Raw genomic sequence first — 56,972 nt, forward strand, 5'->3', positions numbered from 1 at the left:
AACCGGCTTTTCCCGTCAAATCGCAGCCTTGCCGGCTCATTTTCATTCGACGCAGGGCGTATTGACACAAAACGCCAGTCGGAGAGACTTGGAGGAAGTGATGGCCGCTTGCCCGGAAATGAGGAGAAACGGGCGGGATCAAGAGCCACCAGGAGGAAAACATGGATCGACAGGGTTTCCTGCACCACTCCGACAGGGTGCTTGCTGCAATCGACTCCAACAAGTCGGCAAAGTCCGCGCTGGTCGCTTCCTGGCAGCGTTCGTCGCGCCTGCATCAGCTCGACCCCGATGAACGCAAGGGACCATGCCGGGTTTCGGACAGCCAATTGGCGGCGGCGCGCCAGAAACTCGAACCGTTGATCCGCTCGGCCCAGGGTGCGCTGGATCAGCTGTTCAGCGCCGTGGGCGGCGTGGGATGCTGCGTCCTGCTTGCAGACCGCGACGGCATTCCCGTGGAACGGCGCGGCGCGCCCGGGGACGACGAGACTTTCCGCCAATGGGGACTGTGGACCGGCACCGTCTGGAGCGAGGAAAGCGAGGGTACCAACGGCATCGGAACCTGCCTTGTGGAGCGCAGAACCCTTACAATTCACAGGGATCAGCATTTTCACTCACGCAATACCCTGCTCTCCTGCACCACCGCGCCGGTCTACGATCATGAGGGCAATCTCGCCGCAGCACTGGATGTCTCCTCCTGCCGGGCCGACCTGACGGAGGGTTTCGTGAACCTGATCGCCACGGCGGCCAACGACACCGTGCGCCGCATCGAGGCCGAGGCTTTCCGTCTGGCATTTCCCAAGGCGCGGATCATGCTGTTGCCCGGATCGGAAACGGGAGCCCTGATAGCCGTCGACGATGATGATCTGGTGATCGGCGCCACACGCACCGCCCGCAGCCAGCTTGGCCTGGCACCGGGGCCGCTGGCAGATCCCTTTCCCGCCGCCGATCTTCTGGGCGGCCCGGCAGTCGGACGCGATGGCCTGACAGAAGCCGAACGCGGCGCCCTGCAGCGCGCGCTTGCTGGTTCCGGCGGCAATGTCTCGGAAGCAGCCCGCAGGCTCGGCATCTCGCGCGCTACCATGCACCGGAAGATGGCGCGCCTGGGGATTCATCGCACACATTGATTTTTTCACGAAAACCCTGTCGCAACTCTGCGACAGGTGCCCTGTTCCACCGATCGCACCCCCGCTGACAGAGGCAAGCACCCGTATCATCCTCTCCTGAGTGCCGCAGGAGGCGGCATCCAAACGGGAGGATTTCATGAACCAGGTGGAACTCGCACGCACCGCGAAGATGCCCTTCGCCAAGCGCTACGACAATTTTATCGGCGGCCGCTGGGTCGCGCCGAAGTCCGGCAAATATTTCGAGAATCTCTCTCCGGTGAACGGTCGGCCGCTGGGCGAGATCGCTCGTTCCGATGCCGCCGACGTGGAACTCGCGCTCGACGCCGCCCACAAGGCCAAGGACGCTTGGGGCCGCACGAGCCCTGCCGAGCGGGCGTTGCTCCTTCATCGCATAGCCGACCGGATGGAAGAAAATCTGGACCTTTTGGCGCTCGCCGAGACATGGGACAACGGCAAGCCGATCCGCGAGACGACCGCCGCCGATCTGCCGCTCGCCATCGATCATTTCCGGTATTTCGCAGGCGTCCTGCGCAGCCAGGAAGGCTCGATCTCCGAGATCGACCACGACACCATCGCCTATCACTTCCACGAGCCGCTCGGTGTTGTCGGCCAGATCATTCCCTGGAATTTCCCGCTGTTGATGGCCTGCTGGAAGCTTGCCCCGGCTCTCGCCGCCGGAAATTGTGTTGTCCTTAAGCCCGCCGAACAGACCCCCGCCACCATCATGCTTTGGGCCGATCTGATCGGCGATATCCTGCCTGATGGCGTGCTGAACATCGTCAACGGTTTCGGCCTTGAGGCAGGCAAGCCGCTTGCCTCCTCTAACCGCATCGCCAAGATCGCCTTCACCGGCGAGACGACCACCGGCCGGCTCATCATGCAGTATGCCAGTCAGAATCTCATTCCGGTCACGCTGGAACTGGGCGGCAAATCGCCCAACATCTTCTTCAAGGACGTGACCGCCGAGGACGACGATTTCTTTGACAAGGCGATCGAAGGTTTCGTGATGTTCGCGCTCAATCAGGGCGAGGTTTGCACATGCCCCAGCCGCGCCCTGATCCACGAAGCCATCTATGACGAGTTCATGGAGCGCGCGCTGAAGCGTGTCGAGGCCATCGTCCAGGGAGATCCTCTCGATCCCGCAACCATGATCGGCGCCCAGGCCTCATCGGAACAGCTCGAAAAGATCCTGAGCTACATCGATATCGGCAGGCAGGAAGGCGCCGAACTCCTGACGGGCGGCGAACAGGCTCATCTGCCGGGCGACCTTGCCGGCGGCTACTATGTGAAGCCGACCGTCTTCAAGGGCCACAACAGGATGCGCATCTTCCAGGAGGAGATTTTTGGCCCCGTCGTCTCCGTCACCACCTTCAAGGACGAGGACGAAGCCCTCTCCATCGCCAACGACACGCTCTACGGCCTTGGTGCCGGTGTTTGGAGCCGCGATGCGAACCGCCTCTATCGCTTCGGCCGTGCCATCCAGGCGGGCCGTGTGTGGACGAACTGCTACCATGCCTATCCCGCCCATGCCGCCTTCGGTGGCTACAAGCAGTCGGGCATCGGTCGCGAGACGCACAAGATGATGCTCGACCATTATCAGCAGACCAAGAACATGCTGGTGAGCTACAGCCCGAAGAAGCTCGGCTTCTTCTGAGCCGCTTAATTCCCCGCCGGAAGAAACCATCCGGCGGGGGCGAATATCACCAACCGGTTCGATAGCGGGAAAGCCGGCCACCGCCCGTCCCCGTAACGAGCCAGGAAAAGAGCGGGGCGACTTCGTCCGGGTCGCCGGCTCAACGCAGCGGCAGTCCTTGCGAAACGGCAGGACCGTCGCAAACGCCTCCCAGGCGCTGGCCGCGGCATAGGGGTCTCTCCGAGCCGCGGCCAAAGCAGGATTTATCGTCGCCATGCCAGAAGCCCCCGCGAACGCTGCCCCGCTGCACGACAAGGTCTCCGCAACTCCTGAAGCCATAGAGCTGCTCGACGAGATCATCGCCGAGCATGGTCCGGTCCTGTTTCATCAATCTGGTGGTTGCTGCGACGGCTCCTCGCCCATGTGCTATCCGCGCAGCGATTTCATTGTCGGAGACAAGGACGTATTGCTCGGCAATCTTGGCGATACGCCGGTTTATATCAGCGCCAGCCAGTTCGAAGCCTGGAAACATACCGACCTGATCATCGACGTAGTGCCTGGGCGCGGAGGCATGTTCTCACTCGACAACGGGCGCGAAAAGCGCTTCCTCACGCGCTCGCGCATCTGCGAGGTTCCGCCTCACAGATAAGGAGGCGTACAGGCCGACACGACCACGGTGCGCTGGCCGGAAAGATTTCGGAAACGATGCGGGACCCGGCTGTCGAACAGATAAGCCTCGCCCGCTTTCAATATCCTGAATTCATCGCCGACATTAAGTGCGAGTTCCCCCTCGACCACATACCCCCCCTCGCTCGAAGCATGTTGCAGCATGCTTTCACCCGTATCCGCACCCGGTTCGTAGATCTCATGCAGAACCTGCAGATTGTGGAGCCTGGCATCCCCGATCTGACGTAAGGAGAGCAGACCCGTCTGCGACACCGCCGAGTTGATCACGACCCGCGAGGTCAGATCGATCAACTCATCCGCCGAGAAATACGGTCCCGGATTGGGTTTGCGTTCCGGCTCGAAGAAATCGGCCATGGTGACGCTCATCCCCCCCAGAACCTTGCGCAGCGTAGCGATCGAGGGGCTGATCTTGTTTTTCTCGATATTGGAAATCTGCGCATGGGGCACGCCTGCGCGTTCCGCCAGCTGGCGTTGCGTTAGTTGACCCGCGGTGCGCATCGCCTTGAGACGCGCTCCGATGTCGAACTCTTCCATGCCTGTGTCACTCATCATTCTCAGCCCGCACCGCCCGCATCGAAGGAAAAATGTCCCTCCGGTGAGGCGGATTCTTGCACGGATTGCGCCTGCAGCCTAGCCGAATAAGGGAATTTTGCTCAAAATTCGGCAATTCCGATCTCCCATTGCAACACGAAAATTGCAACACGCAGAACGCGAAAACCGCCAAAATGACGATTTAGAACAGGTATTTGAGGAAATTTCACATAAATCCGGCCCGAAAGCACGCTAGAACACCGCCTCACCGCAACTCACAAGCGTTCAAAATCTTGAGCAAACAATTGTCTCCTGCAAATTTGAATGATACCCATATCGTCCTGCGCTCGAACGAGCGGCTAATATGCCGTTCCGGACGTCTTGCGCCGAGCATGTGAAATCATCCAGAAGCAGGGGCCCGCCGATGAACGACAAGCCAAACTCCATCGAAGCGCGTGATATCGCTTATCACCTGCATCCCTATACCAATGCGAAGAAGCATCTCGAAGCCGGTCCGCTGGTGATCGACCGCGGCGAGGGCATCTACGTCTACGACAACAACGGCAAGCAGTATATCGAGGCGATGGCCGGCCTCTGGAGCGTCGGCGTGGGCTTCAACGAGAAGCGCCTGGTGAAGGCCGCCACGCAGCAGATGGAAAAGCTGCCCTACTATCACACCTTCACCCACAAGTCGCACGGCCCCGTCATCGAGCTTTCCGAGAAGCTGATCGGCATGGCGCCCGTTCCGATGAGCAAGGCGTTCTTCACCAATTCCGGCTCCGAGGCGATCGACACCGCGCTGAAGCTGATCTGGTATCGGTCCAACGCGCTCGGCAAGCACGAGAAGAAGAAGATCATCGTGCGCAATCGCGCCTACCACGGCGTGACCATTGCCGGCGCCTGCCTCACCAGCTTGCCGGCCAACCACAAATCCTTCGACCTGATCGTGCCCAATGTCCTGCGCATGACGGCACCTCACCACTGGCGTGAGGCCATGCCCGGCGAGAGCGAAGAGGAATTCGCAACCCGCCTTGCCAAGGAACTGGAGGACACCATCCTCGCCGAGGGTCCCGAGACCGTCGCCGCCTTTTTCGGCGAGCCGGTTCAGGGCGCCGGTGGCGTCGTGGTTCCGCCTGCCACCTATTGGCAGAAGGTTCAGGAAGTCCTGCGCAAATACGACATCCTGCTCGTTGCGGATGAGGTCATCTGCGGTTTCGGCCGCACCGGCACCATGTTCGGCTCCATCACCTATGGAATAGAGCCGGACATCATGGTGATGTCGAAACAGCTTTCCTCCTCCTATCTGCCGGCTTCGGCCCTGATGATCAACGAGAAGGTCTTCCAGCCCATCATGGAAGAGAGCGACCGCATCGGCACGCTCGGCCATGGTTATACGGCAAGCGGCCATCCGGTGGTTGCAGCGGTTGCGCTGGAAAACCTGAAGATCATCGAGGAGCGTGACCTCGTGGGCAATGCAGCAGCCATGGGCAAGCGCCTGCTCGACGGGCTCAACGCCCTTGCCGATCATCCGCTGGTGGGAGAAGTGCGAGGCGTCGGCCTCATCGCAGCTGTCGAGCTCGTGACCGACAAGGCATCCAAGAAAGCCCTGGAGACGCCCGGCGCGCTCGGTGCGCTGGTCAATGCTCACCTGCAGGAAGCCGGTGTCATCAGCCGCGCCATGACGGACGCCATGGCTTTCTGCCCGCCGCTCATCATCACCGCGGCCGAGGTGGACGATCTTGTGGCCCGGCTGAAATCCGGCCTCGACAAGGCGCTGGCAGCACTTCCCAAGGAGGCTCTTCCCGCCTGACGGCGACCATGCGCAAAATCTGCATTCGAGACTGAACATCGGAAACAATCAAAAGCGGAGGACAAGATGCTCTCGAAATCGAAAATGCTCTGGCTATCGTGCACCCTGGCAGCCGCGACGGGACTGGGTTCCGTCGCAGCCGGCGCCCGTGACCTCACGGTCGTCTCCTGGGGCGGCACCTATCAGGACGCCCAGCGTGAAATCTACTTCAAGCCTTTTTCCGAAAAACTCGGCAAGCCCGTTTTGGATGAGGCCTGGAACGGCGGCTACGGCGTGCTCCAGGCCAAGGTGAAGGCCGGCGCGCCCAATTGGGACGTGGTCCAGGTGGAAGCAGAGGAGCTCGAGCTCGGTTGCGGCGACGGCCTGTTTGAAACCATCGACTGGGACAAGCTCGGCGGCGAAGACAAGTTCATCGACAGCGCCGTCCACGAATGCGGTGTCGGCGCCATCGTCTGGTCAACGGCCATCGCCTATGACGCGGACAAGCTCTCCGAAGGCCCCAAATCTTGGGCCGATTTCTGGGATACCCAGAAATTCCCCGGCAAGCGCTCCCTGCGCAAGGGACCCAAATACACGCTTGAATTCGCGCTTCTGGCAGACGGTGTAAATGCCGACGAAGTGTATGACGTGCTGTCCACGCCTGAAGGCGTTGACCGGGCCTTCAAGAAGCTCGACGAAATCCGCAACGATATTGTCTGGTGGGAAGCAGGCGCCCAGCCTCTGCAATTCCTCGCCTCGGGCGAAGTGGTGATGGCGTCCGCCTATAACGGCCGCATAACCGGCATCAACCGCAGCGAAGGCCGCAACTTCAAGGTCGTCTGGCCCGGTAGCATTTACGCAGTGGACAGCTGGGTCATCCTGAAGGATGCCGAAAACAAGGACGCTGGCATGGATTTCATCGCCTTCGCCAGCGAACCTGAAAATCAGAAGAAGCTTCCCGAATTCGTGGCCTACGGCCTGCCGAACAAGGAAGCCGCAGGCATGGTGAGCGACGAATACAAGGCGGAGCTCCCGACCACTGCGGAAAATCTGGACGGCGCGATTTCGCTGGACGTCAACTTCTGGATCGACAATTCGGAAGCCTTGACCGAGCGCTTCAACGCCTGGCTCGCCCAGTAAAGCCCCTCATGGACGCGCGGAACCGCTTCGCGCGTCCGTCCCTTTCGGGCAATATGGAATAACAAACAAACGTACCAAGCCAGCCGGGGGAGAGGCTCTTGAGCGACTTGCGCATACGATTTGACCACGTCACGAAATGCTACGGCACATTGTGCGTGGTGGACGACCTGGAACTCGACATCGCCAAGGGAGAGTTCGTCAGCCTGCTCGGCCCCTCCGGCTCCGGAAAAACCACCCTGCTCATGATGCTTGCGGGCTTCGAGAGCCCGACCAAGGGCCGCATTCTGGTCGACGGAGAGGTGATCGACAACACTCCCACCTACAAGCGCGACATGGGTGTGGTTTTCCAGAGTTATGCGCTGTTTCCCCACATGACTGTGGGAGACAACATTGCGTTTCCCCTCCAGATGCGCGGCATAGGCAAGGCCGAGATCGCCGAACGGGTGACGCGCGTCCTCGATATGGTTCAGCTGAGCGCCATGCGCGACCGCTGGCCGGCGCAGCTCTCCGGTGGCCAGCAGCAGCGCGTCGCGCTTGCCCGCGCCCTCGTCTTCGAACCGCGGGTGGTGCTCATGGACGAGCCGCTTGGCGCGCTCGACAAGAATCTGCGCGAACAGATGCAGCTCGACATCCGCGCGCTCCACAACCGGCTTGGGCTCACCATTGTCTTCGTGACGCACGACCAGTCGGAAGCCCTGACCATGTCGGACCGGATTGCGGTTTTCAACAAGGGCAAGATCGAACAGATCGGTAGTCCGCGCGAAATCTACGATCACCCGAGCACGCGTTTCGTCGCCAACTTCATCGGTGAGACGAACCTGCTTGAAGGCATTGTGGACGGCGCTGCGGGCAACGGCGTCCGGGTGAGGCTCCCGGACGGACGGCACATTGCCGCTGCCGCATCCGATACGCTCGCCGATGGGCAGAACGTGCTCGTCTCGATCCGCCCCGAGCGCATCCGGCTTGACGACCTGCACGGCGGGACCAACCAGCTTGCAGCCCGCATCACCGACAGCGTCTATCAAGGCAACCATTTGCGCATTCAGCTCGATGAGGGCGCACATAATTTCGTCGTCCATCTCGACCGCAAGGCAGCCCAGCACCAGCCGGGCGCAGAAGTCATGGCGCGTTTCCAACCCGATGACTGCTGGGTGATCCGCTCATGAGCGCGTCCACCGGCACGGGAAGGTTCGCAGCGGTAGCCCTGATCGCGCCGCTTCTCGTTTTCATCGCCGTTTTCTTTATATGGCCGCTCTTCACTGTGATGAGCCAGTCCGTCTCCGATACGGCTGTGCTCAATCTCTTGCCGCGTACCGCGCAAGCCGCGAAGGGATGGGATCCGGAAAGCCCGCCGACGGTTGAGATGAAGACGGCGCTTGCCGAGGATCTCCAGGCGGTGGAAGACCGTCAAGCGCTCGGCGACATGACACGCCGTCTGAACAGCGCCCAACCCGGCTTCCGCACGCTCATGTCACGCACGACGCGGGCGCTGCGCAAGGACGACCTTCCCGACCTCGGCGAAGTGGACGAGCGCTGGAACCAACCTGTTTACTGGCAAGCCATCGTTGGCGCCCTTTCGCCCACAACCGACCGCTACCTTCTCGCAGCTGTCGATCTGGAGCGCGATGTCTCCGGCAATATCGTCGCGATGCCCGAAGAAGCTTCCGCGAACCGTACGATCATGCTGCGCACCTTCTGGGTCGCAGCCCTTGTCACACTCTGCTGTCTGGCCATCGGCTTCCCCTATGCGATGCTGATCGCATCCACCGAAGGCTGGAAGCGGCAGGCTCTGCTCGGCGCCGTCCTGCTCCCCTTGTGGACATCGCTCCTCGTGCGCACGGCTGCCTGGTTCATCATTCTGCAGGATAACGGCCTCATCAACTGGATGCTGACCGGCCTCAACATAACCAGTGGTCCCATTCCGCTGATCTTCAACCGCACCGGCGTCGTCATCGCGATGACCCATGTGCTCCTGCCCTTCATGGTATTGCCGATCTACAGCGTTCTCCTGTCGATACCGGACAATCTGATGAAGGCCGCCTCCTCGCTTGGCGCTCATCCCATGCGCGCCTTCCTGCGCGTTCTCCTGCCGCTCAGCCTGCGCGGCATTGCTTCCGGCTCCCTGCTCGTCTTCATGACGGCCATCGGCTACTACATCACCCCGGCCCTGATCGGCGGCGCAGGAGATCAGATGATCAGTTCCGTCATCGCCTTCTACGCGACGGGCTCAGCCAATTGGGGCATGGCCGGCGCACTGGGCGTGGTGCTCCTGGCGATCACCATCCTGCTCTATGCCGTCTATGGCCGCCTGTCCTCGGCCGAGGAAAGGAGGGGCTGAAATGTTTCAGGGTCTGCGTCTCGTCTTCGCAATCGCCGCGGTCACGTTCCTGCTCGCTCCACTTCTGGCGATCCTTCCGCTTGCCTTCACGTCGAGCGTGTTCCTCACTTACCCGATCCCCGAATTCTCGATGCGCTGGTTCGACGTGCTGTTCACGGCCGCATCGTGGAAGCGGGCGATCCTGAACAGCCTTATCATTGGCGCGGGCACCACAGTGCTGGCGACCGTGCTCGGTACCATGGCCGCTTTGGGCTTGCGCAACTGGCGCCTTCCTTTCAAGGGTACGGTGCGCACGCTTTTCCTGCTTCCAATGGTGGTTCCGGCTGTCGTTCTCGGTGTCGGCATGCAGGTGCTTTTCGTGCGGCTCGGGATAGCTTCGAGCTATGCCGGCGTCATCGTGGCCCACACCGTCGTCTCGATACCATTCGTGGTGGTGAGCGTGATCGGTGCGCTCGGCGGCATTGACCGGCGCGTGGAACTGGCCGCCAGCAGCCTCGGCGCGTCTCCCCTCACCGTGTTCCGCAAGGTCACCCTGCCGCTGGCAATGCCCGGTATCCTGTCCGGAGCTGTTCTCGCTTTTGCCACTTCATTGGACGAAGTGGTGCTCACGCTCTTTGTAGCAGGTCCCAATCAGCGCACGCTCGCGCGGCAGATGTTCGCCACGATCCGCGAAAACATCAGCCCCGCCATTGCCGCGGCAGCCTTCCTGTTCATCGTGGGCACGATCCTTCTCGCAGCCATCGGCCTGATCGTCCGCAGACAGGTCGCAGCCCGTCGCGGGCTCCAGAAATCGGAATCTTAAACGTCCTTCATCCCGTCAAAAGGGCGCACGGTGTTACAGTTCGAGCAGCTTTGAAGGCATTTGCCTTGGGGCTGCTTGACTGCTGTGAGATCAAGCCACCGGTCCTCCCCACCAACGGGCAATAGCCGCACAGTCCCGTGGGGGAGTACAATGGATTTTTTTTTGAAGCGGTTCAGTGCTGCCATGAAACGATGAACCGCCCCACGGGAGGTGAACCCATGCGTTTCGACAGAGAATTGATCTCAAACGGAAACCCGATGGAAGCCATTGTCGGTTTCAGCCGTGCGGTCCGGGTCGGCCCCTTCATATCGATAGGCGGAACCGCCCCCGTGGGCCTGGACGGCAAGACCGTCGGCGTTGGTGACGTCGCAGTTCAAACCCGGCAATGCCTCGAGATCATCAAGGCCGCACTTGAACAGGCAGGCTCCAGCCTGAGCGATGTCGTGCGCACCCGTGTGATACTCACCGATATCGAGAACTGGAGATCCGCCATCGATGTGCGGAAGGAATATTTCAAGGATATCCGGCCTGTGGATACGATCATGGCGATCAAGCGTTTTGTGAACCCGGAATGGCTGGTGGAAATCGAGGCCGACGCGATTGTCGCCGGCTGGCAAGGATAATCACAAGACCAATATTTCCAGAGGCTTATTCATCGCTCATCCATAGTCTGACGGAATATTGTTATAGTTTATTGCGTCGCAATCTACGTGACATTCCATCAGATTCTCTGTATAAACAATTACGGAAAAGAAAAGCACTAAAAGACTTTCTAAACATCTCCGGTGCACAACCACGGCATTGATTCCCAGGCGTGCTCTCTAAACGTCAGGATTGGCCCGTGAGTGAAATTCGACCGCTGGATTTGCAGGATGTTCCACAAGTCGCGTCCATGTTCATGCGCGTTCTGCGCAAGGAGCCCGGAACGCCATCGTCCGGCCTCGTCGATTATCTGAGCCGTATATTCCTGGAGCCGCCCGGCCATGATCCTGAAATCGTCTCTCAGGTTCATGTTCGCGATGACGGCTCGGTCTCCGGTTTCATCGGCGTCATTCCCCTTGCCCTGACGCTTGAGGACCGTCCGCTGCGCGCGGCGATCGCCAGCACCTACATGGTGGAAGACCACGAGAGCGATCCGTTTGCTGGCGCTCGCCTCCTGCGCGGGTTCCTTGCGGGACCCCAGGATATTTCACTCACCGAAACGGCCAACGACATTTCCACCACCATGTGGCGGAAGATGCGCGGCACGGTTCTGGCCGATTACAGTCTGGAATGGCTGCGCGTCATCCGCCCGGCCGCCTTCATGATCGAGGCGGCAGCCAGGGCAACGCGCCTCGCCCGCCTGGCATCGCCGCTTGCCCGCCCCTTCGATGCTCTGATCCGCCGGAGCCCCGATGAAGCGGCCTGGTCGCATCTCTCGCCGGCCGTGCACGGGAACCGTCTGCTGCCCGGAGCAGATATCGACGACGACGAAGCAGCCTGGCTTCTCCGGCATTTTTCATCCGACTTTCCCATGCGTCCCGCATGGAAGGAGGAGGATCTCGCAGCGATGGTGGTCCATTCACGCAGCAAGCCGAATTACGGATCGATGGTACGTCGCAAGGTATCGAGCCGCTCGGGCTCTCCTGTGGGCATGTTTCTCTATTATGGGAATAAGGCCCGCATCGGTCGTGCAATCCAGATTCTGGCTGCTCCCGGCCATGAGGGCGCGGTAATCGACGCCATGCTCGCCGATGCCGACCAACGTGGCCTGGCAGCCTTGCGGGGCCGCACCCAGCCCGCGCTTTTGAACGCCATGCTCGGCCGTCGTTTCAGTTTCGTTCATTCGGCATCCAGTATCGTTCATGCGCGCGATACGTCTCTGGTAGCGCCTTTTCGCTCGGGTCAGGCATTTTTCAACGGCTTTGCAGGTGAATCATGGACCCGTCTGATCGGCGGGCGTTTCGACTGACAAAGGCCGGAGTTTCGGGGGGAAGACGATAATGTGCGCAATCGCTGGCTTCTTCGGAGAAGGGTTGTCACCCCGTGAGGCGAACGGCCTCCTCAAGTCCATGGCTGACACGCTCGCCCACCGCGGTCCGGATGCAGAAGGCCTCTTCACAGGCAAAGGCGTCGGCCTCGCTCATCGGCGGCTGGCCATTGTCGGCCTGTCAGACGGTCTCCAGCCCATGCAGAGCGCTGATGGCGATCTGTGCCTCAGCTACAACGGAGAAATCTTCAACCATCTTGAATTACGCGCCGACCTGGAAAGCAGGGGACATCGTTTCCGCACCGGCAGCGACACGGAGGTGATCCTCCATCTCTACGATGAGATGGGGCCGGACTGTGTGGAAATGCTGAATGGCGATTTCGCCTTCGCGCTCTGGGATCGTCGCCTTCGACGGCTCATGCTCGCGCGCGATCGCATGGGGGTCCGTCCCCTTTATCACACACGCCATGAAGGTCGTTTCTATTTCGCCTCCGAGGTGAAGGGACTTCTGGAAATACAGGGCATCGAAGCCAAGCTCGATCCGATAGCCCTCGACCAGATATTCACCTTTTGGGCTCCCCTTGCCCCTCGCACGGCCTTCGAGGGCATCAAGGAGTTACCCCCCGCCCATATCATGCTTGTCGAGGAAGGCCGCGTCGAGGTCCGACCCTACTGGCGTCTCGAATTCGGGTTAGATGCACACACCGCCCCAAATGGGGAAGACACCGAAGAAATACGCGCCTTACTGTCCGATGCGACCCGCATCCGTCTGCGGGCCGATGTGGAGGTAGGCGCCTATCTTTCGGGCGGCCTTGATTCCGCATTGATCACGACACTTGCAACCCCCCTGGCGCCCGCAGGGCTGCGCAGCTTCGGCATAGGCTTCGACGAGGAGGAATATGACGAGACACCGTTCCAAAGCATCATGGCATCGAGACTCGGCATCCGCCATGAGCACCTCGTTTGCGGGCAGGATGAAATCGCCTCAGCTTTCGCCGATACCATATACCATACGGAACAACCGGTGTTGCGCACCGCGCCTGCGCCCCTTCACCTTCTGTCGCGCTTCGCTCGCGGCAAGGGCATCAAGGCTGTGCTTTCCGGTGAAGGCGCCGACGAAATATTCGCAGGCTACGATATTTTTCGCGAAGCGCGCATTCGCAGATTCTGTGCTCGCCAGCCCGCTTCCCGCTTACGGCCGCATCTGTTTCGCCGCATCTACCCCTATCTGACAACGCTGCAAAAGCAGACACCGGATTATCTCGGCGCCTTCTTCGGCGTTGGAGCCGATAACCCGGAGGATCCCCTCTTCTCGCACCGGCCGCGCATGCGCGCGACAACAGGCGCCAAACTGTTTTTCGGCGAAGCCTTGCGTGAGCGCCTGAAAGGGTATGACGCAGCCGATGAGATGGCCTCTCTTTTGCCGCCCGAGTTCACCCGATGGCATCCATTGGAACAGGCCCAGTATCTGGAAACCCGCTTCCTCCTGCCGGGATACATTCTTTCCTGCCAGGGAGATCGCGTCGCCATGGCCCACAGCATCGAAACGCGCTACCCCTTTCTCGACCACCGGTTGGTGGAAGCGGCAGCCCGCCTACGCCCTGAGACCAAGCTGCGGGGCCTGCGGGAAAAACACGTGTTGCGCGAGGCGGCACGAGACTTGCTGCCGCACGAGATCGCAAACCGCTCCAAACAACCATACCGCGCGCCTGAAAGCGTCGTTTTTTCCGGTGAAGCCGGCGCCCATCTCCGCACGCTTCTTTCAGAGAGATCGATTGGAGAAAGCGGTCTTTTCAATCCGCGCGCCACCGCAAAACTTCTGGAGAAAGGCCAGCGCTCCCCGCTCGCCGGCTTCCGGGATAACGCCGCATTCGTCGGCATATTATCGACCGAGATTTGGCACAGGCACTTCACCCACAAGACCATGCCGACAGCCGCGCCCCTGGCTGTCTGACAGTTCGTTTCAGAGGGAAACCCATGTCTTCTTCAACCAAGGCGGAAATCCGTGTCTTCATCATCGAGAATTTTCTCTTCGGTGATGAAACCCAGGCGCCCGGCGACGAAGTATCGTTGATCGAGAACGATATCGTCGATTCAACCGGTATTCTCGAGCTCGTCGCCTATCTGGAAGAGCATTTCGGGATCGCGATTGCCGACCCTGAAATCGTTCCGGAAAACTTCGACAACATTGCACGGCTCGCCGCATTTACCGACGGCAAGCTTCGGCACGGATTGGCCGCCAAGGCGTCCTGAGCGATGCGGATGGAACATACGCTGGCCGAAACCGCTCGCCTGAGCCCCGACGCAACAGCCATCGTGGATGGCGACACGCGCCTGACCTACCGCGAACTCGAACGTCTCTCGGGCACGCTGGCCGCCGCGCTGCAACAGCGCGGCGTTGGACCCGGCGACCGAATTGTGTTGTTTCTCGATAATGGCTGGCGCACCGCCCTCACCATCTTCGCGGCGCTGAAGGCCGGCGCGATCGTTTGTCCAGTCAACCCCTCGGTAAAGGGGGCGGGGCTGAAACACGTCATCGCCGATTGCAACCCTCACACGCTGATCTGCAAAAGCAGGCATTTGCCGCTTGTCGAAAGCGCAATACAAATACCCCTCCCGCCGCGTTGCATCGTGAGCGACAAGGAAGGGAGAGACAGCATCGAAGGTCTTTCAGAGCTTCTTGCCACCGAGCATGATTTTCACTCCATTCCCGACGATGCGGAAGCGCTGGCGTTCATTCTCTACACATCCGGCTCCACCGGTCAGGCCAAGGGTGTGATGATGAGCCACGCCAGTGTGGACGCCGCCTCGCGCATGATCGCGGATTATCTGGAAAGCACCGACACGGATGTGATCCTGAGCGCCTTGCCACTCACGTTCACCTATGGTCTCTATCAATTGCTGGTCACGATCCGCACAGGCGGTTGCCTCGTGCTGGAAAAGAACTTCGCCTTTCCCCACGCACTGCTCGAAAAAGCACAACGCGAAAAGGTAACCGGCCTGCCGCTGGTTCCCACAATGGCGGCGATGCTCGTGCAGATGCAGGAAGTACCCGCAACCAGCCTGCCCCGGCTGCGCTACATGACAAATGCCGCATCGGCGCTGCCGGCAGCGCATATCAGCTCACTGCGCAGGCTTTTCCCGCAAGCGCGCCTGTTTTCCATGTACGGCCTCACCGAATGCGCGCGTGCGACCTATCTTCCTCCCGAAGAGATCGACCGCCGACCCGATTCCGTCGGCAAGGCGTTGCCCGGAACACAGGCGTTCGTCATCGACGACAACGGTCACCCCGCTCCCCCCGGCACAACAGGCGAGCTCGTGGTCCGGGGACCGCATGTAATGAAAGGCTACTGGAACGCTCCGGAAGCAACTGAGCGGGCATTGCGCGCCTTGCCGGACGGGGAAGGCAAGGCGCTTCACACGGGCGATCTCTTCTTCGCGGACGACGACGGCTTCCTCCATTTCGTCGCACGCCGCGACGACATCGTGAAGGTGCGTGGCGAGAAAGTCGCGCCAAGGGCGGTTGAAGCCTTTCTCACGGGCCTTCCCGGCATTGGCGAAGCGCTGGTCTATGCTGTGCCCGACCCGCTCCTTGGGCACAGGCTGGAAGCGCTTGTGGTGCCAACGGACGACACCCTTTCCATCAACGGTCTCTTACGACATTGCGCCAGACATCTCCCCGACACGATGGTGCCCAAAGGCATCGGATTTCGAAAGGAATTGCCCAGGACGGCGAGCGGAAAACCCAGCCGGCGTCTTGCGGCCATGGAGGCAATGCAACGATCATGACCGCCAGAAGCAAGCCCTTCTCCGCCGACATTCTGAAACTGGACGTGGCCACAGAAGCCGAGCGCATCGTCCATTGGATGCGCTCGGAACTGCGTAACGGCCTGCGTAAGCGCGGCCTCGTGCTCGGTCTTTCGGGGGGCATCGATTCCAGCGTTTGCGCAGCGCTCGCCACACGCGCTGTCGGGCCCGACCGGGTTTTCTGCCTTTACATGCCCGAGCGCGATTCCGATCCGGAAAGCCTCCGGCTTGGTCAGGACGTTGCTTCCGCATTCGGCCTTTCAGGGGCGATCGAGGATATCGGCCCGATGCTCGACGCCATGGGCTGTTACGAGCGGCGCGACGCCTTCATTCGCCAGGTGGTTCCTGACTACGGGGAAGGCTGGACCTCCAAGATTGTGATCGACAACGCGCTCACCACCAAGGCCTACAACATCTCCTCTCTGGTCATCCGCCGTCCTGACAGGCAGATCGAGAAGCATCGGCTGCCACCCGATGTCTATCTGGGAATCGTGGCCGCCACGAACATGAAGCAGCGCACCCGCAAGCAGCTCGAATATTACCATGCCGACCGGCTGAATTTTGCTGTTCTGGGCACACCCAACCGATTGGAATACGATCAGGGCTTCTTCGTGAAGAATGGCGACGGAGCAGCCGACATCAAGCCAATAGCTCATCTGTACAAGTCGCAGGTCTACCAGCTGGCCGAATATCTGGGCATACCCTGCTCCATTCGCTGCCGCACGCCCACAACCGATACGTATTCCCTGCCGCAGACCCAGGAAGAATTCTATTTCGCCCTGCCCTATCGCGAGATGGATCTGTGCCTCTACGGTCTCAACAATGGCATTCCCGCAGCGAAAGTCGCCACCGCCTGCCGGCTGAGCGAACGCCAGGTCGGGCTGGTATGGCGCGACATAACCGCCAAGCGCAAGGTTGCCCGCTACCTGCAACTTCCCCCGCTCCTGATCGAGGAAGAACTGGAATGAAACGGCTTGTCAGACGCATGAAAAACACTCACGCGCCTGACCGGATGAATGTGCCTAAGCTCGACCTCAATTCCTGATTGTTCAGACATTGGAGGTGACAATGCAGGCTCCCGTCATCGTTCTTCCCGGCATCGGTGGCTCAGGCATCGAGCACTGGCAAACTCACTGGGAAGCACAGGATCCGTCCATGAAGCGTTTCGCCCCCGCCAGCTGGGATGAACCGGAGCTCGAGCAATGGATCGTCGCACTGGATGAAGCCGTTGCGGAGGCCGGCGCGCCGCCGCTTCTGGTCGCTCACAGTCTCGCCTGCCTGCTCGTCGCCCATTGGGCGGAGCGAACCGCGCAGAAGCCGCGCGGCGCATTTCTGGTGTCGGTTCCCGATGCCGACGGAGAGGTCTTCCCTCCGCAAGCCGCCTCCTTTCGCGATCCCCCCATGCATCCACTTGGATTTCCGGCGCTGATCGTGGCAAGCACCGACGATCCCTATGGAACACTCGATCACGCGACGTCCTGCGCCATCGCCTGGAGCGCAGGGCTGGTGGTGGCCGGCGCGCTCGGCCACATCAACGGTGCCAGCCGCCTCGGCCATTGGCCGCAGGGCATGGCTCTGTTTTCCGCTTTCCGGTCGGGGGCGGGAGGATAGCCGTATCAGGCCGCGTAAGGGCAGGCCCGGCGGCGGGTGGAAGCCTCGAACATCGCCATCAGCTTGCCGGTCACCTCCCCGACAGGCCAGCGCATCACCCGCTCGGACATGGAGAGTTCCACCACCGGCAGAACCTCCACGGAGGTTCCCGTAACGAAAACCTCATCTGCGGCAGCCAGCAGGTCGAGAGACACGGTCGCCTCCTCGACCTTCAGCCCAAGGCGGCGCGCAAGACCGAAGACATGGTGCTTCGTGATACTGTCGAGAAAGCAGTCCGGCTTCGGGGAAATCAGCGTATCGCCGCTGAGCAAAACGATGTTGGTGGCCGTGGTCTCGGCGACATTGCCCTGCGCATCCAGCATAAGCGCGTCGTCATAGCCGTCCCCGGCAATCGCGTGGCGGGCAAGCGTTCCGATCATGTAGAGACCCGAGCATTTCGAGGCCGTGGGTGCGGTTTCGGGCGTAGGGCGGCGCCAATCGGCAAGGCGCATGCGCAGACCGGTCGTGCCCTTGCCCTGACTTGCCGGCGTTGGCCAGTCCCAGGCCGCAATCGCCACATGGATGCGTGCATCAGGGGCAGCCACCGAAACGCTTTCGGCACCGCGCCAGGCGAGCGGGCGGATGTAGCAATCCTGAAGCTCGTTTGCCCACAACACGGCTTCGGTCGCCTTCATCAGCTCCGTCTTCGTCCAGGGAAGCGCAAATCCCAGGATCTCCGCGGAGCGGGCAAAACGGTCATAATGCGCGCCGCTCAGGAAGACATCCCGGTCATAGGCGCGAATGCCCTCGAAGATGGCTCCACCCATATGCAGTGCATGGGTCAGGACATGCAGTTCCGCCTCACGCCACGGAACAAGAGCCCCATCCAGCCAGATGAAACCGTCACGATCCGCAAAATTCATCATCTCTCCACCTTTCGGCGCCGTTGCTTCGCAAAAGCTGACGGTAAACGGAGCAGCAAGGCCAGTGAGCACTTCTCACCAGCCGGTGAGTTTTCATCACCGCTTCGCAAAACTGGGCCATTCCGGCAGGCCGAAGAGAAATGCTAGAAAGGAGGCATGGACAGCCAGACACCGATATCCATGCGCCTTTCCGTTCCGCTCAATGCGTTGCGCGCCTTTGAAGCGGCCGCCCGGCATCTGTCGGTCAAGGAAGCCGCTCTGGAACTTAGCGTGACGGCCTCCGCGGTAAGCCATCAGCTTCGCATTCTGGAAGATTGCCTCGGACTGGAGCTGATGCGCCGCAACGGCGCCCGTCTTGAACTCACCGAGACGGGGCAGATGCTGGCGCCCGAGCTTACGGCAGGTTTCAGCCGCATCGTCCAGGCGGTCGAGAACCTGCGCCAGGATCGCACGAGCGGCCCCCTGCGCCTGTCCATGCTGCCGACATTCGCCGTGCACTGGCTATCGCCCCGGCTGATTTCCTACCCGTTCGACAGGGCAGGCTTCGAGCTCCTGATTTCCACGACACAGGCCCCCGTCGACCTTGCAGCTGGCGTCGCCGATGCCGCAATACGCCACGGAAAAGGGGAGTGGCCCGGTCTCCTCTCCGATCTTTTGTTCGACGAGACCGTTGCCCTGCTTGGCCCCCCTCATCTCACTGGTGGCAGCGAAGAAGCGTTGCGCAACGCGATTGGCGAAGCCAATCTCTTTCTCTCTCAACACCGGCGCGAGGCATTCGAGGAATGGAATGCGACATTGCCCGGAGGCCCGGTCAGGCCGGCCGCCATCACGATTGTCGATTCGGCGGGGCTTGGTCTCAAGGCCGCAATCGACGGTGCAGGGATCACCCTTGCCGGAGCGGAAATCGCCGGCGCAGATATTGGAGCAGGCCGATTGGTCCCGTTCTTCGATCACCGCATTGCAGGCGGGGGATACTATCTCGTCTATCCGCGAGCCCTGGAACGGGACCGTCGGATCAGAAATCTGCGCCAATGGCTGGTTTCGGCAACCCCGGGTCGGACCCGTTAACGCAGGTCTCCCGGAAATGGAAACCGGTTCCGGGATAAAGACATGCGTAAGATCAGGAGCTTAAAGCGTAGGGAGCGAATCTGAAAGATCGCGACACGCTTTAAGGCGTTATGCGAAAAACGGACGATGGAACGCGCCTTCCTCAGACCCCTTGGCGCTTCGCCAGCAGGGAAGAACCGGGAAAGCGCAGCAGCATTCCAAACAGATCGCGGGGCTCGTCTGGATCTGCCAGAAGATCGAGATCGACATAATGCGAGGTGCCCGAAAGCTTGTCGCGCACATATCGCAGAGCAGAGAAATCCTCCGTGGCAAAACCCACGGAATCGAACAGCGTGATCTGCCCTTTGTCCCGGCGCCCCACAGCCCTGCCCGCGATCACCCGCCACAATTCCTGGACGGGATGCCCGGCGTCGAGCTGCTGAATCTCGCCCTCCACACGGGTTTGCGGCGGATACTCCACGAAAATATCGGACCGCAGGAGAATATCCCGGTGCAGTTCGGTCTTGCCGGGACAGTCGCCGCCCACAGCATTGATGTGCATCCCTGCGCCCACCATGTTGTCGGTCAGGATCGTGGCATATTGCTTGTCCGCGGTGACCGTGGTGACGATCTCCGCCCCTTCCACTGCCTCCTGACCGCTTGCGCAAGCAACGATCTCGAAGCCGAGGCCGGCAAGATTACGCTGGCATTTCTCGGTCGCGCCCTGGTCGATGTCGAACAGCCTTAACCGGTCGACGCCCAGTAGGGCCTTGAACGCCATCGCCTGGAATTCGGCTTGTGCGCCATTGCCGATGATTGCCATGCAGCGCGCCCCCTTCGGTGCCAGATATCTGGCCGCCAGCGCCGATGTCGCTGCGGTGCGCAGGGCCGTCAGAATGGTCATTTCCGATATCAGCAGCGGATAACCCGTCTCGACATCCGCATACACCCCGAAGGCCGTGACCGTCTGACGGCCATCGCGCGTGTTCTTGGGATGGCCGTTCACATATTTGAAGCCGTAGTGCCGCCCGTCGCTGGTGGGCATCAATTCGATCACCCCTTCACGGCTGTGCGAAGCCACCCGCGGCGTCTTGTCGAAATCCTCCCAACGGCGGAAGTCCTCTTCGATATAGGCGGCGAGTTCCTTGAGAAATCGCTCCACACCGATTTCCAGAACCAGCTCCATCATGTGATGGACGCTGACGAAGGGAACGAGATTGAGGTGGCGGTCGGCTATGGGGACGGTAGGCATGGTTCAGTGGCTCCTTGTCGGGCGATCCATGATGCGGCGGCCCATCAGACTTGCAGTGAGATCGACGAGAAGGACCGCAGTGCGCCCGCGCTCGTCCAGAAAGGGATTGAGTTCGACGAGATCGAGACTGCTGACGAGTCCGCTGTCATGCAGCATTTCCATGACGAGATGCGCCTCACGGAAAGTCGCACCACCGGGCACCGTCGTGCCGACGGCCGGTGCGATGGACGGATCGAGGAAATCCACGTCGAGGCTCACATGCAGCATGCCGTTCTGACCGGCCACGCGTTCGAGAAAAGCGCGCAGAAGCGGCGCGATGCCGTACTCGTCGATGGCCCGCATGTCGTGCACGCTTACCCCCGCTTCATGCAGCGCGCACCGCTCGGCCGGGTCGACACTGCGCAGGCCAAGCGTGCAGATGCGCGTCGGATCGACCGGTGCGGCAAGCTCAGGAAAATATCCTTCAAACCCCGCCTGCCCCGCCGCATAGGCAAGCGGCACACCGTGAAGATTGCCGCTTGCGCTCGTCTCGAGCGTGTGAAAATCGGGATGCGCGTCAAGCCACAGCACGAAAAGCGGACGACCTTGCTCTGCTGCGCGACGCGCCACGCCTGAAACCGAGCCGGCAGAAATGCTGTGATCACCCCCAAGAAAGATCGGCATGGCGTCGGCGCTCGCCGTATAGGCAATCTCGGCGATGGCCTGCGTCCAGGCGCAAATCTCCGGCAAGGCCTTGAGCGCTGCGTTGCCATGGGCAAGCCCGGGCCGCGCCAGCGCCGGCGCCACCGTTCCCATATCGGTGACATGATGACCAAGTTCCGATAGCGCCGCGCCAAGGCCTGCTGCCCGCAAGGCGCTTGGTCCCATGTCGCATCCCATACGTCCGGCGCCGTCCTGAACCGGGGCGCCAACCAGCCGGCAATGCATTCATTCACCCTCGATTGCTACACATCAAGTTCAGCGCAAAGCCGTGGCGAAATGAACAAACCAATTTGCCAATATTGCAAAAATTATCTATCGTTTTGGCATATCAAAGATACAAAATGATCGATGGACCCGCTCGACGAAAAGCTCATCACACTTCTCCGGCACGATGGACGGCGAGGCATTTCCGACCTGGCGATGGATCTGGGCGTTTCTCGCGCAACCGTGCGCAACCGTATGGCCAGGCTGGAACAGGCCGGCGCAATCCTCGGTTACACGGTGATCCTGCGCGCCGACGCGGTGGATTCGCCCGTGCGCGGCATCATGATGGTGGAGATCGAGGGGCGCGTTGCGGATCGCGTCGTGCATGCGCTGAGCGGCTTTGCCGAGGTTTCAGCGATCCACACCACCAACGGGCGGTGGGATATCATCGTCGAACTGGGGGCCTCGACCCTGACGGATCTCGATGCGGTGCTGCGCCGCATCCGGCTGATCCCAGGCATCACGGGCAGCGAGACCAGCCTTCTTCTGGCCACCCCGCACAGCACCCGCGCGCGTCTTTCCAATACCCCGAAATGAAAACGCCGGGGCGTGACCGCCCCGGCGTTTTCCAAAAACTCTCTGAAGCCAAAAACTCTCTGAAGAATGCCTCAGAGCGACTGGGTGACGAACTTCGTCGACAGATAAGCCTCGATCGCCTCGGAGCCGCCTTCCGTGCCGTGACCTGAATCCTTGATGCCGCCGAAGGGCACTTCCGGCAGGGCCAGACCGTTGTGATTGATGGTCGTCATGCCCGCTTCAATCCGCAGGCCGAGATGCTGCGCGGTTTCGCCCGAGCCGGTGAAGGCATAGCTTGCAAGACCGAACGGCAGACGGTTGGCCTCTTCGATCACCTCATCGAGCGTCGAGAAGCGGCTGAAGACGGCGATCGGGCCGAATGGTTCTTCATTCATGATACGCGCGGTCTTCGGCACATTGGCGATGACGGTAGGTTCGAAAAAATTACCCTTGTTGCCAATGCGGCGGCCACCTGTCTTGACCTCTGCTCCGGCCGAAACCGCATCGGCGATCAGGTCCTCCAGAGCAGTGATGCGGCGCTCGTTGGCGAGCGGTCCCATCTGCGTGCCATCCTCAAGGCCGTTGCCGACCTTGATGTTCTTGGCAACCTCGGTAAAGGCCGAGACAAACTTGTCGTGCACCCCGTCCTGGATGAGGAAGCGGGTCGGCGACACGCAGACCTGACCGGCATTGCGGAACTTCGAAGCCGACAGAACCTTCACGGCCTTGTCGAGATCGGCATCGTCGAAGACGATTGCGGGGGCATGGCCGCCAAGTTCCATGGTGGCGAGCTTCATATGCTGGCCGGCCAGCGCAGCCAGATGCTTGCCCACCGGCGTGGAACCGGTGAAGGAGATCTTGCGGATGACGGGATGCGCGATCAGATATTCCGAGATTTCAGCCGGCACGCCGTAGACCAGATTGACGACACCGGCCGGCATGCCCGCATCGACGAACGCACGGATGAGTTCGGCGGGAGAAGCAGGTGTTTCCTCAGGCGCTTTCACGATGATGGAGCAACCGGCAGCGACCGCGGCGGAAAGCTTGCGCACCACCTGGTTGATCGGGAAATTCCACGGGGTGAATGCGGCGACCGGTCCCACAGGAAGCTTGATGGCCATCTGCATGACGCCTGGCGCGCGCGCCGGAATGATCTGGCCATAGGTGCGACGGGCCTCCTCCGAGAACCAGTCGATGACGTCGGCTGCCGCCATCGTTTCCATCTTGGCCTCGGCAAGCGGCTTGCCCTGTTCGCGTGTCATGATGCTGGCGATGGTGTCGGCCCGCTCGCGCATGAGATTGGCGGCCTTGCGCATGATCTTGTAGCGCTCGAATGCCGGCGTCTGGCTCCAGATCTTGAAACCCTTCTCGACAGCGGCCACGGCAGCTTCAAGGTCCTTACGTGTCGCGTGAGCAACCTCGCCGATCTTGTCTCCGGTCGCCGGATCGACCACGTCGATGGACTTGCCCTCGGCGCCGTCGCGCCACTCACCGTCGATCAGAAGCTTCGTTGATGGATAGTTGCCGCTCATGCTGGTCACGGTTTGGCCTCCTGTTCAATCTGTTCGTATGAAGTGCTGATTTCCGGCGGAAAAGCCGGGCGCTGACCCGTGTGAGAATGCAGGTAAGCCCCCCGCCTCCACAGCGCAAGTGTGGAATAGGAAATAGAGAAAACATAATAATTGCAATTTTTCGATTGCATTTTTTTGCAATTATGATTTCCTGTCTTCCAAAGCCCTCCCAAGGCCGCTCCATGGAACGGAAGGAAACCGTTATGACTAGAAATATCGGTGGTATCGACCGGGTTCTACGCATCGTCGTCGGCCTCGTTCTCCTGTCCCTGATCTTCGTTCTCGAAGGCAATGCTCGCTGGTGGGGCCTGATCGGCATCGTACCGCTGGCAACCGGCCTCATGTCATCCTGCCCGCTTTATTCGCTCCTCGGCATGAGCACCTGCCCGCTCAAGAAGAGCTAAGCGGCAATCGATGAAGCAGCTTCTCTCCTGCGAGACTGTCGGGATGAAGGCCCACGTGGGCGAAGCATCCGGCTTCCTGAAGAAACTGTCCAATCCGGACAGGCTCCTCATCTGCTGCGCACTCACCGACGGCGAACGTTCGGTGAGCCAGCTTGAGGAATTGCTTGAAATTCGCCAGCCCGGACTGTCCCAACAATTGAGCGCATTGCGCGCAGCCGGTCTCATAGTCGGGCGGAAGGAAGGCAAACAGGTTTATTACCGGCTCGCCGATCCGCGCATTCGCACCTTCATCGCCACGATGCACCATCTGTTCTGCGGGCAGGAAATCGAGGCGACTGCCCTTACCGGCATCTGACCTCGCCCGACCGCCACACTTTTGGCCGGACTTTCCTCCGGCAGGAAATGCTTTGGAGAACGCCATGTCCGAACCGATCCCCTTCAATGCCGATCTTTCGGTTGTCCCCGAGGTCGTGCCATTCTTCGATGAAGCAACCAACACCATCAGCTACATCGTGCGCGATCCGGCCACGAATGCGTGCGCAGTGATCGATTCCGTAATGGATATCGACTATGCGGCAGGCCGCATCACCCATGACGGGGCAGACAGGATCGTCGCCCATATCCGTGAACAGGGCTGGACACTCGAATGGCTGATCGAGACCCATGTCCATGCCGACCATCTGTCGGCCGCCCCCTATATCCAGCAGCAGTTAGGCGGCAAGCTCGGTATCGGTGAAAACATCACCATCGTGCAGGACACATTCGGTAAGATCTTCAACGAAGGAACCGAGTTCCAGCGCGACGGCTCGCAGTTCGACCGCCTGTTCGTTGATGGCGACACCTATCAGATCGGCACGATGACCGGCCATGTTATGCATACGCCCGGCCATACGCCCGCTTGCATGACCCACGTCATCGGCAATGCCGCTTTCGTGGGCGACACGCTCTTCATGCCCGATGGCGGCTCGGCCCGCGCCGACTTCCCCGGCGGAGACGCCCGCACGCTGTACCGTTCGATACAGCGTGTGCTTTCCCTGCCCGGCGACATGCGCCTCTTCATGTGCCACGACTATGGCCCGAACGGCCGCGACATCCAGTGGGAAACCAGCGTCGCCGATGAGAGGCAGCACAACATCCATGTCGGACATGGAACGAGCGAAGACGAGTTCGTCGCCATGCGCGAGGCGCGCGACGCCACCCTTTCCATGCCCAAGCTCATCATTCCATCGCTGCAGGTCAACATGCGCGCCGGCCAGATGCCCCCCAAGGACAAGGATGGGAAAACCTTCCTCAAGGTACCGGTCAACACGCTCTGACCAACGCCCGAGTGACGAGACCTGTGCCATGAATGGACTTGCCCGATATTTCCCCATCCTCGACTGGGGCCGGACCTATGATCGCTCCGTTCTGACAAGCGATCTCGTGGCAGCGGTGATCGTAACGATCATGCTCATTCCGCAATCGCTGGCCTATGCGATGCTGGCCGGCCTGCCACCGCAGATCGGCCTCTATGCCTCGATCCTGCCGCTGGCCGCCTATGCGCTGTTCGGAACGAGCCGCACGCTGGCCGTCGGCCCCGTGGCCGTGGTGTCATTGATGACGGCTTCAGCGGTGGGGCAGATAGCCCAGCAAGGCACGGCGGATTATCTGACGGCCGCCATTCTTCTGGCCCTTCTGTCGGGCGGCATGCTCGTACTGATGGGTATTTTCCGGCTCGGGTTCCTTGCAAATTTTCTCAGCCATCCCGTGATTTCCGGCTTCATAACCGCCTCCGGGCTTCTGATCGCCTCAAGTCAGCTGAAGCACATATTCGGCTTGTCGGTAAGCGGCGACACGCTGCCCGCCATTCTGGGCGGGCTGGCGCTCGGAATCGGCGAAACCAATCCGATCACGCTTGCCATCGGCATCGGGGCTGTCCTGTTCCTCTATCTCGCGCGCACCAGATTGAAGGGCATGTTTGCCGCCATGGGACTCAAGCCCCGGCTTGCCGATATTCTCACGAAGGCCGCTCCCATTCTGGCCGTAGCCGTGACGATACTCCTGGCGAATGCCTTCGACCTCGGCGCCCATGGTGTCCGGCTGGTGGGAGACATTCCCCGCGGTCTTCCCGTACCGGGGCTGCCCTCGATCTCGTTCGATCTTGTCGTGACGCTGGCTGCTCCAGCCTTTCTGATCAGCGTCATCGGTTTTGTGGAGTCCGTTTCGGTCGCCCAGACACTCGCCTCGAAGCGCCGCCAGCGCATCGTCCCCGATCAAGAACTGATCGGCCTCGGTGCTGCCAACATCGCCTCCGGCATTTCCTCCGGCTACCCCGTAACCGGAGGCTTTGCACGCTCGGTCGTCAATTTCGATGCCGGCGCGGAAACGCCCGCTGCCGGCTTCTTCACCGCCATCGGGATCGCACTTGCCACTCTCTTTCTGACCCCGCTCCTGACCGGTCTGCCTCAGGCGACGCTCGCCGCCACGATCATCGTTGCCGTCCTGTCCCTGGTGGACCTGAAGGCCATTGCGCGTGTCTACGAATATTCGCGGGCGGATTTCGCCGCCATGGCTGCGACCATCCTCGTCACCCTGCTATGGGGCGTTGAGCCCGGCGTCGTCTCGGGCGTTCTGCTTTCGCTTTCACTGTTTCTCTACCGCACGAGCAAGCCTCACATGGCGGTCGTGGGCCAGGTGCCCGGTACGGAGCATTTCCGCAATATCGATCGCCACAGCGTCATAACGGATCCCTCGATCCTCTCCATACGCGTCGACGAGAGCCTTTATTTCGCCAACAGCCGCTATCTCGAAGATCGCATCGCCAAGCTGGTGGCCGATTGCCCCGCAGTGCGCCATGTGATCCTGATGTGCCCGGCAATCAACGATATCGACGCCAGCGCCCTTGAAAGCCTCGAGGAGATAAACCACCGCCTCAAGGATGCGGGCATTGCCTTTCATCTGAGCGAGGTCAAAGGGCCGGTCATGGACCGCCTGAAGCGAGCCCATTTCCTGGAAGAACTGACCGGCCGTGTCTTCCTGAGCCAGTTCGAAGCGGTTTCGTCCCTGAGGAATGGGACGGCGGCTTCACCTTCTCTTCAATCTGCGCAAAATGACCAACCGCGGCGGGATGATGTGACGCTCGTTCTGAGGCCCGATCCCTCCCTGCCCTGATGCCGCGACAAATAGGCAGCTTGTGACATGCTCCTCATCGCCATACATAAATTTCAGAAATTTCTGAAATTACCGGATTCCAGAGCGCGGACGCTGGTCCGCATCACCTGAACGCCGTGAAAACAAAGGGCCGGCCGCCTTGCCTTGCAACGCTCGACGAAAGCGACCGGGAGACGAACAGCCATGAACCTGCCTCCGATCATTCAGTCATTCGTGCTGCATTTCGGTGAAATGGGAAGCCGCTGGGGGATCAACCGCACGGTTGGGCAGATATACGCCCTTCTCTATGTTTCCGAAGAACCGCTTTGTGCAGACGATATCGTCGAGGCGCTCGGCATCTCGCGATCCAATGTCTCGATGAGCCTGCGCGAATTGCAGGCGTGGAATCTCGTCATCATGCGCCATCTTCCCGACGACCGGCGCGACTTCTTCACCACGCCCGACGACATCTGGCAGATCCTGCGCACACTGGCCGAGGAACGAAAGAAGCGCGAGGTTGACCCGACACTTTCCGTCCTGCGTGAACTTTTGATGCAAAAGGCTGGTAACGAGCAGGAACGTTATGCACAATCGCGTCTGGCCGAGATGAACACGCTGATCGAACAGCTGACCAACTGGTATGACGACGTGAAACGCCTCGATACGGAAAGACTGGCGACACTGCTGAGTCTTGGAGCCAAGGTAACGAAGCTTCTGGACGCCAAGGATCGTATCGTCTCCATCGGGCGCCGGCGCGCGGAGCCTGACGAACGATGACGAGCGTCGACGCCACGATCGGCCAGCGGCGCGACAAGCGCAAGGCCAGCGCCTCCTCTCATCTTCCCGATGCGCACAAGGCAGCCGAAAATGTGGTCGAGAAGGTGAACGTGACAGCTCTCGTCCTGCAGACGACAGCCTCCCTTCTTTGGATACCGCAAGCCGGCCTCCTGAGCATTAGCGTCGGAACGATTGCCGCCGGCGCCGGATTTCACGCAGCACTTTGGCCTGCCCTTGGCATTTTTCTTCTTGGCGCACTGCGCGCCATTGCGGATGGCGCGGGCGCGCGCCTTGCCTTCCGCGATGCACGGTCGCGTTTGTCCGGGATGCGCGAAAAGGCGGTAGAAACTGCGGCCAGCGCTTCGCCCCTCGATACCGGACGCGCCGCTTCGGGCCTTGTAGCCAGCACACTTGCCGAACAGGCCGAAGCCGTCGTGCCCTATGTGGCAAAGTTCCGCCCGGCGCGCTTCAAGGCGATGATCGTGCCTCTCGTCATCCTCGCCTGCGTTTTCGCGTTGTCCTGGACCGCGGCTCTGATCCTGCTCGTGGCGGCGCCGCTTATTCCGATCTTCATGGCACTAGTGGGCTGGCGCGCCAAGGAAGCAAGCGAAAGACAGCTCGCCGAAATGGGCGACATGAACGCCTTTCTGCTCGACCGTCTGCGTGGCCTTGCCACCATCCGTTCCTTCGGGGCGGTGGACGGCACCGCCACCCGGCTGCGCCGGAATGCGGAGGATTTGCGCCGCCGCACGATGGCAGTCCTGCGCATCGCCTTTCTCTCATCCGCCGTGCTGGAGCTCTTCTCCGCCCTCGGCGTGGCAATGGTTGCCGTCTATGTGGGCTTTCATCTGCTCGGAGAGCTCGATTTCGGCGCCTGGGGCGGCAAGCTGAGCCTGGCTCAGGGCCTGTTCATTCTGCTTCTGTCGCCCGCATTCTTCGAACCACTACGCGAACTCTCTGCCGTGTGGCATGACCGCGCTTCCGGAAAAGCGGCTCTCGAAGCCTTGCAGAAACTGGCTGCACCCGGGCGGCCCTTGCCCGATGCGCTCAGCGCCGCTCCCCTTGCACAGGCTGAAACGCCCGCCTTGTCGGTCACCGTCGAAGACCTGCGGTTCCGCTTCGATGAGGAAGCCCCTCTCGTTTTCGACGCCTTCAGCCTCGATGTGAAACCGGGCGAACGCATCGCCCTTCTGGCACCGAGCGGCGGCGGCAAATCCACGCTTCTGGCACTTCTTGCCGGGCTGGCGAAAGCCGATGCGGGCACGATCCGTATCGGCGGCGAGCCGATGCAGGAGCGCACCGCCGCCAAGCTTCGCAGCCAGATGGCCTGGGTTTCGCAGGAACCTCATCTCTTTGCAGGCACGCTTCTCTCCAACATCACGCTCGGCCGGCCCCTCGAAGCCGCAACGGTGGAGAAAGCAATTGCTGCCGCACGCCTTGCTCCATTGGCGGCGGCACGCGGCAACATCCCCATCGGGGAAAACGGCCTTGGCCTGTCCGGCGGCGAAGCCTTGCGCCTCGCGCTGGCGCGCGCTGCCGCTTCCCCCGGCGCGGGTCTCATCCTGGCAGACGAGCCGACGGCGCATCTCGACAGCACGACAGCTTCGGGAATTACACAGACCCTGCTTGATATATCGGTTGGCCGAACGCTCATCGTGGCGACGCACGATCCTGAACTTGCGTCCCGCATGGACCGGGTGATCGTTCTCGGGCAGCCCGTGATCCAACGGAGCCGGCCATGATCCGCGACAAAAATCTGCGCGCCGTCGCCAGCCTGTTCCTTGCGGGTAATCGCCGCCATCTCGCCGCAGGCATGGCCTTGTCGCTGTCGACGGTTCTGGCCGGCATGGCGTTGCTCGGCCTTTCGGGCTGGTTCATCACGGCAACGGCCATCGCCGGGCTGTCGCTGGGAACGGCTCTTGCGTTCGATGTGTTCGCCCCGTCCGCCGGCATTCGATTTCTCGCACTTGCTCGCACCGCGGCACGCTACGGAGAGCGTATCGCAACCCATGACGCGACACTCGCCATCCTGGCCGAATTGCGCGAGCGGCTGTTTCGCGGCTGGGCCGAAGCGCGCGCGGCACGCGCCCTCATCGCCCGGCCCGCACGCCTGCTCTTCAGGCTGACGGTCGACATCGATGCTCTCGACACGCTCTATCTGCGCGTCATGGTGCCGCTTCTGTCGGCAATGGGTGCGGCTCTCGCAGCCGCGATAGCGCTGGGCTTCCTGTCCCCCCTTCTCGGTCTTGCGACCGGGCTCTTCCTGCTCACTGCCGGTCTCGGCGTTCCCGTCCTGGCAGCACGCATGGCCCGCAAACCCGCCCGCCGCCGCGCGCACGCACTCGAGGCGCTGCGCGCCCGCTCAATCGACCTCGTGCGCGGCCAGACCGAACTCGTCATGGCAAACCGCGCCGGCGCACAACGCGCCGCGATACTGGCCGCAGACAAACGCCTTGCCGAAGCGGACGACGATCTGAACCGTATCGAAGCCGGCAGCGGCGTTGCGCTCGGCATTGCCGGATCTGCCCTTCTGGCCGCAGTTCTTCTGGCAAGCGCCCAATTGGCGCAAGCCGGCGCAATCGGCGCGCCTGCCGCCGCCTTTGCCCTGTTGATCGGATTGACGGCCATAGAGCCCTTCACAGCCCTGAGGCGCGGTGCCGTCGAAATCGGGCGTGCAATGCTGGCCGTGCGCCGCATCGGCCCGCGATTGCGCGTTCAGGAGCGGGAAACGCCCGCCGCCGGACAGTCCTGCGATGGTTCGATACGCCTCGCCCATGTCAGCGCACTCCACACAGGCTGCGATCATCCGGCCCTTTACGATCTTTCCCTGAATATCGCGCCCGGCGAGCGGGTGGCGCTCATCGGCGACAGCGGTGCGGGAAAATCTTCGCTTCTGGCACTTCTCGCCGGCGAACTGATGCTCACGGGCGGCAACATCGAAGCCTCGCCCGCAACGCTTCTCACACAGCGAACCGAGCTTTTTCGTGACACTCTGGGCGGTAATCTGCGGCTGGCCGCACCGGCTGCCACAGATGCCGACCTCCGCCTCGCCCTCGAAGCGGCGGGCCTTGCCGAATTCGTGGACACTCTACCGCTTGGCCTCAACACCCTGCTTGGCGAAGGCGGCGCGGGCTTATCAGCCGGTCAGGCGCGCCGGCTGGCGCTTGCGCGCCTTCTATTACGCGGAAGCCCCGTCTGGCTATTCGATGAGCCCACCGAAGGGCTCGACGGCAAAACCGCGCGCGATGTCATTGCTCGTGTCTTTGCAAGGGCCGGGCACCGTACGCTGATCGTTGCAACCCATATCCGCCGCGAGGCGGAAGGCGCAGACCGCATTCTTCTCATGGAGTGCGGACGCGTGATCCGCGACGCCCGCAGGGGCAGCGCAGAATACCAGGATTTGCTGGTCGGTCTCAGACCCGACTGAGCATGCTCCAAGAGCCAAGGAGGCCGGGAAGCCGGATGTCGTAATGGAACTGGATATTGTAGCCCTTTCACGCCTGCAGTTCGCGATAACTGCGCTCTATCACTTTCTCTTCGTGCCCCTGACGCTGGGACTGTCCATCGTCATTGCGATCATGGAAACGGTCTATGTGATGACCGGCCGGGCGATCTGGCGCCAGATGACCAAATTCTGGGGAACGCTTTTCGGCATCAACTTCGTGCTCGGCGTGGCCACAGGCATCGTGATGGAATTCCAGTTCGGCATGAACTGGAGCTATTACAGCCACTATGTCGGCGACATTTTCGGCGCCCCGCTCGCCATCGAAGGCCTGATGGCCTTCTTCCTGGAAGCGACCTTCGTCGGCCTGTTCTTCTTCGGTTGGGACAAACTTTCCAAGCTCGGCCATCTGGCCGCCGCCTGGGCGGTTGCCATCGGCTCCAATTTCTCCGCGCTCTGGATCCTCATCGCCAATGGCTGGATGCAGAACCCCGTCGGCGCTGCCTTCAATCCGCAGACCATGCGCATGGAAGTGGCGGATTTCTATGCGGTTCTCATGAATCCCGTCGCCCAGGCGAAATTCGTCCACACGGTTTCGGCCGGTTACGTCACGGCCTCGATCTTCGTGCTTGGCGTTTCCGCCTGGTTCGTGCTCAAGGGGCGCCATCTGGAACTCGCAAAGCGTTCCATGACGGTGGCTGCCTCCTTCGGCCTTGCAGCGTCCCTTTCGGTTGTCGTGCTCGGGGATGAGAGCGGCTATCTCTCCACCGAGCATCAGAAGATGAAGCTCGCGGCCATCGAAGCCATGTGGGAAACCGAACCCGCCCCGGCGCCCTTCACCGCCTTCGGGTTTCCGGATCAGGAAGCCCGCACGACGCATTTCGCCGTGCGCATTCCCTGGGTGATGGGCCTCATCGGCACCCGTTCGCTGACCACGGAAATCCCGGGTATCGAGAACCTCGTCGATCACGCCCGGGAGCGCATCGCAAACGGCGTCGTCGCCTATGACGCGCTTCAGAAGATACGTGCCGCCGGCAGCGACGCAGCCATTCCGGACGATGTGCGCAAGGCCTTTGAGGACAACGGTGCCGATCTCGGTTACGCGCTGCTTCTCAAGCCGTATATAGACGACCCGCGCCAGGCCTCGCCCGAACAGATCGATCAGGCCGCATGGGACACCGTGCCCAACGTGCCGACCCTGTTCTGGACCTTCCGCATCATGGTCGGCCTCGGCTTCTTCTTCATCCTCCTGACGGCAGTGTTCTTCTACCTGTCGGCGCGCCATCGGCTCGACCGGTACCCCTGGCTTCTGCGCATTGCGGTCCTGTCGATCCCGCTTCCGTGGATTGCAGCGGAATGCGGATGGATCGTCGCGGAATTCGGGCGTCAGCCCTGGATCATCGAAGGCGTCCTGCCGACGGCGGCAGGGGTCTCGAGCCTCGGCGCGTTCACCGTGCTGATGACCATCATCGGCTTCTCTGCGATCTACACGGTGTTGTTCATCGTCGAGATGTCGCTGATGCTGCGCGCCATTCGAAAGGGCCCGGAACCCGATGACGAGCCGCAAGCCGAACTCGTTCCTCCCGCACTCGCACCCGCGGAGTAATCGCCATGATCCTGCACACACTCATCGACTATGAAACGCTTCGCATCATCTGGTGGCTGCTTCTTGGCGTGCTCCTGATCGGCTTTGCCGTGACGGACGGCTTCGACCTCGGCACGGGCGCGCTCCTGCCCTTCGTGGCCAAGACCGATACGGAACGGCGCGTCGTTATCAATTCGGTCGGCCCGGTCTGGGAAGGCAATCAGGTCTGGCTGATCCTCGGCGGCGGCGCGATCTTCGCCGCCTGGCCTCCGCTCTACGCCGTCTCCTTCTCGGGCTTCTATCTCGCGATGTTCGCGATCCTGTTCGCGCTCATCCTGCGCCCGGTAGGCTTCAAATACCGTTCCAAGCGTGACAGCGCCACATGGCGCAGCGCCTGGGATTGGGCGCTCTTCATCGGCGGCTTCGTTCCCGCGCTGATCTTCGGCGTGGCTGTAGGCAATGTCCTTCAGGGTGTTCCCTTCAGGCTGGGGTCGGATCTGCGCATCTTCTATGAAGGCACGACGCTGTTCGAGCTTCTCAATCCCTTCGCACTGTTGTGCGGCCTCGTCTCGCTGTCCATGCTCCTGATGCATGGCGCAGCCTGGCTGATGCTGAAGACGGAGGGGCCTGTGGCCGAACGTTCGCGGCGCTATGGCAGCATCGCGGCACTTGCCACCATTGTGCTTTTCGCGTTGGGCGGCCTTTGGCTGTGGGCGGGCATCGACGGCTACCGTTTCACCAGCGAGGTGATCACGAACGGCCCGTCGAACCCGTTGGCAAAATCGGCCGAGCAGGCAAGCGGCGTTTGGTTCGCCAATTACGCGGCTCACCCCTGGACGATGGCCGCGCCGGCGCTCGGTTTCGCAGGGGCTGCCCTGGCATTCCTCCTGATGCGGGCAAAACGTGAAGTACCGACCATCCTGGCGAGCGCGCTTTCAATCCTCGGCATCATCTCGACGGTGGGGCTCGCAATGTTTCCCTTCATCCTGCCCTCGTCCATCGATCCGCGGTCGAGCCTGACCGTCTGGGATGCCTCATCCAGCCACCTCACGCTCTTCATCATGCTGGCGGTGACGCTGATCTTCGTCCCGTTGATTGTCGCCTATACGAGCTGGGTCTACCGTGTCCTGTGGGGCAAGGTCGACGAAAAGGCCATCCGCGATGGTCAGGGCCACGCATACTGATCAAACACGAGGAGAAACCCGATGTGGTATTTCGCATGGCTTCTCGGCCTCCCGCTCGCAGCCGCTTTCGCAGTGCTCAATGCGATGTGGTACGAGCTGATGGATGACGCCGCCAAGGCCAAGGAAGCGCAAACGAAGCGATAGCGCTTCCAGAACAGCCCGGTATGTCTGGCCATCATCCCCGTCAAAAAAAGACGCGGAGCAAGCTCAGCCGGAACCGGAATTGTTCCAAACGAAAAACGCCCGCCGGCCTTGTGGCCGCGGGCGTCTTCATTCGATGCTATGACAGGTCCGTCAGACAGCCTGCCAGTCAATGTTCAGTTCCTCGCGGAACGCAAAACGGACAAGATGACTGTCGACGACATCCTGCAGCCGCTTGATCTCTTCTCCGGAAGAGCCCTGCACTGTCATGGTGAGGCCCGTTTCATCCGCCTCCAGACGGCAGACGCCAAAGGGAAACTTGACCTCCCCCGCATGCGGATCAAAGGTGGCCTCGACCTTGTGGCCGAAATGCTTGCAGAGCTGCTGCAGATAGCGCGAGCCATGGTCGGTGGTAACGTGTGCGGTGCTCGCGCTCTTTCCCGTAACCTGATCTTCCATCAGCTTTTCTCCACCGCCTGAGCCGCCGCATCGAGCGCTGCTGCAATCCCTTCGGCCGTCTCGCGGTCGATATTCCCCCGCCGCATGCGCATCCGCATGGCAAGCTTGAGATTCTTCATGGCGCGAAGAACGGGTGCCGGAACCGGTTCGGCATCGGCGCTGCCCAACCGCGCCGAAATCTCCTCGGCCGCCGCCGCATTTGCCTGCAGAAAGGCTTCGCCCTCAGGCGTGACGCGATAGAGCTTGCGCCCGCCTTCCTGCATCTCGACGACGGCATAACCCATGTCATCGAGCCAGGAGAGCGTGGGATAGATGACCCCGGGACTAGGAGCATAGCTTCCGCCGGACCGCTCCTCGATTGCCTTGATCAGCTCATAGCCATGGCTCGGCTGTTCGGCGATCGTCTTGAGAAGCAAAAGGCGCAACTCGCCGTAATCGAAGAGCCTGCCGCCCCCGCCGCGAGGCCCGTGGCGATGCCGGCGCGGGCCGCCTTCATGATGATGACAATGGTGACGATGTCCCGAAAATGCGTCGGGACGCGCGTGTCTGTGTCTATGTTTCATGGCACCGATATATATCTCGATATAACGAAAATCAAGATATATCGAAATTATTTTGAGACTGGTCGCAACGCCCACAGCTCCCCGGCCTTCGCAAGAGCCTGGCTATATCCTTCCCCATGCGAGCCGCCCTCGCACAATTGCAAGGCAAAGGCAGTTGTTGCCAAAACGATGGCGTGAGCGCGTTCGTCACGAACCTGACCTTTCCAGAGCGCTTGCCAGTATTCAAGGCTGGACAAGGCCGGGCGCGCCTCTCCTCCGGGATCTGGGCGTGAGGCGACAGCCTCTTCGCTGCTCATCCCGTCTTTGAGGCGGTGCACCAGCGTCGAACGGAAGGGGGTCGCCTGCGCCACGTCCCTGCGCGTTCCCAACAATGAAAAATCGCGCCAGCCGAGAAGCTGCGCGGCGTCGCGATGTTGTGCCGGATAAGAGGGGTTTGAGACCCCCAGAAGGCTGCGAGCCGCTCCAAGCGGGTTGAGAAGATGCACAACCTTGTGCAGGGGAGAGCGCAGTTCGAACAAGGGATAGAGTGACAGCAAGGCGCTGACCTGTGGCGCAAAGGCCGTGACAGGGAGAAACGCGATGCCACGCTCCTCAAGCGTCGCATCGGCTTGGCGGATCGATGCGCAAACAGGAATGCCGGCCACGGTAACGGCTTGGTTGAGCCAGCCAATGGAACCGTGATGACCGTGCAGCAGCACCTTGTGCCCTGCCTGCGCCACAAGCCGCGCGGAGTGTAAAAACCAGGGCGCGAGACAAAGCTTGGGCGACAGATAGGCTGGCCAATCGAGCGTGTCGTGGCGCATTCCGACCGGCAGCGCCCCACAATGCCGCCGGGCCGCCGACACAAGTCCTGCGAGCTCCACGGCTGTCAGCCCTCGATGCTGCAGGAGCGTGAGAAAAGCGCCAATCTGAATTGGGTCGGCCTGCCCTTCGAGCACGATGGAAAAGGCTTCCTCCGCCTCCTCCTGCCCGAGCGGCCGCGACCCGGCTGCCCCGCCGCCGATCAATGCTATGGCCCGAGCCAGTTTGCGCCGTGGATCCGTGCTCTCGGATATAAGCGCGAGCTTCCGCGCGATATCCTCCGGCATGGGCTGATCTTCAAGCTTGAGCACTGGCCGCGAGGCCAGGGGCGGCGCCGGCAAAATCGCCTGGCTCCGTTCAACCGGCGGTCGCCGGGCGCCTGCGGCCATATCGACCTGTGGCACCCCTTCCAGCAAGGCCTCCGCCTCTGCCGCCAAAGCCCGGACACGCACCCGCACGGATTCGGCAAACGCCGTGGGCACCATTCCCTGCCCCGTTCGGATGAAGATCGGATCGCCATAGAAGCTGCGCAATTGTGCAAGCAGGCGGCTCATGGCCGGCGTTCCCATGCCCATACGGCGTGCCGCGCCGCCCACGCTCCCCTCCATGAGGAGCGCATCGAGCGCGACCAGGAGCCGCAGGCGGTTCAACCCGGATGCGCCGGGCGCCTCCACCGTCTCCACGACAAGTTCCTGAATTTGCTTTCTTTCGTTCGTTCTGAACCTGCACCGGGCCGGCATTTTGCGCTTTCGTGAATTTAGAATCGCTCTGAATCATCGCCATTGACTGAAACCGGCGATTTAATAGGACAACATTACTCATGTTTTGAGCAGGGGCAAGAGCGGGACCACACCTTTCAGGTTGCATTCGCTTTGGGGGGATTGCCGGTGCGAAGTTTCCGCCGGCGCGCCCCTTCCGGCGATATTTCGCTCTACCCTTTCTCTCACAAGCGGCTGCAGGCGCAGCCATTAGTTGCAAGAGCGTCCACAGCGAGCAGCCGCCAGCACCAGCGACGCATTCGAATGGGGATGTTCGATGTCACGACATTTGGTCCGCGGTGGCTGCCTCACGGCGCTCGCATTGTTTCTGCCCTTACCGGCCACCGCGCAGGATATGGCGGAGGCGAATAACGGGTCGGAAACCACCCTGCTTGAAACCATCGTCATCCAGGCCGCCTCCGAGGAATTGAAGCAGGCGCTCGGCGTATCGACCATCACCGCGGAGGACCTGGAGGACCGCCCGGTCGCCAACGACATTTCCGAAATCGTACGCCGCATGCCTGGCGTGAACCTCACCGGCAATTCCTCCACCGGCATTCGTGGCAACAACCGTCAGATCGACATTCGCGGCATGGGGCCGGAAAACGTTCTCATCCTGATCGACGGCAAGCCTGTTCTTTCGCGCAACTCCGTGCGCTATGGCCGCAGCGGCGAGCGCGACACGCGCGGCGACAGCAACTGGGTGCCCGCCGAAGCCATTGAAAGGATCGAGGTCATCCGCGGCCCGGCGGCGGCCCGATATGGTTCCGGTGCTTCAGGCGGCGTCGTGAATATCATCACCAAGCGGCCGGAAACCACCACCTACGGCTTTTCCACCTACATCGAAATCCCCGAGCACAAGGAAGAAGGCGGCAGCAAGCGCGCCAATTTCGTGGTCGGCGGTCCGCTCAGCGATGTCCTGTCCTATCGCCTCTATGGCGGCATCGCACAGACGGACGCCGACGACCCGGATATAAATGCAGAGGCTACCGACGGAGACACTCGTCCCGCCGGACATGAAGGTGTGAAGAACTACGATCTGAACGGTTTGCTCTCCTGGCAGATAGACCCGCAGCACCGCATCGACTTCGAAGCCGGATACAGCCGCCAGAGCAACATCTATGCCGGCGACACCCAATATGACAGCCCCACCGACATCATCAACGACCTCGCCGATGGCGGCGCGGAAACCAACCGGATGACCCGCTACACGCTTTCGGCCACCCACCGCGGCGAATACGACTTCGGCGAATCGACCAGCTTCATCCAGTGGGAAAAGACCATCAACCGCCGCCTTCTGGAAGGATTGGCCGGCAGTGGCGAAGGTACCATCAACACGGACAGTGAATTCGGAAAAATCTATCTCGACAACATTACGGCAAAATCGGAGTTTAACATTCCACTTTCACTCCTGTGGGATCAGACCGTGACGCTTGGTGTCGAATATCGCGGGGAATTCATGAAGGACGGTGTGTCCATCCGCCAGTCGGGCGCGGATGACGACATCGACCTCGGCACGCCTGTGGACCCGACCAACCGCGACCCCAATATTTCCGCCAATCTTGTCGGCCTCTATGTCGAGGACAACATCGCCATCACTGAGCGGCTGATGCTCACGCCCGGTCTGCGCATGGATTACCATGACGAGTTCGGCTTCAATCTGAGCCCCAGCCTCAACGCTTCCTACAAGCTGACCGAAGAGATCACAATCAAGGGTGGCGTGGCACGCGCCTTCAAGGCGCCCAATCTCTACCAGCTAAATCCCAACTATGTTTACTACACCCGAGGCTATGGCTGCCCGCCCGGCTACGGACAGGTAGGAGGCATTGGCTGCTACGTCGTCGGCAATCCGGACCTCGAGCCTGAAATCAGCCTCAACAAGGAAATCGGCGTCAGCTATGCCAATGTGAACGGCTGGAACGCGACGCTCACCTATTTTCACAATGACTATGACAATCGCATTGCGCCCGGCGTTGTGCCGATCCGTTATGCGGACGAGGAAAACGGACGCGGTCGCCTGTTCCGCTGGGAAAACAGCGGTCCTGCTGTCATCTCCGGCCTTGAGGGAAGCCTTGCGGTTCCCCTGGCGGAAACGCTGACCTGGACCACCAATGCCACCTGGATGCTGCAGAGCAAGGAAAAATCCACCGGACAGCCTCTTTCGCTCGTACCGAAATACACCGTCAACACAGCCCTGCGCTGGGAGCCCCTCGACACGCTGGGCGTAACGCTTTCGGCCACGCACTACGGCAAGATCGAGCCGCGAACGGCCGGCATCGTCGGCGGCGAATACACCGACCCCGAAGATCTGGAGACGCGCGGCGCCTACACGATCGTCAATGTCGGGGCCGACTACCAGATCAACGAGAGCCTGAAACTCACCGCCGGCGTCAACAATCTCTTCGACGAGCGCCTGTTCCGCACCGGCAAGGGGGCGAACACCTACAACGAGCCCGGGCGATCCTACTACCTCTCCCTCTCCGGTCGTTTCTGAGACGCCGGATATCCAGGAACAAGCGCCCCGCCATGCGGGCGGGGCCAAGACGAAAGGACGAACGACGAAATGCTTACCACGATGATCCGCCGCCGCGGCGCGGTTGCGGGCCTGCTTCTTTCCGCCCTTGCCCTGAGCGGGCTGAATACGGCTGCCAATGCGCAGGAAATTGCTGTTTCGCATGCCCAGGGCGAGACGAACCTTTCGGCCAAGCCCGAAAAGGTTCTGGTTTTCGACCTCGCCACGCTCGACACGCTCGATGCCCTCGGCGTCAAGATAGACGGTGTACCGGAAGGCCCCAAGCCGCAGCGTCTGGCAAAATACAATTCCGACGATTATCCGAAGATCGGCTCGCTCTTCGAACCCGATTTTGAAGCCGTCAACGCCGCCGCCCCCGATCTCATCATCGTTGGTGGCCGCTCCGCAGCCAAATATGCCGATCTTGCCAAAATCGCTCCCACCATCGATCTGAGCGTCGACGCAAAGAACTATCTCGCAAGCGCCAAGGCCAACGCCGAAACGCTAGGCCGCATCTTCGGCAAGGAAGAGGAGGTGAAAACGCATCTCGGCAAGCTGGACACTTCCATCGCCGCCCTGCAGGAAAAGGCTAAAAGCGCCGGCAAGGGGTTGATCATTCTCACCACCGGCGGGCGCATGAGCGCCTATGGCCCCGGCTCGCGCTTCGGCATCGTTCACGGCGACTTCGGTATCGAGGCGGCCGCGCCCGACATTAAGGTGGCCAATCACGGCCAGGCCATATCCTATGAATTCATTCTTGAGACCAACCCCGACTGGCTGTTCGTCATCGACCGTGATGCGGCCATCGGCAATGAAGGTGAAGCGGCCCAGAAGATGCTCGACAACGACATCGTCCACCAGACCACCGCCTGGAAGGAAGGCCACGTCGTCTATCTCGACCCCGCAGACTGGTATCTCGCCGGAAGCGGCATCTCGGCGCTCCAGAATGCCGTGGATCAGGTCAGCGGCGCGCTCGGCGGCTGAAATACCGAAACCGGCACCCGCGCGCCGGCTGCGGCCCCGGATCGTTTCACCCTTTTTCGCGAAGGGGTGAAACGATCCATTTTTTGTTTTATCCGCATTCGGGCCATTTCGGGCTCTGCCCCGTCCATCGAATGCCAATGCCTTTGAACGTCCGGATTCTGTCTCGTTGAGCCGTTTTCTTCCCGCCATTCTCATGATCGCGCTTCTGGCGCTGGTGAGCCTTTTCGTGGGTGTCAGTGACGTGTCGCTTGCCGCTCTGGCGAATGGCGACGGTCACGCGCAGCTGGTGCTCATCGCCAGCCGCATCCCGCGGACCTTCGCCCTCATCCTTTCAGGGGCTGCACTTGCCGTTGCCGGCACCATCATGCAGATGCTGGCGCGCAATCGTTTCGTGGAACCGTCCACCGCAGGCACGGTTGAATCGGCAAGCCTCGGCATCCTGTTCGTGATGCTGTTCGCACCTGCGATGCCGGTCATCGGCAAGATGCTGGTCGCGACGGCTTTCGCCCTTGCCGGCACCGCTCTCTTTCTCCGAATCCTGAGGCAGGTTCCGCTGCGCTCCCCTCTTCTCGTACCCCTGATCGGCATCATGCTTGGCAGCGTCATCGGCGCGGTAACGACCTTCATCGCCTATCGATACGACCTGCAGCAATCTCTTGCCGCATGGATGACCGGCGATTTCTCCGGCATCCTCAAGGGCCGCTACGAACTCTTATGGCTCAACCTGGCTCTGACCATTGCAGCCTATGTGGCCGCAGACCGCTTCACCGTCGCCGGAATGGGGCAGGACTTCACCACCAATCTCGGCTTGAACTACCGGCGTGTGGTTTCCCTGGGCCTCGTCATCGTCTCCATGGTCACGGCTGTCGTGGTGGCGACCGTCGGCGCGATACCTTTCCTCGGTCTCGTTGTTCCGAACGTGGTGAGCATGATCATGGGCGACAATATCCGCCGCTCGCTCCCATGGATTGCACTGACCGGAGCCGGTCTGGTTCTGATGTGCGACATCGTCGGCCGCCTCGTCATCCGCCCCTATGAAATCCCCATCGGCACGGTGTTCGGTGTGGTCGGAAGCATCTTCTTCCTTTACCTCCTTCTGCGGAGCCGCTCCCGTGTCGCGTAAACGCAGAACGCCCGATCCCGCATTTGTGCTGGCAGTCCTGGCTGTTCTTGCAACGGTTGCCATCGTCGCCTTCATGACGCTCGGCGCACGCGGCAACTGGGATTTCGTGCTGGCCTTCCGGGGCCGCAAACTGCTTGCCCTTATCCTCGTCGCCTATGCAATCTCGGTTTCCACCGTGCTTTTCCAGACCGTCACCGGCAACCGCATCCTCACCCCTTCGATCATGGGTTTCGATGCGCTCTTTGCGCTGATCCAGACGGTGTTAATCTTCGTTCTCGGTTCTGCTGCCGTCTCCGCACTCGACCCGCGCCCCCTGTTCGCCTTCGAGGCGGCAGTCATGACGACTTTCTGCGTCCTCCTTTACCGCTGGCTCTTTTCGGGAGCCACCCGCAGCCTGCACCTGATGCTCTTGGTCGGCATCGTCTTCGGCGTCTTCTTCCGCAGCTTTTCGAATTTCCTCCAGCGTATCATCGATCCCAATGAATTCGTGGTGCTGCAGGATCGGCTGTTCGCAAGCTTCAACACGGTCGACACGAGCCTTCTCGGCCTGTCGGCCGGCACGATCGCCATTGCGAGTCTCGTCGGCTGGCGCATGCGCCATACATTCGATGTTCTTGCACTCGGGCGCGAGACAGCAATCAATCTGGGTGTCGATCACCGTCGCACCGTCACAATCATCCTGCTGCTGGTCGCTGTGCTCGTCTCGGTCTCCACCGCGCTCGTGGGGCCTGTCACCTTCTTCGGTCTGCTCGTTGCGAACCTCGCCTACATGGTCATGCCGACACACCGTCATGCATGGCTCTTGCCCGCCAGCGCACTGATCGCCATTACCTGCCTGGTGGGTGGTCAGGTCATTCTCGAACATGTCTTCGGCTTCGCCACGGCACTCAGCATCATCATCGAGTTCGTCGGCGGCATCGTCTTCATTCTGCTCATATTGAAAGGGGCCGCGCGATGATCGAAATCAGGGATCTCGTCAAAGCCTATGACGACAGCATCGTCGTCGATGGCGTTTCTCTGCAGATCGCGGCCGGCGGCGTCACGTCGATCATCGGTCCCAACGGCGCAGGCAAATCGACGCTCCTGTCGATGGTCAGCCGCCTCGTGGCCATGGACCGGGGTAGTGTCACGGTCGACGGCCTGGATGTGACAACCACCCCCGGCGACGTCCTGGCACGGCGTCTGTCGGTGCTGAGGCAGGACAATCATATCACGACCCGCCTCACCGTGCGCGATCTGGTTGCTTTCGGACGCTATCCCTATTCCAAGGGTCGGCCAACCGTCGAAGACGCGCGCCATATCGATGGCGCGCTCTCATTTCTGGACCTTGGCGACCTTGCGGACCGATTTCTGGACGAGCTTTCAGGCGGCCAGCGCCAGCGCGCCTTCGTGGCGATGGTGCTCTGCCAGGACACGGACTACATGCTCTTCGATGAACCGCTGAACAATCTCGATATCCGCCATGCGGTTTCCATGATGCGGCTTCTGCGCCGCGCGGCGCGCGAACTTGGCAAGACGGTCGTTGTCGTCCTGCACGACATCAACGTCGCGTCCTGCTTCTGCGATCACATCGTCGCCATGAAGGCCGCCCGGATCGCAGCTCAGGGAACGCCGGAAGAGATCATTGAGCAAACCATTCTGAGCGACATCTACGAAGTGCCGATCCGCGTCCACGAGATCGATGGCCAGCGTATCACCACCTACTACCGCTGATCCCCTTCGCTGCCCGAGCCGTCTCCTGCAAGCGGCAGGCTGATGGTCTGAACGAGGCCATGCGGTTTGCGGTTTGCCACCGTGATACGGCCCGCAAAGCGCTCGATGATCTCCTTGGCGATGGCAAGCCCAAGCCCGGCGCCCGGCAGCGACTTACGACGAGACGCATCCACCCGGAAAAAGGGCTCGAACACCTGTCCGATCAGGTCCTCGGGGATACCCGGTCCCGCATCGGAAATCGTCATGATGGCACGCCCATCGAGCCGTGACAGGTCGATCGTCGCTCCCTTGCCATGGGTAGACGCATTGATGATGAGGTTGCGCAATGCCCGTTTGAGCGCGACCGGCCCCGCCGCGACTGGAAGGTTTTCGAGCGGCGGCGGTGTGACCTTGTAGCCGAGTTGGGCGAGTTCCTCCGCGACTTCGCGCGACAACACCCCCAGATCGACCTGCTGCGCACCCTCGTTACTCGCTTCCTCACGCACCAGCCGGATCGCGCTGTCTGCAATGGTGTCGAGTTCCTCCAGGTCGTCGAGCCATTTTTGCCGTTCCACGTCATCAGCAATGAACTCGGCTCTGAGCCGCATGCGTGTCATCGGCGTGCGCAGATCGTGGCCAGCGGCAGCGACAAGACGCATGCGGCTTTCCATAGCCGATTTCAGCCGCGCCGAAAGCCTGTTCAGCGCCTGGGCGGTCGCTTTCAGCTCGCCCGAACCGGTTTCGGGAATATGCGCAAGCACGCCGTCCGCGCCGATACGCCCGACCGCGCCTTGCAGGAGTTCGAGCGGTTTCATGATCTTCGAGGCGGCGAACACGGAGACCACCGTGCTGCCTATGACGATGAGCGCGATCCAGCCGGCAAGCACCATCCAGCCGCCCGGCGGCGGACGCTGATCCGGAATCTGCACGATCAGCCAGCCTTCCTCACCGAGATCGACGGAGGCCGTCAATGCCGGTGTGTCGGCGCTTCTGGTCACGATCACATTGCGCGCCTCGCCCGTATTGGCGAGGGACCGGGCGAGAAACCGCGAAGGCCCCTCCTGCTTTCTCCCCTGGGCCGGGATCTCGTCGAGTGTGACGCCTGCCGCAACTGCCTCCGGTCGGTTGTTCTCAACAAGCCGGGCCAGAAGATGAAGCTGGCGCGCCACCGGCTCCATGGTCGCTTCCGGCAAGGGAGGTTGCAGGGCCCTGCTGGCCGCAAAGGTCGCAAGCCCAACCACCGTGACGATGGCCAGGATCAAAAGCGCAACGATGCGCGCGCGCAACGACCTCATCGCTGCACCGAACGGCTGGAGACGGAAACGGTGAGCTGATAACCGCCATTGCGCACGGTCTTGAAGATCGGTCCGGCCTCGCTTTCACCGAGCTTGCGCCGCAGCCTGCTCATCAGGACATCGATGGAACGGTCCAGAGGATCGCGGTCGCGCCCTTGGGTGAGATCGAGAAGCTGGTCGCGCGAAAGCAGGCGCCCCGGTCGCTCCAGAAACACCTTGAGCAGGTTGAACTCAGCCCCCGTCAGCTCCACCACCTCCCCCGCGCGCGTAAGCCGCCGCAATTCGGGATCGGCCTCGAAATCAGCAAAGCTGTAGTGCTTTGCTTCCGGTTCCGCGGGTTCCTCATGGCTCGATCGCCGCAGCACCGCCTTGATGCGCGCGACGAGCTCTCGCGGATTGAAGGGCTTGCCGAGATAATCGTCTGCACCGAGTTCCAGCCCGATGATGCGATCCACATCTTCTTTGAGGGCCGTCAACAGGATAACGGGAATATAGGGCCGGCGGTCCCGCAGGCTGCGGCAGATATCCAGGCCCGAGCCATCCGGCAGCATCACGTCGAGAACGACAAGTTCCGGGCTGCCGTCGGCGATGGCGCTTTCGCATTCGCGCCGATTGGCCGCGACCGAGACACGAAATCCCTGCTCTCCCAGATACCGGGCAAGGAGCGAGCGAATTTCCGCATCATCGTCGACAATCAAGATATGCGTTGGGTTGCTCATGCTTCTTCCATCCATGTGTTGGAGCCAAATATAGCCTTCCGGAAAGAAGTGGCTGGAGATTTTTGCAACGAAGCATTGCCGGCCCACGGCCAGAAACATTCGTTTACAAAAATCCCGCTCGCAGAAACGAAAGGATACAGTGCGGACCAACGGCGGACACGCGGCATGCCTAACTTCCGGATCGTGCAACACGACAGGAAGAAAGGAACCAGCGATGAAACGTCTCGCAAGCGTCGCCGCCCTGATGTCGGCAACCATGTTGACGGTGGCAGCCATCTCCCCCTCGCTCGCCGAGGAGAACGCCGGCACCCGCACCCAGACAGCCACCATGCGCGTGGTCGCCCAGCAGGATGCATCCGCCCCCAACCCGGCCCCCAACTCACCCCCCGTGCATTTCAGCCCGGGCATGAAGGCGCCCGGCAAAGACAGACACGCCGAAAGCCCCCGCATGAAAGACCCGCGCGGCGGGCAGGGACAGCGTGGCCCCGGCAATCGCGTGCATGGTTCCGGTGCTCCCGGTTTGCAGATCGCCGGCAAGCTCTCCGCCGCGCAAACCTATGTCGGGATCACGACCGATCAGGAAGATGCCTGGCGAAACTATTCGAACGCTCTGATCGATTTCTTCGAGCGTCCAGATATGGCACCGAAGGCCGCGCCTGAAGGTCCGGGCGGCCCTCGCCCGCAAGGGCCTGCCGATGGTCCGGCTGCCGGACCGGGGGAACGCGCCGGCAATCCTCAGCAGATTGGCCCCGATGCACCCCGCCCCTTACTGGCCGAGCGCATCGCCGGCTTTGCCATCCAGCAGGGGGAAAAAGGCAAGGCCCTGAAGGATGCTTTCGACACGTTGAAGTCGGAACTCCGCACAGATCAGCTCGACCGGCTAGCCAAGGCCGAACGGGCTTTCGCTCCGGGTCGCCACGGGCCGGAGCACAGGGGACCAGGCCGTTCCGGTCCCGAACAGGGTCAGATGGGCCGGTTCGGCCCTGGCCAGGTCTCTGGCCCGCGTGAAGGTTTCTCCCCGCCCTCCGGGGAGTAAGAAGTCGTCCGTCCCATCCCCCCAAAGTCGTACGGACGACATGACAGCCCACCGGCTGCATTCCGGGGGCGCATTGCTTGCCCTCTGCGCCCCCGGTTTGAATTTCCAGTTGCAGTTTCAAGGAGAGTTTCATGACCAGGATGTTTGCAGGCGCTATCGCGCTGATGATCGGATTGGGAGCGCTTGCCGGCGTTTCGGAGGCTGAAGCCCGCGACCAGACCCGCGAGAAACGGGTGGAGCAAAGCCACACGAAGAAGAGCCAGCCCAAAAAGCAACAGGCGCAGAAACGCCACTGGAAGAAGGGCGGCAAATATACGGGCAAGGGTTCTGTGGTGGCCAACTATGGCAACCACAAGCTCAAAGCGCCTGCCAAGGGATATCGGTGGATGCGCGACGGCGATGAATTTCTGCTGGTGCGCATCGGTTCGGGTTTGATCGTGGAAATTGTCGGCCTGACCGGTCGTTGATTTTCGCGGCGCGACCATCTGGCACGGCTTGGGGGCAAGGATAGAGGGATTTCTCCATGCTAGACCTGAACTTCATGCTGACTGCGGCAGCCACGTTCATCGGTTTCGTGAACGCCATGCCGCCGCGCCAGATCGCCCGGACGCTGCGGGCCGCATATGTCCGCGCGCCATTCAAACGAACGCAATCGCAAAAGAGAACGCCACAGCAGGCGCTCCATGAGAAGGTTGCCGGCGAGGAATGCGAAAACGGTGAGAGACCGGCATTCCTCATCAGCGACAAGAGGCCGGAATGAAGAAGACCACACGCATCACCCTATCGCTCATCGCGCTCGCTGCGATTGCGATCGGCGGCTATTTTTATTGGCAGCAGCGCGCGGCATCGCAGGATCAGACCTATCTGACAGCCAATGTGACGCGCGGGGATGTGGAACTCACCGTGCTTGCCAGCGGCACGCTCAAACCGGTGAAACTCGTGGCGGTCGGCGCACAGGTTTCCGGCCGTATCACCTCCGTCGATGTGGAACTTGGCCAGACGGTGAAAGCGGGCGACCGCATTGCCGAGATCGATTCCGTCACCCAGGAAAACGCCCTGCGCACGGCCCAGGCGGCCCTTGCCAACACGAAAGCGCAGAAGCAGGAAAAGGAAGCCACCCTCGCCCTCAAGGAACAGACGCTCGAACGCCAAAAACAGATGCTGGCAAAGAGCGCCGTCTCCAGAGCCGATTACGACAGCGCTCTTGCGGAAGTGTCGGCGACAAAGGCGCAGATCGCCGCGCTCGACGCTCTCATCGTGCAGGGCGAGGTAGCCATTGAAACCGCCGAGGCCAATCTGGGCTACACGCGCATCACGGCCCCCATCGACGGCACCGTCCTCGCCATCGTCAGCCAGGAAGGGCAAACGGTCAACGCCTCGCAATCGGCCCCCACAATCGTCGTGCTTGGTCAGCTCGATACGATGACCGTGCGCACGGAAATTTCCGAAGCCGACATCATCAAGGTGAAAGCCGGCCAGTCGCTCTGGTTCACGATCCTCGGTGAACCGGGCAAGCGCTATGAGGCGACGCTCGATTCCATAGAGCCGGCGCCAGAATCCATCACCAGCGACCGCAGCATCGTCTCCTCTTCCAGTTCCTCCTATTCGAGTTCCTCGTCGAGCGACGAGGCGATCTACTACAACGGCATATTCAACGTCCCCAATCCCGATGGCCACCTGCGCACCTACATGACGGCGGAGGTCCATATCGTGCTGGGCGAGGCCCGCAATGTGCTGACCATTCCGGCCTCCGCCCTTGGAGGCCAGGATAGCGAGGGGCGTTATTCGGTCCGTGTACTTGACCGCGACGGAACGGTCTCAAGCCGGCAGGTGGAGATCGGCCTCAACGATCGGATCACGGCGGAGATTCGCTCAGGCCTCGAGGAAGGCGACCGTGTGATCACGAGCCAGTCCTCGCAACAAACGAATTCCGGCAGCAGCCAGCGCATGGGCCCGCCGCCGATGGGGCTTTGACATGACCCATGAACCCCTCATCCACTTGCAGGACATTCGCCGTGAATTTCCCTCCGGCGAAGGAACGATTGCCGTTCTCAAGGATGTCGACCTGACCATCGAGGCAGGCGAGATGGTTGCCATTGTCGGCGCATCGGGCTCCGGCAAGACGACCCTCATGAACATTCTGGGCTGCCTCGACCGCCCCACCTCGGGCAGTTACCGGATACTGGGCCGGGAAACCTCGGACCTTGACCCCGATGAACTCGCTGCTTTGCGGCGCGAGCATTTCGGCTTCATCTTCCAGCGCTACCACTTGCTGGGAGAGCTGACGGCGCTCGGCAATGTGGAAATACCCGCGATCTATGCGGGGCGTGCTCCCGAAGAACGGCGCCGACGCGCAACCGGGCTGCTCGCAAGGCTCGGCCTTGCGGACCGCACCGACCATCGCCCGAACCAGCTTTCGGGCGGCCAGCAGCAACGCGTTTCGATTGCGCGTGCCCTGATGAACGATGCCAGCCTGATCCTTGCCGACGAACCGACCGGCGCGCTCGACAGCCAGAGCGGCGAGGAAGTGCTGCGCATCCTCGGCGAGCTTCATGCGGAAGGGCGAACCGTGGTCATCGTCACGCATGACATGGATATCGCCAACCGTGCCGACCGCATCATCGAGATCAAGGACGGGCGCATCATCTCCGACCGGCAGACTGGTCACGCTCAGACTCCTGCCGAGTCTGTTCTGGAACCGGCACCGCAGGACGATGGTGCCGTTTCGGGCGGAAAGCTTCGTACCGGCCTCAACCGCTTCGTCGAAGCCTTCCGCATGGCCCAGCTCGCCATGAAAGCGCATCGGTTGCGAACCTTCCTCACCATGCTCGGCATCATCATCGGTATCGCATCCGTCATCAGCGTTGTGGCGCTTGGTCAGGGCTCGCAGCAGCGGGTACTGGCGAACATCTCGAATCTGGGAACGAACACGCTGGAGATTTTTGCCGGCAAGGACTTTGGCGACACCCGTTCGGGGCGCATCACCACACTCGTGGTTTCCGATGCCACGGCTCTTGCAAGACAGCCCTACGTGGCGGCCGTGACGCCGACCGTTTCCACCGGCGGAACGGCGCGCTTCGGTTCAAAGGAAGCAAGCGCCCTCTTCAACGGCGTGGGCGACCAGTATTTCGCGGCCACCGGAACCACATTGCAGGAAGGCCGCTTCTTCGATTCCGACAGCGTGCGCGACATGGCGCTCGAGGCGGTGATCGACCAGAACACGGTTGCAGCGCTGTTTTCCGAGCACGCCGGAAGCCCCGTCGGCCAGGTGATCTTCATCGGCAATGTGCCGGTGCGCGTCATCGGTATCGCCCAGGCCAAGCAGGGTGGTTTCGGCTCCAGCCAGAACCTTTCCATCTATCTGCCCTACACCACGGTGCAGGCCCGCCTGCTGGGTTCCACTTCGCTGCGCAGCATAACCGTGCGCGTCGCCGACGATGTCGACACGAACCTCGCCGAGCAGGACGTCACACGCTTCCTGACCCAGCGCCACGGCACGAAAGACTTCTTCATCATCAACACCGACGACATTCGCCAGACGATCACCAGCACCACCGAAACGCTTGCGCTTCTGATTGCCGCTATCGCGGTCATTTCACTCATCGTCGGCGGCATCGGTGTGATGAACATCATGCTTGTCTCGGTTTCCGAGCGCGTTTCGGAGATCGGCGCGCGCATGGCCGTCGGCGCCAGGCAATCCGATATCCTTCAGCAGTTTCTCATCGAAGCCGTCCTGATCTGCCTTCTGGGCGGCGTGCTGGGCATAGCATTGGCACTGGGGTTCGGCGCGCTCTTCACCCTCTTCAGCACGAGCTTCAGCATGGTCTATTCCACCACGGCCATGGTGGCGGCAATCGTCTGTTCGAGCCTGATCGGCATCGTTTTCGGCTATCTGCCCGCACGCAGCGCCTCCCAGCTCGATCCCGTTGTCGCCCTGACCAAGGGATGAGCTTCAGAGAGCCGGGCGGATCATGCGCCCGGCTTCCTCCTTCACGTCGATCCGTTCCTATTCTCCCTCTTGCATGACAGCATCCAGATATGTAACGTTATTATATTACATAACCAGAGAGCTACCATGCCCCGTCCAGACAACCGCCTTCCAGTCACCGTCCTTTCCGGCTTTCTCGGCGCGGGAAAGACGACGCTGTTGAACAGTGTCCTCAACAACCGCGAGGGACGCCGTGTCGCCGTTATCGTCAACGACATGTCGGAAGTGAATATCGACGCCGACCTCGTGCGCGAGGGCGGTGCTGATCTGAGCCATACGGAGGAAAAGCTGGTCGAGATGACCAATGGCTGCATCTGCTGCACATTGCGCGACGACCTTCTGATGGAGGTGCGCCGTCTCGCCGCCGAAGACCGTTTCGACTATCTGTTGATCGAATCCACCGGCATCTCCGAACCGCTCCCCGTCGCCGCCACTTTCGAGTTCCGCGACGAGGCGGGCGAAAGCCTGTCCGACGTCGCCCGCCTCGACACGATGGTCACTGTCGTGGACGCGGTGAACCTGCTCGGAGACTACGCCAGCCATGATTTCCTGAAGGATCGTGGCGAAAGCCTCGGCGAGGAAGACAACCGCACTTTGGTGGACCTCCTTGTCGATCAGATCGAATTCGCCGACGTGGTGATTCTGAACAAGATCGGCGATGCCGGTCCCGCCCGTCTGGATGCCGCCCGCAAGATCGTCAAGGCCCTCAATCCCGATGCCCGAATCGTCGAAACCGATTACGGCGTCGTCAGGCCCGATGCGATCTTCGACACCGGCCTGTTCGATTTCGACACCGCTCACGAACACCCGCTCTGGGCCAAGGAACTTTACGGTTTCGCCGATCACGTACCGGAAACGGAGGAGTACGGCGTCTCATCCTTCGTCTATCGTGCGCGAAAACCCTTCGATCCGCAGAAGATCCACGACGTGCTCAATGCACCTCTGCCCGGCGTGATCCGCGCCAAGGGCCATTTCTGGGTGGCCACCCGGCCTGACTGGTTGGCGGAATTCTCGCTTGCCGGCGCGTTGAGTTCCATCAAGCCGATGGGAATATGGTGGGCTTCCGTTCCCCCGGAACGCCGCTCCAGCCACCCCGAAGCGGTCGCCTATCGCCAGCGCCACTGGCAAGAGCCCTGGGGAGACCGCCGACAGGAACTGGTCTTCATCGGCGCGGGCATGGACAGGGACGTCATAACCGCCCTGCTCGACAACGCGCTGGTCGCAGAAGACGGTTTCGAACCAACGCGCTGGCAGGCTCTGAAGGATCCTTTCCCCGAATGGCGACGCGCGCGAGAGGCAGCATGAAGCCCATCTTTCCTTAAGCCTGGTTTAAGGTCGAAAGCGCCTTTGGTCGGTTCCCGGTCGCGGACGATTCCCTTCGCGACCGCCTCGCATACCGCGTACCGCTCCAAAGGAGGCTTTCGAAGCAGTGAGCCAAGATAGACCGTTTGCCCTCTCGAGGCGTGTTTTCCTGCTCGGCACAGGCGCCATGACGCTTGCCGGCTGTGTGTCGACACCGCATCCCGAAAAGAACACGACCGCAATTCCGGTCGCGCCCGAACCGGAGCCCGTGCGCCCGCTCATGTATGCGGCAATGCCCGACGAGCGGTTCCCGATCCCCGCCGTCAAACTCGACCAGTTGGACCGCCGCTTCTGGCGGCGCGAGGTCGATTACCAGACCTCCGAACGCCCGGGCACCCTTATCGTCGATACGCCGGCGAAATATCTCTATCACGTCACGCCGGGTGGCCGCGCCATGCGCTATGGCATCGGTGTGGGCCGCGAGGGCTTTGCCTGGTCAGGCCGCGCCATTGTCGCCTACAAGCGCCAATGGCCGCGATGGACCCCGCCGGATTCCATGGTGGCGCGCCAGCCCAGCCTCCAGCCTTACAGCATCGCCAATGGCGGCATGGACCCTGGCCTGCGCAACCCGCTTGGCGCACGCGCGCTCTATATCCATGAAGGCGGCAAGGACACGCTTTATCGGCTGCATGGAACCCCGGAAGCCTTCTCCATCGGCAAGGCCGTGTCCTCAGGTTGCATCCGCCTGATCAATCAGGACGTGATCCATCTTTACGAGAATGTCCGCGACGGCAGCCCCATCGTGGTCGTCCCCGACCCTTCCATGTCGAACATAGCCGTGAGCTCGCTCTGACGGCTTGCCGGAGCGGTTTATCGTTTCATGGAATCCTGGAACCGCTCCACCTTTCCGCCGCTGCCTCAGCGAAGGACGCGGCGGATATTGGCTTCCAGAGCCTCCGGTGAAATCTCGCCCGTATAGATCGCCGACAAGGCGCCATCAGGCTTCAGAAACAAGGTCACAGGAACACCGATCGTGTTGTAATGGCGAGGAACCGCCATGCCGGGATCGAGAAGCACATTCTCAAGCCGCAATCCTTCCCCGTCGAGATAGGAGCGTATCCGCTCCTCGCCCTCGGCAAGGTTGACGAAGAAAAAAGCGACGTCGCCCGCTCGTCTCTCGGCCGCATCCGCCAGAAGCGGCATTTCCCTGCGGCAGGGCGGACACCAGGTCGCCCAGATATTGATGACAGCCGGCCGCCCGCCCGTGTCGGCAAGCGACACGGATGTACCGTCGAGCCGCTGCAATGCGAATTGCGGTGCAGGCTGCCCCATCGTCGCCTGGGTGAGTTGAAAGACGAGGCTCCACACGAAAAGGCCGATGGTGAGCGACAGCCCCATCGCCACCCCGCTTCGTATCGAGCGCAGGAAGAACAGCGCTGATACGATAACGCCGACGAGCCCGGCGAGCGGCTGAAACCCACCCTGCCAAAGCGCGAGAATACGCCAGGGTTCCTGGGAGAAGCTCTCCCAGTTGAGCCCCACATGGCCGGCGCGAGCAGCCACGACACCTGCCAGAAGCGCCACGCCGGACCAACGCCCGGCGACGGCGTCGAAACGACGGGCAAACAGCGATGCGGCGATCAGAAAGGCAAAAATTCCGGCTATTGCGGCAAACCGGTCGGCGGCAAGAACGAGAGGGCCTATCGCAATGGCGTTCAAGAGCCGGCCTCCGCGCGCGACACGGCATCGGCGAGGCCGGATCGCGTCACATCGCCGACAAGCCGCGTATTCGAGACCTCTCGTCCTTGCGGATCGAGGAAAACCATGGTTGGCGGCCCGAATGCTTCGAGCCTGCGCATCAGCTCCTGATGTGACATGGTGTTTTCGCTCACATCCACCTTAACAAGATGAAGGCCCGACAGAAGTTGCTGTGTGGCGGGATCGCTCAGGACGCTGCGCTCGATGGCGGCACAGGTGACGCACCAGTCCGCCGTGACATAAAGCAAAGTCGTCCGTCCTCCAGCGCGCGCAACCTGTCGATCGAGGTCCTGCGGTTCCTCCACCAGCTGGAAATCGAGCCCAGCGGGCCGTTCGCCGATCATTGCGCCGGCAACCAGCATCCGGTCGAGCGGCCTGAAGGGGTCGCCCGAACCGCTTGCCGCGCCGACGCCCAGCAGAATGCCATAAAGCGCCGCTGCAAGCCCCGCCGCCTTGCCCACGCGCCGGCTACCCGGCGCATCGGGCGATAGAGTATCGAATGCGCCAAGAAAGGTGGCCGTACCGATGGCAAGCAAGGCCCAGAGCGCCATGGTGACCGATGCCGGCACCAACCGCGAGAGCATCCAGATCGCGGCTCCCAGAAACACGAAACCGAATGCCTGGCGCACGCCGTTCATCCACGCGCCGGTCTTGGGCAGTGCAGCCGGACCGAAGGTTCCAAAGGCAATGAGCGGAATACCCTTGCCGAGCCCAAGCGCGAAAAGAGAAGCTGCGCCCAGCCTGACATCGCCCGTTTGCGCGATATGAAGCAGCGCCCCGGCGAGCGGAGCGGTCACGCAAGGTCCAACGATCAGGGCCGATGTGAAACCTAGCAACCCCGCCGATGCAAGGGAACCGCGCCTTCCCTGACCGACACGCCCCACCGCGCTGACCCACGAGGCGGGAAGCTGAAGCTCGAACAGGCCAAACATGGGAAGCGCCAGGACCGCAAAGAGAGCCGCCACAGCCCCGACCGCCAACGGCGATTGCAGGACCATTTGCAGGTTTTGGCCTGACCAGGCAGCGACGACACCGAGCAAGGCAAACGCACTGGACATTGCAAGCACGAAGGCAAGTGAAAGCGCAAGACCACGCAGCGGCGTCAGCCTGTCACCCTGTCTTGCAAGCGCCCCACCAAGGATCGGATACATCGGCAGAACACAAGGGGTGAAAGCAAGCGCCAGGCCGAATAGCAGGAAACTGCCAAGCACGAACAACACGCCGCCATCGGCAAGCAGCCCCGCCACCATGCCCTGATCGTTGCGCGACAAGGTTATGCCGCCGCTCTCGGGTTGAGACATTTCAGGACCCGGGATAGCCGGTGCCTGCACCCATTCGGACATGGCCGGCGCGCCGGAGCGTCCGCCACCGCCACCCGAAACGGCCAGCGTGAGAGGATCGACACTGCGGCTTGCCGGCGGATAGCAGATGCCGCCATCCTGGCAGCCCTGAAAGGAAACCGTAAGCTCTTTGACGCCACGCGAAACCGGTACGGTCGCCGCAACCCGATCGTGATAGATCGTGGTCACTCCGAAGGTCGGGTCATTCTTGGAAACCGCCTCCCCTTCGAGTGAAGGAAGCGGAAGATCGCTCGCATCGCTGCGAAGCCCGAACCCGTCCTGATAAAGATAATATCCGGGCGCAATCGTCCATTGCAGACGAACCCGCCCGTCTTCATTCCTCTGTGCTGAAAGCCGGAAGGCCTCATCCATCGGGAGAGGCTTCCCACCCGGGGAAATCGTCTGTGCCGTCGCCGAAGCCAGAGCTACGGCGTGTAGCAAGATCAGGAAAAATGCGGCGACGAAACTGCGCATGATGACTGCCCGCAATCTCCGTTCACTTCATCTCGGCCTGCTTGGCGCGTGCATCGGCGATGATCAGCTTGAAATTCTTGTAGTCCAGCGTCGAGGCCCGGAATGGCCCCACCAGAAAGGACGGCGTGCCGGGGAAGCCCAGCGCATCACCCTGTGCCATGTTGCGCTTGATAAGCGTGTTGATGGCCCCGCGGTTCTTCTTCAGATCGGCATCGAGCCGCTTCATGTCGATACCTGCGGCCCTCAGCGCCTGACGCATCTGGTCCCTCGTCGTATCGCGACCCTTGATACCCATGAGGGCATGATGGGCGGTCTCATATTTGCCCTGGTATTGCGCCGCCAGCGCCATCATCGCTCCGTCGATGGAGCTGGGCCGCAAGATAGGCCAGTCCTTGTAGACGATACGGATCTTGCCATCTTCCCTTGCCACACGGTCGAGCGTAACCGCCGTCTCCTTGCAATAGGGGCAGTTGTAATCGACATAGGCCACGATCGTGAGGTCGCCTTTGGGATTGCCGCCAACCGGCGCCGCCGGATCATTGAGAATCATCTCGCGCGAAACATCCTTTGCGGACTGGGCAAAAGCACCGCCGGAGGAAAACGGAACGGCGGCAAAGAGAGCCAGGGCAACCAGGGCAACGCGACGCGAAAAGGCGGGCATGCATGTCTCCTCATGCGTGTGGAATGGACAGGCAAGCCATCCGGGCTTGCAATGGCTTCGAAGGGACATAGCCTACCTTAAGGCTGGCTTAAGTTTATGATCTAAGATCATTTCCAGCAATTTGCAGGTTTCGGGAATGCGCATCTTGATTGTCGAGGACGACGAAGTCCTCATCGACGGACTGAAGGTCGGGCTGGGGCTCGCGGGATTTACCGTGGATGCGGTGGAGACATGCGCCGACGCAGCTGCGGCCCTTCACGCCTCGACCTTCGATGCGGTGGTTCTTGATCTGATGCTGCCCGACGGATCCGGGCTCGATGTGCTCGCTGAAATGCGCCAGCGTGACGATGCCACACCTGTCCTGCTTCTGACAGCGCGCGACAGTGTCGCCGACCGCGTTTCGGGCCTCGATGCGGGAGCCGACGACTATCTCGGAAAACCTTTCGACCTGGACGAAGTGGCCGCGCGACTGCGGGCACTGACCCGCCGCTCGACCGGAAACGCCTCAGCGATCCTGCGCTGGAAATCGTTTCAGCTTGACCCCGCCAGCATGAGCGTTTCGGATGCCGGGCGTCCTTTGCGTCTTTCGCGCCGCGAGTTCTCCATCCTCCGCGCCCTGATGGACCGTCCCGGCCAGATTCTGTCGAAAACCCAGCTGGAGGAGCGCCTTTACGGCTGGCAGGAGGATGTGGAAAGCAACACCATCGAAGTGCACATCCACAATCTGCGCGGCAAGCTCGGCCCAGGCCGGATCGAGACGGTGCGTGGTGTGGGATACCGGCTTGCGGAGAGCGGCGCATGAAGTCGATCCGCGGCAGGCTCTTCCTCATCCTCATGATCACGACGGGCCTTGTCTGGCTGTCGGCCATAGGCTGGATTTATCTCAGCACTCAGGCGAAGGTGGAGAAGGTTCTCGACGCGCGCCTCGTGGAGGCTGCGCGCATGGTCAGTTCCCTGGTGGCAAGTCAGGGAATGGACCCTGCCAAGGCGGCCGAATTCCATGTCGCCATAGCCGAGCCTCACCCACTCTACGACCGCCAGCTTTCCTGCCAGATCTGGGCCTTCGACGGCACGCTCGTGGGACGCTCCAGCGGAGCGCCCGGCACACCGCTCACCGAAACCGACGAGGGCTTTTCCGAAACCCGCGTCCATGGCGAAAC

Annotated in this window: 53 protein-coding genes and 1 pseudogene (1 of these 54 running past the window's edge); 41 read left to right on the forward strand and 13 right to left on the reverse strand. The window is 61.4% G+C overall.

Translation table 11 applies throughout. The features are described 5' to 3' along the window. Nucleotides 1-161: 161 nt before the first annotated feature. From NA8A_RS10680 to NA8A_RS10690, 3 genes are all read left to right on the forward strand, one after another. Nucleotides 162-1,124 carry a helix-turn-helix domain-containing protein gene (locus tag NA8A_RS10680; RefSeq protein WP_009756514.1) on the forward strand — a complete coding sequence of 321 codons (963 nt, stop codon included), beginning with the start codon at nt 162-164 and terminating at the stop codon, nt 1,122-1,124. Between the two features lie 136 nt (nt 1,125-1,260). After that, complete coding sequence (adh, locus tag NA8A_RS10685; protein ID WP_009756515.1) at nt 1,261-2,778, forward strand: aldehyde dehydrogenase; 1,518 nt, start codon at nt 1,261-1,263, stop codon at nt 2,776-2,778. A 253-nt stretch (nt 2,779-3,031) separates the two neighbouring features. Then, complete coding sequence (locus tag NA8A_RS10690) at nt 3,032-3,406, forward strand: DUF779 domain-containing protein (RefSeq protein WP_009756516.1); 375 nt, start codon at nt 3,032-3,034, stop codon at nt 3,404-3,406. Here the strand turns inward: NA8A_RS10690 and NA8A_RS10695 are convergent. After that, entirely contained in the window at nt 3,397-3,996 is a 600-nt protein-coding gene (locus tag NA8A_RS10695) for a cupin domain-containing protein (protein ID WP_240532773.1), read from the reverse strand. The genes NA8A_RS10690 and NA8A_RS10695 overlap by 10 nt on opposite strands. Before the next feature lie 403 nt (nt 3,997-4,399). On the opposite strand from NA8A_RS10695, the gene NA8A_RS10700 reads away from it, so the two are divergent. The 12 genes and pseudogenes from NA8A_RS10700 (at nt 4,400) to NA8A_RS10755 (ending at nt 17,431) form a co-directional block, all read left to right on the forward strand. Beyond that, on the forward strand, nt 4,400-5,785 hold the full coding sequence (locus NA8A_RS10700) for an aspartate aminotransferase family protein (protein WP_009756518.1): 1,386 nt from the start codon (nt 4,400-4,402) through the stop codon (nt 5,783-5,785). Nucleotides 5,786-5,923: 138 nt separating this feature from the next. Next, nucleotides 5,924-6,904, forward strand: a pseudogene (locus tag NA8A_RS10705) (ABC transporter substrate-binding protein); the annotation flags it as partial. A gap of 98 nt (nt 6,905-7,002) precedes the next feature. After that, nucleotides 7,003-8,070 (forward strand): ABC transporter ATP-binding protein, encoded by a 1,068-nt coding sequence (locus NA8A_RS10710; RefSeq protein WP_040672358.1) that lies wholly within the window; start codon nt 7,003-7,005, stop codon nt 8,068-8,070. Beyond that, on the forward strand, nt 8,067-9,242 hold the full coding sequence (locus NA8A_RS10715; RefSeq protein WP_009756521.1) for an ABC transporter permease: 1,176 nt from the start codon (nt 8,067-8,069) through the stop codon (nt 9,240-9,242). Before NA8A_RS10710 ends, NA8A_RS10715 begins: the two co-directional genes overlap by 4 nt. A gap of 1 nt (nt 9,243) precedes the next feature. Then, nucleotides 9,244-10,044 carry an ABC transporter permease gene (locus tag NA8A_RS10720; RefSeq protein ID WP_009756522.1) on the forward strand — a complete coding sequence of 267 codons (801 nt, stop codon included), beginning with the start codon at nt 9,244-9,246 and terminating at the stop codon, nt 10,042-10,044. Nucleotides 10,045-10,262: 218 nt separating this feature from the next. After that, on the forward strand, nt 10,263-10,667 hold the full coding sequence (locus NA8A_RS10725; RefSeq protein WP_009756523.1) for a RidA family protein: 405 nt from the start codon (nt 10,263-10,265) through the stop codon (nt 10,665-10,667). 218 nt (nt 10,668-10,885) lie between these two features. Then, the gene (locus NA8A_RS10730) at nt 10,886-11,995 is read left to right on the forward strand and encodes a hypothetical protein (protein WP_040672359.1); all 1,110 of its coding nucleotides are present in this window, start codon (nt 10,886-10,888) and stop codon (nt 11,993-11,995) included. Nucleotides 11,996-12,026: 31 nt separating this feature from the next. Next, nucleotides 12,027-13,967, forward strand: a complete 1,941-nt coding sequence (gene asnB, locus NA8A_RS10735; RefSeq protein ID WP_009756525.1) for an asparagine synthase (glutamine-hydrolyzing) — start codon at nt 12,027-12,029, stop codon at nt 13,965-13,967. A 23-nt stretch (nt 13,968-13,990) separates the two neighbouring features. Continuing rightward, nucleotides 13,991-14,266, forward strand: coding sequence for an acyl carrier protein (locus tag NA8A_RS10740; RefSeq protein ID WP_009756526.1), 276 nt, complete (start codon nt 13,991-13,993; stop codon nt 14,264-14,266). Nucleotides 14,267-14,269: 3 nt separating this feature from the next. After that, entirely contained in the window at nt 14,270-15,802 is a 1,533-nt protein-coding gene (locus NA8A_RS10745; protein ID WP_040672362.1) for a class I adenylate-forming enzyme family protein, read from the forward strand. Further along, a complete protein-coding gene (nadE, locus tag NA8A_RS10750; protein ID WP_009756528.1) occupies nt 15,799-16,788 on the forward strand; it encodes an NAD(+) synthase in 990 nt (329 codons plus the stop codon). The genes NA8A_RS10745 and nadE overlap by 4 nt, the downstream gene beginning before the upstream one ends. Nucleotides 16,789-16,888: 100 nt before the next feature. Further along, nucleotides 16,889-17,431 (forward strand): RBBP9/YdeN family alpha/beta hydrolase, encoded by a 543-nt coding sequence (locus tag NA8A_RS10755; RefSeq protein ID WP_009756529.1) that lies wholly within the window; start codon nt 16,889-16,891, stop codon nt 17,429-17,431. Nucleotides 17,432-17,436: 5 nt separating this feature from the next. Here NA8A_RS10755 and NA8A_RS10760 read toward each other — a convergent pair whose 3' ends face one another. Further along, nucleotides 17,437-18,336, reverse strand: a complete 900-nt coding sequence (locus NA8A_RS10760; protein ID WP_009756530.1) for an aminotransferase class IV — start codon at nt 18,334-18,336, stop codon at nt 17,437-17,439. Between the two features lie 153 nt (nt 18,337-18,489). Between NA8A_RS10760 and NA8A_RS10765 the strand changes: the two genes are divergently transcribed. After that, nucleotides 18,490-19,401, forward strand: coding sequence for a LysR substrate-binding domain-containing protein (locus NA8A_RS10765; protein ID WP_009756531.1), 912 nt, complete (start codon nt 18,490-18,492; stop codon nt 19,399-19,401). A 142-nt stretch (nt 19,402-19,543) separates the two neighbouring features. Here NA8A_RS10765 and NA8A_RS10770 read toward each other — a convergent pair whose 3' ends face one another. Next, on the reverse strand, nt 19,544-20,632 hold the full coding sequence (locus NA8A_RS10770; protein WP_009756532.1) for an ornithine cyclodeaminase: 1,089 nt from the start codon (nt 20,630-20,632) through the stop codon (nt 19,544-19,546). A 3-nt stretch (nt 20,633-20,635) separates the two neighbouring features. Continuing rightward, on the reverse strand, nt 20,636-21,559 hold the full coding sequence (gene rocF / locus NA8A_RS10775) for an arginase (protein ID WP_009756533.1): 924 nt from the start codon (nt 21,557-21,559) through the stop codon (nt 20,636-20,638). A 123-nt stretch (nt 21,560-21,682) separates the two neighbouring features. On the opposite strand from rocF, the gene NA8A_RS10780 reads away from it, so the two are divergent. Beyond that, entirely contained in the window at nt 21,683-22,135 is a 453-nt protein-coding gene (locus NA8A_RS10780; RefSeq protein ID WP_009756534.1) for an Lrp/AsnC family transcriptional regulator, read from the forward strand. Nucleotides 22,136-22,206: 71 nt separating this feature from the next. Here the strand turns inward: NA8A_RS10780 and NA8A_RS10785 are convergent, their stop codons facing one another. Continuing rightward, on the reverse strand, nt 22,207-23,646 hold the full coding sequence (locus NA8A_RS10785; protein ID WP_009756535.1) for an NAD-dependent succinate-semialdehyde dehydrogenase: 1,440 nt from the start codon (nt 23,644-23,646) through the stop codon (nt 22,207-22,209). A gap of 242 nt (nt 23,647-23,888) precedes the next feature. Here NA8A_RS10785 and NA8A_RS10790 point away from each other — a divergent pair, with 242 nt between their 5' ends. From NA8A_RS10790 to cydX, 10 genes are all read left to right on the forward strand, one after another. Further along, a complete protein-coding gene (locus NA8A_RS10790; RefSeq protein ID WP_009756536.1) occupies nt 23,889-24,089 on the forward strand; it encodes a YgaP family membrane protein in 201 nt (66 codons plus the stop codon). Nucleotides 24,090-24,099: 10 nt separating this feature from the next. Then, nucleotides 24,100-24,444 (forward strand): ArsR/SmtB family transcription factor, encoded by a 345-nt coding sequence (locus tag NA8A_RS10795; RefSeq protein ID WP_009756537.1) that lies wholly within the window; start codon nt 24,100-24,102, stop codon nt 24,442-24,444. A 64-nt stretch (nt 24,445-24,508) separates the two neighbouring features. Beyond that, a complete protein-coding gene (locus NA8A_RS10800; RefSeq protein WP_009756538.1) occupies nt 24,509-25,405 on the forward strand; it encodes an MBL fold metallo-hydrolase in 897 nt (298 codons plus the stop codon). Nucleotides 25,406-25,433: 28 nt separating this feature from the next. Then, entirely contained in the window at nt 25,434-27,239 is a 1,806-nt protein-coding gene (locus tag NA8A_RS10805) for a SulP family inorganic anion transporter (RefSeq protein ID WP_009756539.1), read from the forward strand. A 183-nt stretch (nt 27,240-27,422) separates the two neighbouring features. Next, nucleotides 27,423-27,995: a GbsR/MarR family transcriptional regulator gene (locus NA8A_RS10810; protein ID WP_009756540.1), complete on the forward strand. Its 573-nt coding sequence runs from the start codon at nt 27,423-27,425 to the stop codon at nt 27,993-27,995. Beyond that, nucleotides 27,992-29,737: a thiol reductant ABC exporter subunit CydD gene (cydD, locus tag NA8A_RS10815; protein ID WP_009756541.1), complete on the forward strand. Its 1,746-nt coding sequence runs from the start codon at nt 27,992-27,994 to the stop codon at nt 29,735-29,737. The genes NA8A_RS10810 and cydD overlap by 4 nt, the downstream gene beginning before the upstream one ends. Continuing rightward, nucleotides 29,734-31,422: an amino acid ABC transporter ATP-binding/permease protein gene (locus NA8A_RS10820; RefSeq protein ID WP_009756542.1), complete on the forward strand. Its 1,689-nt coding sequence runs from the start codon at nt 29,734-29,736 to the stop codon at nt 31,420-31,422. Before cydD ends, NA8A_RS10820 begins: the two co-directional genes overlap by 4 nt. A 43-nt stretch (nt 31,423-31,465) precedes the next feature. After that, entirely contained in the window at nt 31,466-33,043 is a 1,578-nt protein-coding gene (locus tag NA8A_RS10825; protein ID WP_009756543.1) for a cytochrome ubiquinol oxidase subunit I, read from the forward strand. A gap of 5 nt (nt 33,044-33,048) precedes the next feature. Further along, nucleotides 33,049-34,206: a cytochrome d ubiquinol oxidase subunit II gene (cydB, locus tag NA8A_RS10830; protein WP_009756544.1), complete on the forward strand. Its 1,158-nt coding sequence runs from the start codon at nt 33,049-33,051 to the stop codon at nt 34,204-34,206. A 21-nt stretch (nt 34,207-34,227) separates the two neighbouring features. Continuing rightward, the gene (gene cydX / locus NA8A_RS24650) at nt 34,228-34,350 is read left to right on the forward strand and encodes a cytochrome bd-I oxidase subunit CydX (RefSeq protein WP_009756545.1); all 123 of its coding nucleotides are present in this window, start codon (nt 34,228-34,230) and stop codon (nt 34,348-34,350) included. A 150-nt stretch (nt 34,351-34,500) separates the two neighbouring features. Here the strand turns inward: cydX and NA8A_RS10840 are convergent, their stop codons facing one another. From NA8A_RS10840 to NA8A_RS10850, 3 genes are read right to left on the reverse strand one after another with little or no spacing between them, the layout of a single operon-like run. Then, entirely contained in the window at nt 34,501-34,806 is a 306-nt protein-coding gene (locus NA8A_RS10840) for a DUF2218 domain-containing protein (protein ID WP_009756546.1), read from the reverse strand. Further along, nucleotides 34,806-35,369 (reverse strand): PadR family transcriptional regulator, encoded by a 564-nt coding sequence (locus tag NA8A_RS10845; protein WP_040672412.1) that lies wholly within the window; start codon nt 35,367-35,369, stop codon nt 34,806-34,808. Before NA8A_RS10845 ends, NA8A_RS10840 begins: the two co-directional genes overlap by 1 nt. A gap of 47 nt (nt 35,370-35,416) precedes the next feature. Continuing rightward, on the reverse strand, nt 35,417-36,853 hold the full coding sequence (locus NA8A_RS10850; protein WP_040672414.1) for a glycosyl transferase family protein: 1,437 nt from the start codon (nt 36,851-36,853) through the stop codon (nt 35,417-35,419). Between the two features lie 352 nt (nt 36,854-37,205). On the opposite strand from NA8A_RS10850, the gene NA8A_RS10855 reads away from it, so the two are divergent. The 5 genes from NA8A_RS10855 (at nt 37,206) to NA8A_RS10875 (ending at nt 43,260) form a co-directional block, all read left to right on the forward strand. After that, a complete protein-coding gene (locus NA8A_RS10855; protein WP_009756549.1) occupies nt 37,206-39,422 on the forward strand; it encodes a FepA family TonB-dependent siderophore receptor in 2,217 nt (738 codons plus the stop codon). Nucleotides 39,423-39,491: 69 nt separating this feature from the next. Beyond that, nucleotides 39,492-40,424 carry a siderophore ABC transporter substrate-binding protein gene (locus NA8A_RS10860; protein ID WP_009756550.1) on the forward strand — a complete coding sequence of 311 codons (933 nt, stop codon included), beginning with the start codon at nt 39,492-39,494 and terminating at the stop codon, nt 40,422-40,424. Nucleotides 40,425-40,617: 193 nt separating this feature from the next. Continuing rightward, nucleotides 40,618-41,547, forward strand: coding sequence for an ABC transporter permease (locus NA8A_RS10865; protein ID WP_040672416.1), 930 nt, complete (start codon nt 40,618-40,620; stop codon nt 41,545-41,547). Further along, the gene (locus NA8A_RS10870) at nt 41,537-42,505 is read left to right on the forward strand and encodes an iron chelate uptake ABC transporter family permease subunit (protein ID WP_009756552.1); all 969 of its coding nucleotides are present in this window, start codon (nt 41,537-41,539) and stop codon (nt 42,503-42,505) included. Before NA8A_RS10865 ends, NA8A_RS10870 begins: the two co-directional genes overlap by 11 nt. Continuing rightward, nucleotides 42,502-43,260: an iron ABC transporter ATP-binding protein gene (locus NA8A_RS10875; protein WP_009756553.1), complete on the forward strand. Its 759-nt coding sequence runs from the start codon at nt 42,502-42,504 to the stop codon at nt 43,258-43,260. The genes NA8A_RS10870 and NA8A_RS10875 overlap by 4 nt, the downstream gene beginning before the upstream one ends. On the opposite strand, the gene NA8A_RS10880 is transcribed toward NA8A_RS10875, so the two are convergent. After that, the gene (locus tag NA8A_RS10880) at nt 43,251-44,534 is read right to left on the reverse strand and encodes an ATP-binding protein (RefSeq protein WP_009756554.1); all 1,284 of its coding nucleotides are present in this window, start codon (nt 44,532-44,534) and stop codon (nt 43,251-43,253) included. The two genes, NA8A_RS10875 and NA8A_RS10880, sit on opposite strands and share 10 nt — an antisense overlap. Then, a complete protein-coding gene (locus NA8A_RS10885; protein ID WP_040672417.1) occupies nt 44,531-45,253 on the reverse strand; it encodes a response regulator in 723 nt (240 codons plus the stop codon). Before NA8A_RS10885 ends, NA8A_RS10880 begins: the two co-directional genes overlap by 4 nt. 214 nt (nt 45,254-45,467) lie before the next feature. Here NA8A_RS10885 and NA8A_RS24335 point away from each other — a divergent pair, with 214 nt between their 5' ends. The 7 genes from NA8A_RS24335 (at nt 45,468) to NA8A_RS10920 (ending at nt 52,432) form a co-directional block, all read left to right on the forward strand. Then, nucleotides 45,468-46,289 (forward strand): hypothetical protein, encoded by an 822-nt coding sequence (locus NA8A_RS24335; RefSeq protein ID WP_009756556.1) that lies wholly within the window; start codon nt 45,468-45,470, stop codon nt 46,287-46,289. A 131-nt stretch (nt 46,290-46,420) separates the two neighbouring features. Continuing rightward, nucleotides 46,421-46,756 (forward strand): RcnB family protein, encoded by a 336-nt coding sequence (locus NA8A_RS10895; protein WP_009756557.1) that lies wholly within the window; start codon nt 46,421-46,423, stop codon nt 46,754-46,756. A gap of 56 nt (nt 46,757-46,812) precedes the next feature. Then, nucleotides 46,813-47,049, forward strand: coding sequence for a hypothetical protein (locus NA8A_RS10900; RefSeq protein WP_009756558.1), 237 nt, complete (start codon nt 46,813-46,815; stop codon nt 47,047-47,049). Further along, nucleotides 47,046-48,263, forward strand: a complete 1,218-nt coding sequence (locus NA8A_RS10905; RefSeq protein WP_009756559.1) for an efflux RND transporter periplasmic adaptor subunit — start codon at nt 47,046-47,048, stop codon at nt 48,261-48,263. Before NA8A_RS10900 ends, NA8A_RS10905 begins: the two co-directional genes overlap by 4 nt. Before the next feature lies 1 nt (nt 48,264). After that, a complete protein-coding gene (locus tag NA8A_RS10910) occupies nt 48,265-50,238 on the forward strand; it encodes a MacB family efflux pump subunit (RefSeq protein WP_009756560.1) in 1,974 nt (657 codons plus the stop codon). A 126-nt stretch (nt 50,239-50,364) separates the two neighbouring features. Next, on the forward strand, nt 50,365-51,582 hold the full coding sequence (locus NA8A_RS10915; RefSeq protein WP_009756561.1) for a GTP-binding protein: 1,218 nt from the start codon (nt 50,365-50,367) through the stop codon (nt 51,580-51,582). Between the two features lie 184 nt (nt 51,583-51,766). Continuing rightward, the gene (locus tag NA8A_RS10920) at nt 51,767-52,432 is read left to right on the forward strand and encodes a L,D-transpeptidase (RefSeq protein ID WP_009756562.1); all 666 of its coding nucleotides are present in this window, start codon (nt 51,767-51,769) and stop codon (nt 52,430-52,432) included. A gap of 65 nt (nt 52,433-52,497) precedes the next feature. On the opposite strand, the gene NA8A_RS10925 is transcribed toward NA8A_RS10920, so the two are convergent. From NA8A_RS10925 to NA8A_RS10935, 3 genes are read right to left on the reverse strand one after another with little or no spacing between them, the layout of a single operon-like run. Further along, nucleotides 52,498-53,298, reverse strand: coding sequence for a TlpA disulfide reductase family protein (locus NA8A_RS10925; protein WP_009756563.1), 801 nt, complete (start codon nt 53,296-53,298; stop codon nt 52,498-52,500). Beyond that, nucleotides 53,295-55,151 carry a protein-disulfide reductase DsbD gene (gene dsbD, locus NA8A_RS10930; RefSeq protein WP_009756564.1) on the reverse strand — a complete coding sequence of 619 codons (1,857 nt, stop codon included), beginning with the start codon at nt 55,149-55,151 and terminating at the stop codon, nt 53,295-53,297. The genes NA8A_RS10925 and dsbD overlap by 4 nt, the downstream gene beginning before the upstream one ends. Before the next feature lie 22 nt (nt 55,152-55,173). Further along, nucleotides 55,174-55,812 (reverse strand): DsbA family protein, encoded by a 639-nt coding sequence (locus tag NA8A_RS10935; protein ID WP_009756565.1) that lies wholly within the window; start codon nt 55,810-55,812, stop codon nt 55,174-55,176. A 136-nt stretch (nt 55,813-55,948) separates the two neighbouring features. Between NA8A_RS10935 and NA8A_RS10940 the strand changes: the two genes are divergently transcribed. Together NA8A_RS10940 and NA8A_RS10945 are read left to right on the forward strand one after the other, a co-directional pair. After that, a complete protein-coding gene (locus NA8A_RS10940; RefSeq protein ID WP_009756566.1) occupies nt 55,949-56,614 on the forward strand; it encodes a response regulator in 666 nt (221 codons plus the stop codon). Further along, nucleotides 56,611-56,972, forward strand: partial view of an ATP-binding protein gene (locus tag NA8A_RS10945; RefSeq protein ID WP_009756567.1) — the 5' end (the start) only. The gene runs 997 nt beyond the window's last position; 362 of the gene's 1,359 nt are visible here — the first part of the coding sequence; the start codon lies at nt 56,611-56,613; its stop codon lies off the right edge, out of view. Before NA8A_RS10940 ends, NA8A_RS10945 begins: the two co-directional genes overlap by 4 nt.

The organism is Nitratireductor indicus C115, assembly GCF_000300515.1.
Classification (GTDB): Bacteria; Pseudomonadota; Alphaproteobacteria; order Rhizobiales; family Rhizobiaceae; genus Nitratireductor; species Nitratireductor indicus.

Bases quoted from the DNA above. Each gene is read 5' to 3' on its own strand.
- NA8A_RS10720 (WP_009756522.1), top strand. From the start codon at position 9,244: ATGTTTCAGGGTCTGCGTCTCGTCTTCGCAATCGCCGCGGTCACGTTC.
- NA8A_RS10755 (WP_009756529.1), top strand. From the start codon at position 16,889: ATGCAGGCTCCCGTCATCGTTCTTCCCGGCATCGGTGGCTCAGGCATC.
- NA8A_RS10765 (WP_009756531.1), top strand. From the start codon at position 18,490: ATGGACAGCCAGACACCGATATCCATGCGCCTTTCCGTTCCGCTCAAT.
- NA8A_RS10900 (WP_009756558.1), top strand. From the start codon at position 46,813: ATGCTAGACCTGAACTTCATGCTGACTGCGGCAGCCACGTTCATCGGT.
- NA8A_RS10845 (WP_040672412.1), bottom strand. From the start codon at position 35,369: ATGAAACATAGACACAGACACGCGCGTCCCGACGCATTTTCGGGACAT.
- NA8A_RS10690 (WP_009756516.1), top strand. From the start codon at position 3,032: ATGCCAGAAGCCCCCGCGAACGCTGCCCCGCTGCACGACAAGGTCTCC.
- cydD (WP_009756541.1), top strand. From the start codon at position 27,992: ATGACGAGCGTCGACGCCACGATCGGCCAGCGGCGCGACAAGCGCAAG.
- cydB (WP_009756544.1), top strand. From the start codon at position 33,049: ATGATCCTGCACACACTCATCGACTATGAAACGCTTCGCATCATCTGG.
- NA8A_RS10800 (WP_009756538.1), top strand. From the start codon at position 24,509: ATGTCCGAACCGATCCCCTTCAATGCCGATCTTTCGGTTGTCCCCGAG.
- NA8A_RS10855 (WP_009756549.1), top strand. From the start codon at position 37,206: ATGTCACGACATTTGGTCCGCGGTGGCTGCCTCACGGCGCTCGCATTG.
- cydX (WP_009756545.1), top strand. From the start codon at position 34,228: ATGTGGTATTTCGCATGGCTTCTCGGCCTCCCGCTCGCAGCCGCTTTC.
- NA8A_RS10880 (WP_009756554.1), bottom strand. From the start codon at position 44,534: ATGAGGTCGTTGCGCGCGCGCATCGTTGCGCTTTTGATCCTGGCCATC.
- NA8A_RS10745 (WP_040672362.1), top strand. From the start codon at position 14,270: ATGCGGATGGAACATACGCTGGCCGAAACCGCTCGCCTGAGCCCCGAC.
- NA8A_RS10810 (WP_009756540.1), top strand. From the start codon at position 27,423: ATGAACCTGCCTCCGATCATTCAGTCATTCGTGCTGCATTTCGGTGAA.
- rocF (WP_009756533.1), bottom strand. From the start codon at position 21,559: ATGCATTGCCGGCTGGTTGGCGCCCCGGTTCAGGACGGCGCCGGACGT.
- NA8A_RS10905 (WP_009756559.1), top strand. From the start codon at position 47,046: ATGAAGAAGACCACACGCATCACCCTATCGCTCATCGCGCTCGCTGCG.
- NA8A_RS10840 (WP_009756546.1), bottom strand. From the start codon at position 34,806: ATGGAAGATCAGGTTACGGGAAAGAGCGCGAGCACCGCACACGTTACC.
- NA8A_RS10820 (WP_009756542.1), top strand. From the start codon at position 29,734: ATGATCCGCGACAAAAATCTGCGCGCCGTCGCCAGCCTGTTCCTTGCG.
- NA8A_RS10920 (WP_009756562.1), top strand. From the start codon at position 51,767: ATGACGCTTGCCGGCTGTGTGTCGACACCGCATCCCGAAAAGAACACG.
- dsbD (WP_009756564.1), bottom strand. From the start codon at position 55,151: ATGCGCAGTTTCGTCGCCGCATTTTTCCTGATCTTGCTACACGCCGTA.
- NA8A_RS10935 (WP_009756565.1), bottom strand. From the start codon at position 55,812: ATGCCCGCCTTTTCGCGTCGCGTTGCCCTGGTTGCCCTGGCTCTCTTT.
- NA8A_RS10780 (WP_009756534.1), top strand. From the start codon at position 21,683: ATGGACCCGCTCGACGAAAAGCTCATCACACTTCTCCGGCACGATGGA.
- NA8A_RS10865 (WP_040672416.1), top strand. From the start codon at position 40,618: ATGATCGCGCTTCTGGCGCTGGTGAGCCTTTTCGTGGGTGTCAGTGAC.
- NA8A_RS10885 (WP_040672417.1), bottom strand. From the start codon at position 45,253: ATGAGCAACCCAACGCATATCTTGATTGTCGACGATGATGCGGAAATT.
- NA8A_RS24335 (WP_009756556.1), top strand. From the start codon at position 45,468: ATGAAACGTCTCGCAAGCGTCGCCGCCCTGATGTCGGCAACCATGTTG.
- NA8A_RS10915 (WP_009756561.1), top strand. From the start codon at position 50,365: ATGCCCCGTCCAGACAACCGCCTTCCAGTCACCGTCCTTTCCGGCTTT.
- NA8A_RS10790 (WP_009756536.1), top strand. From the start codon at position 23,889: ATGACTAGAAATATCGGTGGTATCGACCGGGTTCTACGCATCGTCGTC.
- adh (WP_009756515.1), top strand. From the start codon at position 1,261: ATGAACCAGGTGGAACTCGCACGCACCGCGAAGATGCCCTTCGCCAAG.
- NA8A_RS10795 (WP_009756537.1), top strand. From the start codon at position 24,100: ATGAAGCAGCTTCTCTCCTGCGAGACTGTCGGGATGAAGGCCCACGTG.
- nadE (WP_009756528.1), top strand. From the start codon at position 15,799: ATGACCGCCAGAAGCAAGCCCTTCTCCGCCGACATTCTGAAACTGGAC.
- NA8A_RS10825 (WP_009756543.1), top strand. From the start codon at position 31,466: ATGGAACTGGATATTGTAGCCCTTTCACGCCTGCAGTTCGCGATAACT.
- asnB (WP_009756525.1), top strand. From the start codon at position 12,027: ATGTGCGCAATCGCTGGCTTCTTCGGAGAAGGGTTGTCACCCCGTGAG.
- NA8A_RS10680 (WP_009756514.1), top strand. From the start codon at position 162: ATGGATCGACAGGGTTTCCTGCACCACTCCGACAGGGTGCTTGCTGCA.
- NA8A_RS10770 (WP_009756532.1), bottom strand. From the start codon at position 20,632: ATGCCTACCGTCCCCATAGCCGACCGCCACCTCAATCTCGTTCCCTTC.
- NA8A_RS10895 (WP_009756557.1), top strand. From the start codon at position 46,421: ATGACCAGGATGTTTGCAGGCGCTATCGCGCTGATGATCGGATTGGGA.
- NA8A_RS10740 (WP_009756526.1), top strand. From the start codon at position 13,991: ATGTCTTCTTCAACCAAGGCGGAAATCCGTGTCTTCATCATCGAGAAT.
- NA8A_RS10695 (WP_240532773.1), bottom strand. From the start codon at position 3,996: ATGATGAGTGACACAGGCATGGAAGAGTTCGACATCGGAGCGCGTCTC.
- NA8A_RS10875 (WP_009756553.1), top strand. From the start codon at position 42,502: ATGATCGAAATCAGGGATCTCGTCAAAGCCTATGACGACAGCATCGTC.
- NA8A_RS10910 (WP_009756560.1), top strand. From the start codon at position 48,265: ATGACCCATGAACCCCTCATCCACTTGCAGGACATTCGCCGTGAATTT.
- NA8A_RS10860 (WP_009756550.1), top strand. From the start codon at position 39,492: ATGCTTACCACGATGATCCGCCGCCGCGGCGCGGTTGCGGGCCTGCTT.
- NA8A_RS10725 (WP_009756523.1), top strand. From the start codon at position 10,263: ATGCGTTTCGACAGAGAATTGATCTCAAACGGAAACCCGATGGAAGCC.
- NA8A_RS10805 (WP_009756539.1), top strand. From the start codon at position 25,434: ATGAATGGACTTGCCCGATATTTCCCCATCCTCGACTGGGGCCGGACC.
- NA8A_RS10785 (WP_009756535.1), bottom strand. From the start codon at position 23,646: ATGAGCGGCAACTATCCATCAACGAAGCTTCTGATCGACGGTGAGTGG.
- NA8A_RS10940 (WP_009756566.1), top strand. From the start codon at position 55,949: ATGCGCATCTTGATTGTCGAGGACGACGAAGTCCTCATCGACGGACTG.
- NA8A_RS10760 (WP_009756530.1), bottom strand. From the start codon at position 18,336: ATGATGAATTTTGCGGATCGTGACGGTTTCATCTGGCTGGATGGGGCT.
- NA8A_RS10715 (WP_009756521.1), top strand. From the start codon at position 8,067: ATGAGCGCGTCCACCGGCACGGGAAGGTTCGCAGCGGTAGCCCTGATC.
- NA8A_RS10700 (WP_009756518.1), top strand. From the start codon at position 4,400: ATGAACGACAAGCCAAACTCCATCGAAGCGCGTGATATCGCTTATCAC.